This window comes from Longimicrobium terrae, assembly GCF_014202995.1.
Taxonomy (GTDB): domain Bacteria; phylum Gemmatimonadota; class Gemmatimonadetes; order Longimicrobiales; family Longimicrobiaceae; genus Longimicrobium; species Longimicrobium terrae.
In genome coordinates this window covers 55,772-104,123 of record NZ_JACHIA010000023.1, presented here as the reverse complement: position 1 = coordinate 104,123, position 48,352 = coordinate 55,772, and the positions used below count along the sequence as shown (strand labels likewise).

General features: G+C 68.7%; 49 protein-coding genes and 1 pseudogene (1 of these 50 only partly in view). 25 read left to right on the top strand and 25 right to left on the bottom strand.

Annotation, left to right across the window (positions count from 1 at the left end):
• The first annotated feature begins 404 nt into the window (after positions 1–404).
• The 4 genes from HNQ61_RS24545 (at position 405) to HNQ61_RS24530 (ending at position 4,739) form a co-directional block, all read left to right on the top strand.
• Positions 405–1,358: a DUF4382 domain-containing protein gene (locus HNQ61_RS24545; protein ID WP_170033085.1), complete on the top strand. Its 954-nt coding sequence runs from the start codon at positions 405–407 to the stop codon at positions 1,356–1,358.
• 260 nt (positions 1,359–1,618) lie between these two features.
• On the top strand, positions 1,619–3,289 hold the full coding sequence (locus HNQ61_RS24540; RefSeq protein ID WP_170033083.1) for a GAF domain-containing sensor histidine kinase: 1,671 nt from the start codon (positions 1,619–1,621) through the stop codon (positions 3,287–3,289).
• The gene (locus HNQ61_RS24535; protein ID WP_170033081.1) at positions 3,282–4,376 is read left to right on the top strand and encodes an ATP-binding protein; all 1,095 of its coding nucleotides are present in this window, start codon (positions 3,282–3,284) and stop codon (positions 4,374–4,376) included. The genes HNQ61_RS24540 and HNQ61_RS24535 overlap by 8 nt, the downstream gene beginning before the upstream one ends.
• Before the next feature lie 87 nt (positions 4,377–4,463).
• Positions 4,464–4,739 carry a hypothetical protein gene (locus tag HNQ61_RS24530; protein ID WP_170033079.1) on the top strand — a complete coding sequence of 92 codons (276 nt, stop codon included), beginning with the start codon at positions 4,464–4,466 and terminating at the stop codon, positions 4,737–4,739.
• Between the two features lie 166 nt (positions 4,740–4,905).
• Here the strand turns inward: HNQ61_RS24530 and HNQ61_RS24525 are convergent, their stop codons facing one another.
• The 3 genes from HNQ61_RS24525 to HNQ61_RS24515 are packed head-to-tail and all read right to left on the bottom strand — an operon-like array spanning position 4,906 to position 6,862.
• Positions 4,906–5,574, bottom strand: coding sequence for an HD domain-containing protein (locus tag HNQ61_RS24525; RefSeq protein ID WP_205761305.1), 669 nt, complete (start codon positions 5,572–5,574; stop codon positions 4,906–4,908).
• Positions 5,571–6,086, bottom strand: coding sequence for an acyl-CoA thioesterase (locus HNQ61_RS24520; protein WP_170033077.1), 516 nt, complete (start codon positions 6,084–6,086; stop codon positions 5,571–5,573). The genes HNQ61_RS24525 and HNQ61_RS24520 overlap by 4 nt, the downstream gene beginning before the upstream one ends.
• Positions 6,083–6,862 carry a hypothetical protein gene (locus tag HNQ61_RS24515; protein WP_170033075.1) on the bottom strand — a complete coding sequence of 260 codons (780 nt, stop codon included), beginning with the start codon at positions 6,860–6,862 and terminating at the stop codon, positions 6,083–6,085. Before HNQ61_RS24515 ends, HNQ61_RS24520 begins: the two co-directional genes overlap by 4 nt.
• A gap of 295 nt (positions 6,863–7,157) precedes the next feature.
• On the opposite strand from HNQ61_RS24515, the gene HNQ61_RS24510 reads away from it, so the two are divergent.
• The 3 genes from HNQ61_RS24510 to HNQ61_RS24500 are packed head-to-tail and all read left to right on the top strand — an operon-like array spanning position 7,158 to position 9,525.
• A complete protein-coding gene (locus tag HNQ61_RS24510; protein WP_170033073.1) occupies positions 7,158–8,393 on the top strand; it encodes an acetyl-CoA C-acetyltransferase in 1,236 nt (411 codons plus the stop codon).
• A complete protein-coding gene (locus HNQ61_RS24505) occupies positions 8,393–8,911 on the top strand; it encodes a PaaI family thioesterase (RefSeq protein ID WP_170033071.1) in 519 nt (172 codons plus the stop codon). Before HNQ61_RS24510 ends, HNQ61_RS24505 begins: the two co-directional genes overlap by 1 nt.
• The gene (locus HNQ61_RS24500) at positions 8,908–9,525 is read left to right on the top strand and encodes a TetR/AcrR family transcriptional regulator (protein WP_170033069.1); all 618 of its coding nucleotides are present in this window, start codon (positions 8,908–8,910) and stop codon (positions 9,523–9,525) included. Before HNQ61_RS24505 ends, HNQ61_RS24500 begins: the two co-directional genes overlap by 4 nt.
• 307 nt (positions 9,526–9,832) lie before the next feature.
• Here the strand turns inward: HNQ61_RS24500 and mutY are convergent, their stop codons facing one another.
• Both mutY and HNQ61_RS24490 read right to left on the bottom strand, forming a co-directional pair.
• A complete protein-coding gene (gene mutY, locus HNQ61_RS24495; protein ID WP_170033067.1) occupies positions 9,833–10,912 on the bottom strand; it encodes an A/G-specific adenine glycosylase in 1,080 nt (359 codons plus the stop codon).
• Positions 10,913–11,261: 349 nt separating this feature from the next.
• Positions 11,262–12,590 carry an MFS transporter gene (locus HNQ61_RS24490; RefSeq protein WP_170033065.1) on the bottom strand — a complete coding sequence of 443 codons (1,329 nt, stop codon included), beginning with the start codon at positions 12,588–12,590 and terminating at the stop codon, positions 11,262–11,264.
• A 125-nt stretch (positions 12,591–12,715) separates the two neighbouring features.
• Here HNQ61_RS24490 and HNQ61_RS24485 point away from each other — a divergent pair, with 125 nt between their 5' ends.
• The 3 genes from HNQ61_RS24485 (at position 12,716) to HNQ61_RS24475 (ending at position 14,653) form a co-directional block, all read left to right on the top strand.
• A complete protein-coding gene (locus HNQ61_RS24485) occupies positions 12,716–14,017 on the top strand; it encodes a vWA domain-containing protein (protein WP_170033063.1) in 1,302 nt (433 codons plus the stop codon).
• A 100-nt stretch (positions 14,018–14,117) separates the two neighbouring features.
• The gene (locus HNQ61_RS24480) at positions 14,118–14,432 is read left to right on the top strand and encodes a DUF4258 domain-containing protein (RefSeq protein WP_170035887.1); all 315 of its coding nucleotides are present in this window, start codon (positions 14,118–14,120) and stop codon (positions 14,430–14,432) included.
• Positions 14,429–14,653, top strand: coding sequence for a YgiT-type zinc finger protein (locus HNQ61_RS24475; protein WP_170033061.1), 225 nt, complete (start codon positions 14,429–14,431; stop codon positions 14,651–14,653). The genes HNQ61_RS24480 and HNQ61_RS24475 overlap by 4 nt, the downstream gene beginning before the upstream one ends.
• Positions 14,654–14,739: 86 nt before the next feature.
• On the opposite strand, the gene HNQ61_RS24470 is transcribed toward HNQ61_RS24475, so the two are convergent.
• Positions 14,740–15,186 carry a VOC family protein gene (locus tag HNQ61_RS24470; RefSeq protein ID WP_170033059.1) on the bottom strand — a complete coding sequence of 149 codons (447 nt, stop codon included), beginning with the start codon at positions 15,184–15,186 and terminating at the stop codon, positions 14,740–14,742.
• A gap of 151 nt (positions 15,187–15,337) precedes the next feature.
• Positions 15,338–15,931: a hypothetical protein gene (locus tag HNQ61_RS24465; protein WP_170033057.1), complete on the bottom strand. Its 594-nt coding sequence runs from the start codon at positions 15,929–15,931 to the stop codon at positions 15,338–15,340.
• Positions 15,932–16,242: 311 nt separating this feature from the next.
• Between HNQ61_RS24465 and HNQ61_RS29735 the strand changes: the two genes are divergently transcribed.
• Positions 16,243–17,538: a methyltransferase domain-containing protein gene (locus HNQ61_RS29735; RefSeq protein WP_170033055.1), complete on the top strand. Its 1,296-nt coding sequence runs from the start codon at positions 16,243–16,245 to the stop codon at positions 17,536–17,538.
• Positions 17,535–18,299: an aspartate/glutamate racemase family protein gene (locus tag HNQ61_RS24455; protein WP_170033053.1), complete on the top strand. Its 765-nt coding sequence runs from the start codon at positions 17,535–17,537 to the stop codon at positions 18,297–18,299. Before HNQ61_RS29735 ends, HNQ61_RS24455 begins: the two co-directional genes overlap by 4 nt.
• Before the next feature lie 234 nt (positions 18,300–18,533).
• Here the strand turns inward: HNQ61_RS24455 and HNQ61_RS24450 are convergent, their stop codons facing one another.
• The 12 genes and pseudogenes from HNQ61_RS24450 to HNQ61_RS24395 form a co-directional block, all read right to left on the bottom strand.
• Entirely contained in the window at positions 18,534–20,606 is a 2,073-nt protein-coding gene (locus HNQ61_RS24450) for a M13 family metallopeptidase (RefSeq protein ID WP_170033051.1), read from the bottom strand.
• Between the two features lie 290 nt (positions 20,607–20,896).
• Positions 20,897–21,289, bottom strand: coding sequence for a RidA family protein (locus tag HNQ61_RS24445; RefSeq protein ID WP_170033049.1), 393 nt, complete (start codon positions 21,287–21,289; stop codon positions 20,897–20,899).
• Positions 21,286–22,932: a benzoate-CoA ligase family protein gene (locus tag HNQ61_RS24440; RefSeq protein WP_183685832.1), complete on the bottom strand. Its 1,647-nt coding sequence runs from the start codon at positions 22,930–22,932 to the stop codon at positions 21,286–21,288. Before HNQ61_RS24440 ends, HNQ61_RS24445 begins: the two co-directional genes overlap by 4 nt.
• Before the next feature lie 254 nt (positions 22,933–23,186).
• Entirely contained in the window at positions 23,187–24,374 is a 1,188-nt protein-coding gene (locus HNQ61_RS24435; RefSeq protein ID WP_170033046.1) for an acyl-CoA dehydrogenase family protein, read from the bottom strand.
• A 23-nt stretch (positions 24,375–24,397) separates the two neighbouring features.
• Positions 24,398–25,024, bottom strand: coding sequence for a hypothetical protein (locus HNQ61_RS24430; protein ID WP_170033044.1), 627 nt, complete (start codon positions 25,022–25,024; stop codon positions 24,398–24,400).
• On the bottom strand, positions 25,021–25,236 hold the full coding sequence (locus tag HNQ61_RS24425; RefSeq protein ID WP_170033042.1) for a hypothetical protein: 216 nt from the start codon (positions 25,234–25,236) through the stop codon (positions 25,021–25,023). The genes HNQ61_RS24430 and HNQ61_RS24425 overlap by 4 nt, the downstream gene beginning before the upstream one ends.
• A gap of 201 nt (positions 25,237–25,437) precedes the next feature.
• Positions 25,438–26,271 carry an enoyl-CoA hydratase family protein gene (locus HNQ61_RS24420; RefSeq protein WP_170033040.1) on the bottom strand — a complete coding sequence of 278 codons (834 nt, stop codon included), beginning with the start codon at positions 26,269–26,271 and terminating at the stop codon, positions 25,438–25,440.
• Positions 26,272–26,403: 132 nt separating this feature from the next.
• Positions 26,404–27,171, bottom strand: coding sequence for a tRNA(His) guanylyltransferase Thg1 family protein (locus HNQ61_RS24415; protein ID WP_170033038.1), 768 nt, complete (start codon positions 27,169–27,171; stop codon positions 26,404–26,406).
• Positions 27,172–27,235: 64 nt separating this feature from the next.
• A pseudogene (locus HNQ61_RS24410) lies at positions 27,236–27,565 on the bottom strand (DUF5615 family PIN-like protein); the annotation flags it as partial.
• A 76-nt stretch (positions 27,566–27,641) separates the two neighbouring features.
• The gene (locus HNQ61_RS24405; RefSeq protein WP_170033034.1) at positions 27,642–28,211 is read right to left on the bottom strand and encodes a DUF433 domain-containing protein; all 570 of its coding nucleotides are present in this window, start codon (positions 28,209–28,211) and stop codon (positions 27,642–27,644) included.
• A gap of 122 nt (positions 28,212–28,333) precedes the next feature.
• Entirely contained in the window at positions 28,334–29,119 is a 786-nt protein-coding gene (locus tag HNQ61_RS24400; RefSeq protein WP_170033032.1) for an SDR family NAD(P)-dependent oxidoreductase, read from the bottom strand.
• Positions 29,119–31,443 carry a bifunctional salicylyl-CoA 5-hydroxylase/oxidoreductase gene (locus HNQ61_RS24395; RefSeq protein WP_170033030.1) on the bottom strand — a complete coding sequence of 775 codons (2,325 nt, stop codon included), beginning with the start codon at positions 31,441–31,443 and terminating at the stop codon, positions 29,119–29,121. The genes HNQ61_RS24400 and HNQ61_RS24395 overlap by 1 nt, the downstream gene beginning before the upstream one ends.
• A 665-nt stretch (positions 31,444–32,108) precedes the next feature.
• Between HNQ61_RS24395 and HNQ61_RS24390 the strand changes: the two genes are divergently transcribed.
• From HNQ61_RS24390 to HNQ61_RS24345, 10 genes are all read left to right on the top strand, one after another.
• Positions 32,109–33,233, top strand: coding sequence for an AI-2E family transporter (locus HNQ61_RS24390; RefSeq protein ID WP_170033028.1), 1,125 nt, complete (start codon positions 32,109–32,111; stop codon positions 33,231–33,233).
• Between the two features lie 76 nt (positions 33,234–33,309).
• Positions 33,310–34,053, top strand: coding sequence for a hypothetical protein (locus HNQ61_RS24385; RefSeq protein ID WP_170033007.1), 744 nt, complete (start codon positions 33,310–33,312; stop codon positions 34,051–34,053).
• A gap of 59 nt (positions 34,054–34,112) precedes the next feature.
• A complete protein-coding gene (locus tag HNQ61_RS24380) occupies positions 34,113–34,505 on the top strand; it encodes a hypothetical protein (RefSeq protein WP_170033005.1) in 393 nt (130 codons plus the stop codon).
• A 232-nt stretch (positions 34,506–34,737) separates the two neighbouring features.
• Positions 34,738–35,172, top strand: a complete 435-nt coding sequence (locus tag HNQ61_RS24375; RefSeq protein ID WP_170033003.1) for a hypothetical protein — start codon at positions 34,738–34,740, stop codon at positions 35,170–35,172.
• Positions 35,173–35,186: 14 nt separating this feature from the next.
• Positions 35,187–35,639, top strand: a complete 453-nt coding sequence (locus HNQ61_RS24370) for a hypothetical protein (protein ID WP_170033001.1) — start codon at positions 35,187–35,189, stop codon at positions 35,637–35,639.
• Complete coding sequence (locus HNQ61_RS24365) at positions 35,636–36,400, top strand: methyltransferase domain-containing protein (protein ID WP_205761299.1); 765 nt, start codon at positions 35,636–35,638, stop codon at positions 36,398–36,400. The genes HNQ61_RS24370 and HNQ61_RS24365 overlap by 4 nt, the downstream gene beginning before the upstream one ends.
• A 464-nt stretch (positions 36,401–36,864) precedes the next feature.
• Positions 36,865–38,001 (top strand): multicopper oxidase family protein, encoded by a 1,137-nt coding sequence (locus HNQ61_RS24360; protein ID WP_205761297.1) that lies wholly within the window; start codon positions 36,865–36,867, stop codon positions 37,999–38,001.
• A gap of 342 nt (positions 38,002–38,343) precedes the next feature.
• Complete coding sequence (locus HNQ61_RS24355) at positions 38,344–38,796, top strand: Imm63 family immunity protein (protein WP_170032999.1); 453 nt, start codon at positions 38,344–38,346, stop codon at positions 38,794–38,796.
• A gap of 282 nt (positions 38,797–39,078) precedes the next feature.
• Positions 39,079–40,335: a putative DNA modification/repair radical SAM protein gene (locus tag HNQ61_RS24350; protein WP_170032997.1), complete on the top strand. Its 1,257-nt coding sequence runs from the start codon at positions 39,079–39,081 to the stop codon at positions 40,333–40,335.
• A 428-nt stretch (positions 40,336–40,763) separates the two neighbouring features.
• Positions 40,764–41,624 (top strand): TIGR03915 family putative DNA repair protein, encoded by an 861-nt coding sequence (locus tag HNQ61_RS24345; protein WP_170032995.1) that lies wholly within the window; start codon positions 40,764–40,766, stop codon positions 41,622–41,624.
• A 62-nt stretch (positions 41,625–41,686) separates the two neighbouring features.
• On the opposite strand, the gene HNQ61_RS24340 is transcribed toward HNQ61_RS24345, so the two are convergent.
• The 4 genes from HNQ61_RS24340 to HNQ61_RS24325 form a co-directional block, all read right to left on the bottom strand.
• The gene (locus HNQ61_RS24340; protein WP_221305278.1) at positions 41,687–42,358 is read right to left on the bottom strand and encodes a hypothetical protein; all 672 of its coding nucleotides are present in this window, start codon (positions 42,356–42,358) and stop codon (positions 41,687–41,689) included.
• Positions 42,359–42,790: 432 nt separating this feature from the next.
• A complete protein-coding gene (locus HNQ61_RS24335) occupies positions 42,791–43,090 on the bottom strand; it encodes a hypothetical protein (RefSeq protein WP_170030548.1) in 300 nt (99 codons plus the stop codon).
• Between the two features lie 57 nt (positions 43,091–43,147).
• Positions 43,148–43,546, bottom strand: a complete 399-nt coding sequence (locus HNQ61_RS24330; RefSeq protein ID WP_170032990.1) for a response regulator — start codon at positions 43,544–43,546, stop codon at positions 43,148–43,150.
• A 95-nt stretch (positions 43,547–43,641) separates the two neighbouring features.
• Positions 43,642–43,833: a hypothetical protein gene (locus HNQ61_RS24325; protein WP_170032988.1), complete on the bottom strand. Its 192-nt coding sequence runs from the start codon at positions 43,831–43,833 to the stop codon at positions 43,642–43,644.
• Between the two features lie 134 nt (positions 43,834–43,967).
• On the opposite strand from HNQ61_RS24325, the gene HNQ61_RS24320 reads away from it, so the two are divergent.
• The 3 genes from HNQ61_RS24320 to HNQ61_RS24310 are packed head-to-tail and all read left to right on the top strand — an operon-like array spanning position 43,968 to position 46,767.
• Positions 43,968–44,507 carry a GNAT family N-acetyltransferase gene (locus HNQ61_RS24320; RefSeq protein ID WP_170032986.1) on the top strand — a complete coding sequence of 180 codons (540 nt, stop codon included), beginning with the start codon at positions 43,968–43,970 and terminating at the stop codon, positions 44,505–44,507.
• On the top strand, positions 44,507–45,439 hold the full coding sequence (locus HNQ61_RS24315; protein WP_170032984.1) for a 2-hydroxyacid dehydrogenase: 933 nt from the start codon (positions 44,507–44,509) through the stop codon (positions 45,437–45,439). The genes HNQ61_RS24320 and HNQ61_RS24315 overlap by 1 nt, the downstream gene beginning before the upstream one ends.
• Entirely contained in the window at positions 45,439–46,767 is a 1,329-nt protein-coding gene (locus HNQ61_RS24310; RefSeq protein WP_170032981.1) for a glycerate kinase type-2 family protein, read from the top strand. Before HNQ61_RS24315 ends, HNQ61_RS24310 begins: the two co-directional genes overlap by 1 nt.
• Before the next feature lie 127 nt (positions 46,768–46,894).
• On the opposite strand, the gene HNQ61_RS24305 is transcribed toward HNQ61_RS24310, so the two are convergent.
• Both HNQ61_RS24305 and HNQ61_RS24300 read right to left on the bottom strand, forming a co-directional pair.
• Positions 46,895–47,779: an aldo/keto reductase family oxidoreductase gene (locus HNQ61_RS24305; protein ID WP_170032979.1), complete on the bottom strand. Its 885-nt coding sequence runs from the start codon at positions 47,777–47,779 to the stop codon at positions 46,895–46,897.
• A gap of 22 nt (positions 47,780–47,801) precedes the next feature.
• Positions 47,802–48,352 carry the 3' portion of an NmrA family NAD(P)-binding protein gene (locus HNQ61_RS24300; RefSeq protein ID WP_170032977.1) on the bottom strand. The gene runs 346 nt beyond the window's last position, so the window shows 551 of its 897 coding nt (coding positions 347–897); its start codon lies beyond the right edge, outside the window; it ends in the stop codon at positions 47,802–47,804.

Genomic DNA, 48,352 nt, shown 5'->3' with positions numbered 1-48,352 from the left:
CTATTCGGTACAGCTCAAGACCGCCGCCTGACGTGCGGAACCCCGTTGTTTCTTATCAGAGGGTCGTCGTGCGCAGCACGCGGGGTGAGGGCCACCACGTGGCGGTTCCGAACAACGGGAGCCTTTCGCGAAACGCGGAGGCTCCCGTTCCGTTTGTGAGGTGAGTTGCTGAAACGGCTTGCCGTAGCAGCATTTCTGGCGATGGACGGCGGTTGTGACGCTTGTAAACAGGCGGCGTCAAGAGGGCGAACCGGCGCGATCAGAAGACGGCGATCCTCATCGGCGCACCCGCTCCCCGCGGGTGCAGCCAGGAGAGCCTTCACCCGCGCGGATGTGGCTTCGGCTCCCCGCCGAAGCACACTCGCCGGCGCGCCCGGAAAACCTGCCCCAACGGACACACCATCATGACCTCGCACACCCGTCTCCTTCTTCCCCTGCTCGCCGCGGCGGCGCTCGCCGCCTGCGACGGCGGCACCAGCAGCGACCAGGCCCGCGTCTCCATCCGCCTCACCGACGCCCCCGCGGACGTACGCGAGGCATGGGTGCGCATCGACCGCATCTACCTGCAGGGCGGGGAAAGCACGGATTCCGCCACCGCGGGGCAGGGCGGGCGCGTGGACCTGACGGCTGGCCGCAGCGAGTGGGTGAACCTGCTCACCCTCTCCGGCGGCCGCACGGCGGACCTGGTGAGCGGCGCCACCGTACCCGCCGGGCGCTACTCGGAACTGCGCTTCGTGGTGTGCGAAGCGTACGTGGTCACCAACGACGGGGCCGTGTTCGCCTCGTCCGGCGCGCAGCTTCCCGCGGGCGTGGCGGCCTCCGCCGGCCGGCTGAACATCCCCTCCGCCTGCTCCAGCGGCGTCAAGGTCAAGTTCCCCTCCGGCGACGGCGCGGTGAACCTGGAGAACGAGTCCGCCCTGCTGACCGTGGACTTCGACGTGAGCCAGAGCCTGGTGCAGCAGGGCCGCGGCCCGGGCCACTGGACGCTGCACCCCGTGCTGCGCGCCACCAGCGTGGGCTTCGCGGGCGGCATCGCGGGGACGGTGGCCACGGCGCCGGGCGTCACCCTTCCCGCCTGCGGCGGGGCGGCGGTGCCGGTCACCGTGTTCTCGCCGGTGGCGGTCGCGGGCACGGACTCGGTCAGCACCATCGTGGGAACGGACGGACGCTACCGCATCACCGCCGGCGCGGGAACGTACGCCATGGGCTACCGTCCCACCCTGGGCTACACCAATGGCGACACCTTGAACCTGACCGCCACGGTGAGCGCGCCCTCCGTCACGGTCACCTCCGGCGGCACCGCGGCGGCGGACTACAGCATCACCGCCGCCATCTGCAAGGTGCGCGCGGGCGCCTGACGCGGCCTGAGTAGATGAAGGATCGGGGGCGTGGTTCCGCAGGGAGCCGCGCCCCCCGCCGCTGCGGAGCACGGGGGCTCGCGATAGCGCAGGTGCTACCGCTTGTTCCGGGGACGGCCGTCCGGATGGGGCCGTTGCGCGTGGGTGTCCATTGTTGCCGCGCCCCGGCTCCATTAGGTTGTGCGAACCCGCAACGACACTGGCGGGCGGTCCGTTCACCGGCGGGTTCGCCCACCATCCGTTTCCTCCGCTTCCACGGCATGGATCCTCGCGAGGCCACCCTCCGGGTCTACCAGAGCGAAGACGCCGCATCCGCGCTGCACGCGGTGTGCGGGGCCGTGGCGGCGGGCGTGTGGGTGGCGGCGGATGGGCGCGTCGTCGCCGCCACGCCGGAAGGCACCGTCCTTTCCCCCCGCCTGCTCGCCGCCGCCCTGGGCGCGGCGTCGCCCACGGTACACCCCCTTACTCCCGGCTTTCCCGACGACGCGGCCGAGCACCCCGGCGCCAGCGCGCTGCTGCTCCCCCTGCGCGGTCCCGGCGTGGCGGAGGGCACCGCGCCCGCCGCCGTGGTGGTGATGGGCGTGTGCCGCTTCGGCGTGGACGCGCCGTGGCGGGACCTGGCACGGGCGCTGGCCGAAGTGGGCGCCAGGGAGATGCGCACGCGCGCGCTGGAGGAAGAGGCGGAAACCTTTCGGCGCCGCGCGGAGGAAAGCGAGGCGCTGCACGTTCTGGGGCTCGCCGCCAACCGCACGCTGGATCCGGACGAGGTGCTGAACATGGTGGCGCGCTTTACCCGCACGCTGCTGGGGGCGCACTACGTCACCGTGAACGCCACCTCCGCCGGCCGCATCCGCACCCTGGCGTCCGCCGGCCTGCGCGCCCCCGACGGCGCGGGGGACGATCCGTTCGCCGCGCGGGTGGCGGAGGCGGGCAAGCCGCTCACGCTGGATTCCTCGGAATCGGCGGCTACGGACGAGCCCTTTCACGCCGCGGAGGGGATGCGCGCCGGGCTGGGCGTGCCGCTGGCCGCGTTCGGCGAAACCTTTGGCGCGCTGGTGGTGGGGTACCGCCGCGAGTACGAGATCACCCCGCGCGACGTGCGCCTGGCGCTCACGCTGGCGGGGCACGCGGCGGTCGCCATCAGCAACGCGCGGCTGCACGAGGCGCTGGCCGAGCGCTCGGACGAACTGGAGCGCGCCAACGAGGAGCTGCGCTGGAGCGCCGCCGCCAAGGACCGCTTCTTCGCCTCGGTGAGCCACGAACTGCGCACCCCGCTCAACGCCATCCTGGGCTACAACTCGCTCCTGCTGGACGGCGTGGTGGGCCGGCTGGAGCCGGAGTCCGTCGCCTTTCTGCAGCGCTCGCAGCGCGCCACGCAGAACCTGCTGTACCTGGTCAACGACGTGCTGGACCTTTCCAAGATGGAAGCCGGCAAGCTGGAGCTGGTGATCGACCTCGTTTCGCCCTACATGGTGGTGGACGACGCGGTCAGCACGGTGGAGCCGCTGGCGCGGGAAAAGAAGCTGGCCATCGCCGTCGCTCCCGGCGCCGTGCTGCCGCGGCTGCACACGGACGGCGACCGGGTGCGGCAGATCCTGGTGAACCTCCTCTCCAACGCCATCAAGTTCACCGACCGCGGCGCGGTGACCGTCGTGCTCGACGCGCCCCAGGCGGAGGCGGACGACGGATCGGGGATGCGGCGCTGGGTGGAGGTGCGCGTGTCCGACACCGGCCCGGGAATCAGGCCGGAAGACCAGGAGCGCATCTTTCACGAGTTCGAGCAGGTGTCCGGGGCCACGGGGCGCGGCGGCACGGGGCTGGGGCTGGCCATCTCCCGCAAGCTGGCCCGCCTGCTGGGCGGCGAACTGCGGGTGGAAAGCACGCCGGGGCACGGCTCCACCTTTGTCCTGCGCCTTCCCGCCGATGGCTGACGCCGCCACGCTGCTCCGCTCCGCCGGCGCCGACGACGCGCGCGGCATGGCCGCCCGCGCGGGAGAAGAAGAGGGACTGGGCCGGTGGGACGCGGCGGCGCGCCTGTACTCGCTGGCCTTTCGCGCCTCCGTGATGGACCGCGACCTGGCCTCGGCCGTGGACGCGCTGCGCGGGCAGGCGCGGGTGCGCCGGCAGCAGCACCGGCTGGAAGAGGCGGAGGAGCTGGCCGACCTGAGCTTCGTGATGGCGGAGCGCAGCGGGCTGCCGCAGGCCGCCGCGCGCGCGCTCAACGTCCGCGGCATCATCCGCTACGAGCAGTCGGACTGGGCGGGGGCCGCCGCGCTGTACGGCCGGGCGCTGGAGATGGCGCTGGACCTGGGGGACGACGAACTGGCCGGGCTGGCCTGCCAGAACGCGGGGGTGATCGCGCACCTGCGCGGCGATCTGTTCGAGGCGCGGACGCGCTACCTGGAAAGCATCGGCTCGTTCGTGCGCTCGGGGAACAGCGCACACGCGATGATGGCGTACAACAACCTGGGCGTGGCCAGCATCTACCAGGGCGAGTGGATGGAGGCGGAGGTGTACTTCAGCCGCGGCATTGAAATCGGCGAGCGGCTGTCCCAATCTCCCATGCTGGCGCGTCTGTACAGCAACCGCGCGCACCCGCTCATCGAAATCGGCGAAACCGCTCGCGCCCGCCGCTCGCTGGACAGCGCGGAAGAAGCCGCCCGCGCCGTGGGCGACCTGGGCACGCTGGGTGAGGTGGAGAAGTTCCGCGCCATGCTGGCCCGCTGCGAGGGCAGGCTGCGGGACGCGGACGAGGGGCTGCAGCGTGCGCGGCGGATGGCGACGGCGGCCACCGCGTTCGAGCGCGCGGAGCTGCTGCGCGAGAGCGGGCATCTGCGCGAGGCGCAGGGCCGCCCGGCCGATGCCCGGGCCGCGTACCGCGAGGCCGCGGGGCTGTATTCCGAGGTGGGCGCGCGCCGCCAGCTGCGGCTGGTGGAACTCCGCGCCGCCGCGCTGGTAGAGCATGGGGAGCAGGACGAGGACGCGGGCAGGGAGGAGCCGGGCACCAGACCGGGGTAGCGGGTCGGACGTACGGGACGGGCACGACGATTGCCTTGATACCCGGCGTACTGAACCTGTCCTTTGCAAGCCGAATTGGAGGGCCGCATGAGCCGCTTCCGCATCGTTTCCGCCCTTGGTGTCGCCCTGATGCTCGCTGCCTGCAGCGATTCCGCAAGCGACCCGCTGGGCACGGACGGCCCTCTCAACAACCAGGGGCTGCTGGTTGGCGGAAACCGCACCGAGACGGACAGCACCGCGGCGGCGCCCCCCAGCACCTTCACCACGTCAGGGGCGTCCGTGGACGAGGACGAAACGCCTCCCGAGGGTGGGCCGCCCCCCAAGCCGGGGGACAACGGCGGGCTGCTGGTCGGCGGCAACTGAGCCGGCCGGAGTCGCACAATCAAAGAAGCCCGCGGGGATCGCTCCCGCGGGCTTCTTCCGTTTCCTGCAACATGTATTGCAGGGTTCGGCAAAGGTTGCACGCTGCACAAGTTTTCGGCCACTCCGTCCGCGCATGCCGTTCCCGGAACGACACTGACGCGGAGGATTACACCGTGGACCGGGGCGGCAGGTATCCCCGCCCGATTGCCTCGTCGAGCAGGCGCAGCAACCAGGGCCACACGGCGGGCGCGCCCCGCTCGATGGGCGCCATGCGGATCATCACCTGCTCGTACGTCACGGCGTGCTGCTTCCAGCTTCCGCCCTCGCTGGCAAAGTTGAGCATCACCGGCTGCAGGCGGTCCATGGCCACGGCGAAGCGAGCGGTGGGCGTGTCGCCCGCCTCGAACTCCTCCCAGACCCCGATCAGTTCCGCCGCCTGTTCCTCCGGGAGCATGCCGAAGATGCGCGCGGCGGCTGCCTTCTCGCGATCTTCCTTGCCCACGTTGGCGGCGGTGTCGTAGGCAAAGGCGTCGCCCGCGTCGATCTCCACGATGTCGTGGATGAGCGTCATCGCCACGGCGCGCACGGGGTCGGTGCCCGGCGGCGCGTGCTCGGCCAGCGCCATGGCGCAGAGGGCCAGGTGCCACGAGTGCTCCGCGCTGTTTTCCCGCCGCTCGCCCGCCAGCACGCGTGTCTGCCGCAGCACGCCCTTCAGCCGGTCGATTTCCAGCAGAAACGCCATCTGCCGCTCCAGGCGGGCACTCCGCTCCGCGTCGCTCATCGCGACGAGCGCGTCGGCGGAGTTGTCGTCAGGCCTCGCGGGACCGCTGATCATTCGTCCTCCTGCGCCTCGGCTTCGTCGGCCAGCCGGCGTTCGCGGCGGCGCAGCGAGGCGGCGTGCAGGCGGCGGTCGTCGTCCGTTTCCAGGATCAGCGGCGGGACGGCGCAGGGACGGCCGTTCAGCTTGTCGAGCGCCACGTACGTCAGGTAGCAGACGTTGGTGCGACGGCGGTGTCCGGTTTCCACCTGCTCCGCCTCCACGGTCACCATCACCTCCATGGACGAGCGGCCGACGGAGATGAGGCGGCCGTGCGCTTCCACGTAGTCGGTGGCGTAAATGGGTTCGCGGAACTCCACCCGGTCCACCGCCACGGTCACCACGGGACCGCGGGCGTGGCGGCGGGCGACCACCCCGCCGCACTTGTCCACCAGCGCCAGGATCTCGCCGCCGAACACGTTGCCGTGGTGGTTCAGCTGGTCGGGCATCATGCTTTCGGACAGCGTCGACGCGGATTCGCGCGGCGTCTTGCCCTGGGGGGCGTCGTGCTCGGGATTGCTCACGGTCATCTATCGTTCAGGTTGAGTGCATCCTGCTGCCAGTTGGCGACACGGTCGATCCACGGCTGCGCGCCTGCTTCGTACAGGGCGATGAAGCGCGGGCGGTCCTCCGCGATCAGCATCGCCGCAATGTCGCCGTTCATCCACCCGATCGCCTCCACGATCCGGTCGTAGAGCGCGCGATCGGCCAGATGGTTCGCTCGTCGGTAGTGCGCCACACGGTTGCGGATCATGCGGATCTCCCCGAACCGGGCACTCACCGCCGCTCGCGTCCTCATCTCCGGCGGACATCGTGGAAAAGTGTCCTCCAGCAGGATCGGCCAGAAGCGCTGTTCGCGCCGGAGTCTTCGGTTCGCATACTCGGAACCCAGCAGGCGGGTCCAGAAGCCGAATGGCAGCTCTCCGATTACGAGGTCTTCGGACAGCCGGATCTGCCCGCGGCGCCACTGCGCGCGGTGCCTGATCCGAAGCAGAAGTCCACGGAGTTCAGCGTCTTCCAGCGGAAGCAGCAGTCCAGGGCGGCCCATCAGCCACTCGCGGCTGCCGACTGACTGTCCGATTGCGCCGTGAAGGTGGTTCCGCAGTACCACCTCCGCCCAATTGAGCACTGGATGCAGCGCCCGGGCAAGCTCGATATCGAAGCGGTACCGGCCGATTGCTTCGTTCCACCCCTCGCCGGTGTTGGAAACGTGGGCAAGGAGGCGGGGCCGTGACACGGATTCGATGATGGACGTCTGTAACGCAGTCCTGAGTACCGGATCCGGGAACCGGGAATGTTCTGGCATCTGGCTCTTGATGGAAGAGGCCGGCGCGATTAGCTTTTGGACCTACCCCGTGCCCTCACCGCTTGCGGTACCGCCGGGGACCGAGAGGCGCCTCCTGGATTGGTCCGGGCAGGCGCCTCTCCGCGTTCAGGGGGGCACGATCCGCGTCTCCAGGCGCGGGAACGCGGGCTCGCATCATCCTACATCGCCCATCATCCAACACCCAAGCCGCGAACCGCCACCTTGCGAACGACTTTTTCTGCTTATATGATTACCATCATATAAGCGGGCGAACTCGGACCGGGAGAGCACCGAAATGGCGGACGCATACATCATCGACGCGGTACGTACTCCTCGCGGGCGCGGCAAGCGGGGCAAGGGTTCGCTGACGGAAATCCATCCGCAGGAACTGCTTGCGCAGACGCTGAACGCGCTGGCCGGGCGGACGCACGCCAACCTGGACGACGTGGATGACGTCGTGGTCGGCGCCGTGTCGCAGGTGGGCGAGCAGGGCGCCAATATCGCCCGGCAGGCGGTTCTGGCGGCGGACTGGCCGGTGCACGTGGGCGGCGTATCCCTCAACCGCTACTGCGGATCTGGCCTGCAGGCCGTCAACTTCGCCGCGATGGGCGTAATGAGCGGCATGCAGGAGCTGGTGGTGGGCGCGGGCGTGGAGAGCATGTCGCGCGTACCGATGGGCGCCGACGGCGGCGAGGGCGACGGATTGAACCCGCGCCTGCGCCGGCTGCACCACCAGGTTCCGCAGGGCATCAGCGCCGATCTGATCGCCACGATGGAAGGGTTTTCGCGCGAGGAACTGGATGCGTTCGCGCTCCGCTCGCAGCGCCTCGCCGCCGAGGCGCAGGCCGCCGGCCGCTTTACCGGAAGCCTGTTTCCCGTGCTGGACCCGGAGACCGGCGCCGTCGCGCTGTCCGAAGACGAGTACCTGCGCCCCGACACGACGATTGAGGCGCTCGCCGGCCTGAAGGGCGCCTTTGCCGCCGCCGGTGCGACCGCCGCGGGCCCGAACGGTGAAACGCTGGACGAGATCGCGCTCGCCCGCTTTCCGCGCGAGGGCGGCATCCGGCACCTGCACACGGCCGGCAACAGCAGCGGAATCGTAGACGGCGCCGCCGCCGTGCTGATCGCCTCGCCGGAGTACGCCCGCGCCAATGGCCTCAAGCCGCGCGCCCGAATCCGGTCGATGGCGATCCTGGCCGAAGACCCGGTCATCATGCTCACCGCGCCGGCGGAGACGGCCCGCAAGGCGCTGCGCAAGGCGGGGATGGAGGTGGGCGACATCGACCTGTGGGAGATCAACGAGGCGTTCGCCGCCGTGCCGCTGCAGGTGATCCGCCGGCTGGGAATCGACATCGACCGCGTGAACGTGAACGGCGGGTCGATTGCGCTGGGCCATCCGCTTGGCGCCACCGGTGCGATTCTGCTGGGCACCGCGCTGGATGAACTGGAGCGCCGCAACCTGTCCACCGCACTGATCACGCTCTGCATCGCGGGCGGGCAGGGCGTGGCCACCGTCATCGAGCGCGTCTGATGGCGGCGAATGATCCGGAGCGCACCCGCACCATCACCTGGGAGGACCCGCTCCCCGGTGCGCAGGCCGGCGCCGCAATGGCGGGATTGGAGTACCTGCGCGCCATGCAGGCGGGCCAGCTTCCCGGCCCGCCCATCATGGCAACGCTCGGGATCGGGATGGAATCGGCGGATGAGGGGCGCGTGGTGTTCTACTGCGATCCGGGCGAGTACCACTACAATCCCATCGGCGTGGTGCATGGCGGGCTCGCCGCCACGCTCTGCGACACGGCGACGGCGTGCGCGGTGCATTCCACGCTTCCGGCGGGAACCGGGTATACCACGCTGGAACTGAAGCTGAACTACGTCCGCCCGCTCACCCGCGACACGGGACGTATCTTCTGCGAGGGCACGGTGATCCACTCCGGTGGACGTGTCGCCACGGCGGAGGCGCGGCTGCGCGACGCGGAGGGCACGCTCTACGCACACGCAACCAGCACGTGCATGATCTTTCGCCCGTCGCGAGGAGGAGGTGGATGACGAGATATCCGGCCGGGCACCGCGAGCGCACGCGGCAGCAGATTCTGGACGCCGCCGCCCGCGTGCTGCGGGAAAAGGGTGTGGACGGGATGAGCGTGGCGGATGTGATGTCCAGCGCCGGGCTCACTCATGGCGGCTTCTACGCGCACTTTCCCAACAAGGACGCGCTGGTCGCCGAGGCGTGCGGGTGCGCGGTGAACCAGTCGCACGCTTCGCTGGGCGCGGCGGCGGAGAGCGCGCCGGCGGACCAGAAGCTCGCCGCCTACGTGCGCGCCTACCTGAGCCGCACACACCGCGACGAGCCCGGCGCGGGCTGCCTGATGCCGCCACTGGCGGGTGAAATCCCGCGCCAGGCGCCGGAGGTGCGGGCTGCCTTTACCGGCCAGGTGAAGCGCATGCTGAAGCGCACGCAGAACGCGCTCCCCGCCCACGTGGAGGAGGCGGATCGCGAAGAGATGGCGATGGTGGTGATGGCGGGCTTGGCGGGTGCGATGATGCTCGCCCGCGCGGTGGATGATCCCACGCTGAGCGACCGCTTTCTCGCGGCGAGCCGGCGCGTGCTCACGGAGATGATCGGGCCCGAGGGGGAGCCGGACATCTCGGGGAAGAACTGACGCGCGTCACTCGTAGGCAGGGGCAGGGCTGATCGGACACGGTCGATCGGTTTCGGCCCGGCGGTTGAAACCGCGCCTCGAAAGACACGAAGTCCGCCTCCGCGGACTGTACCTGCGAGTCTGAGCGGCGCCCAGGCGCAACTGGAGCCCCGAACCGTGCGCGAACAGCGCCGGGCCGGGGCTCCTGTTTTCAGAGCGGCTGATCATCCGCTCAGTGGAGACCGTTCGCGGCTCGTCCGCCCGTGTCGTGCCTCATCCCGTTCACGTCATCGGCCGCAGGCGCAGGCGTGTTGCTCCTTGTCCACGCTCATGTCCGAAAGAGCGTGGGTTCGGCGGCGAGGGCCGCGATGCGGCGCTGGGCGACGGGGAGCGCGTAATCTCCCACGCGGTCCCACGGCACCCAGAGCGCGGCATCGTATCCGGCGGGAACCGGTTCGCCGCTCACGAAGGTGCAGCGCACGGCGTGGTACGTGGCGCGGACGTGCGTGAACACGTGCTCCACCACGCCCACCGGCTCGCCCGCGCGCACGATCATCCCCAGCCCCTCGTACGCGGCGCGCTCGACGGCGGCGGAAAGGGGTTCGCCTTCCGCGCGGATGACGGCGGGGAACGCCCACATCCCGCCAAGGCGCACATGCACGGGGCGCCGGACCAGGAGCACGTGCCCGTCCCGCTCGATGACGGGAACGGCGGTGTCCTCGTGCGGGATCGCCTTGGCCTTCTTCCTGGCCGGACGCTCCGCCTGCGTCCCCGCCGCGTACGCCGCGCAGAACTCGCGGACGGGGCACTCGCCGCAGCGGGGTGTGCGCGGAACGCAGACCGTGGCACCGAGTTCCATCACCGCCTGGTTGATGTCGCCCGGCCGCTCGCCGCGCACCAGCTCGCCCGCCATCGACCACAGCGCGTCCTCGGACGGTGCGGGGTCGTCCATCCACCGGGCGAACACGCGCCTCACGTTTCCATCCACCAGCGGCTCTTCGCGCCCGAACGCGATCGACATCACCGCGCCCGCCGTGTACCGGCCGACGCCGGGAAGCGCGCGGAAGCCTTCCGGATGATTGGGGACGATGCCGCCGTGCTCGTCGCGCACGGTCTGGATGGCGCGATGAAAGTTCCGCGCGCGCGAGTAGTAGCCGAGGCCCTCCCATGCCTTGAGCACGTCGTCCAGCGGGGCGTCGGCGAGCGCCTCCACGGTGGGGAACCGTTCCAGCCACCGCGCGAAGTACGGGCGCACCGTTTCCACGCGAGTCTGCTGCAGCATCACCTCCGACAGCCAGACGGCGTACGGGTCCGCGACGTGGCCCGGCGCCGCGCGCCACGGCAGGTCGCGGCGGTTGGCGTCGTACCAGGAGAGCAGGCGCGGGCGCAGGGCAGGGGAGAGAGGCAAAGTGCGAAGGTGCGAAAGTACGAAAGTGCGAAAGTGCGAAAGTGCGAAAGTGCGAAAGTGCGAAAGTGCGAAAGTGCGAAAGTGCGAAAGTGCGAAAGTGCGAAAGTGGTGGCGCGGGTGGCGTGATCCGAGAGGGACGCCGAGATCGCGTAGCGGGTGGATCGCCGCTCAGGGAAGGCTGACCCGCATCAAATCGACGTAAGCCTCGCCTTCCGTGCCACACAGGGGTGTGCTCCCTCTCCCACATCTGTTCGTGGGAGAGGGTCGTCGTGCGCAGCACGCGGGGTGAGGGCGTCACTTTCGGACGCGCCAATCCTCGCCACTCCCGCCCGAGACGCGCCCGCCGCTTCTACTCCGCCTTCAGCAACTCCGGCACGCGCACCACCACAAATCCCAGAATCGCCAGCATCACCACGCACCCGATCGCCAGGGCGGCGGGCGCCTGCAGCCACCGTGCGATGGCGCCGGCCTGCAGCGATCCCAGCGGCGTCATTCCCACGAACATGAACACGTAAACCGACATCACACGTCCACGCAGCCGGTCCGGAACGCGGGCCTGAAGCAGCGCGTTCAACGTCGCGTTGTTCAGTACGATCATGAAGCTCGCGGCCGCAAGCAGCACCAGCGACAGCGGATACCACGTCGACAGCGCGAATCCCATCAGCAGCAGTACAAAGGCCAGACACGCGCCCACGATCAGCCGTCCGCGGTGGATCGCCATCTTTCCCGCCGCCAGCAGCACGCTCGCGGACAGCGCGCCCGCGCCCGCGGCGGAAAGCAGCATCCCCAATCCGCGCGCGCCCACGTGCAGCACGTCGCGCGCAAACACGGGGAGCAGCATGGAGTAGGGAAACACGGTTACCGACATCGCCGCGATCATCAGAACCAGCGTCTGCACGACTCTGTCCGCGCGGATGTACGCCAGTCCCTCGCGCAGGTGATCCAGCACGCTTGCGTCCGCGGTGGCGGGATTCGGGCGGAAGGGTGCGATCCGCAGCATCATCAGCCCCGCGATGACCGCCACGTACGAGAACGCGTTCGCGTAGAAGCACGCCGCCACGCCCGCGCCGCCGATCAGCGCGCCCGCCACCGCCGGGCCGATGATGCGCGATCCGTTGAACGCGGCCGAGTTGAGGGCGATGGCGTTCGCAAGATCTGGCTTGTCAACGATTTCGGCAAAGAACGACTGGCGCGTGGGGATTTCGAACGCGCTCGCCGTCCCCAGCACGAACACGAGGCCGAGAAGGACGGGATAGGTGATGGTGTGCGTACCCGTCAGGATCGCGATCGCCAGCGCGCAGACGAGCATGATCCACTGCGCCGTGAGGATGATGCGCCGCTTGTCCCTGCGGTCCGCTACCACCCCGGCGTACAACCCCAGGAACAGCGTGGGGAGCGAGGCGACGGCGGTCACCAGCCCCAGCTTGAACTCGGAATTGGTGAGTTCCAGAACCAGCCAGCCCTGCGCCGTCGTCTGCATCCACGTGCCCGTAAGCGACAGCACGTGGCCCACGTAGAACACACGGAAGTTGCGGTGCCGCAACGCGGAAAAGGCACGCGGCGCCTCCGTGGGCGCCTGTGGATCGGGCGTTTCGGGCACGCGAAGAGGCGCGGAGGGGAGTTCGCTCGCCTCGTCCGCGCCGTGTCCGGTTCCGTCCTGATCGTCCCGCAGTAGCATCCCGCTGTTCCACTTCGCCGATGAACCGGTATCTTACAGGGGGCGCACCGCAGCCGCCACAGGCGTGGATGGCGTGCAACGTGCTGGATCGGCGTGCTCCCCCGCGCTCTACCCCCGGAGGTCTCATGCGTTTTACCAGCTACTCCAAGTACACCGGCAACATGGCCGACGCCCTGAACCTTCAGGCGCTGCTGGACCAGTTGTCCGATTTCCTTTTGCAGAGCGGGTTTGCGGGGGGCGAATACTCGCACCCGTGGTGGGGCGAGTTCGGCGGCGACGAGGACGACCGGTCCATGGACGCGCTCAAGGACGCGCTGTTGCGCGCCCTGCTGGAGAGCGGACAGTTGACGCCGGAGATGATCGCGGAGCTGCGCGGCGACGGCGAGGCGGACGACGAGGTGCGGCAGCGGATCGCCGACCTGCTGGACGCACTCATCCAGCGCATGGTGGCCGAGGGCTATCTGAACGTCAGCGAGAATCCGCAGATGCCGGGCGGATACACGGAGATGGACGGCGAAGGCAAGATTGACGAGGCCAAGGCCGCCGCGCAGCAGGTGGAGTTCTCGCTGACGGGAAAGGGTGTGGATCTGCTCGGCTACCGTACGCTCCGCCAGCTTCTGGGGGCGATGGGGCGCTCGGCCGTGGGCTCACACGAGACGCCACACCTGGCCACTGGCGTGGAGGTGGAGGCGGCGAGCCGTCCGTACGAGTTCGGCGACACGCTGAACCTGGACATCCCCGCCACGCTCAAGAGCGCGCTTTCGCGGGAAGACGGGCTGCGCGACGACGGCAGCATCGACCTGGACTACGGCGATCTGTTCGTCAACCAGTCCGAGTACCGCTCCAGCTGCGCCACCGTGCTGATGCTGGACACCAGCCACAGCATGATCCTGTACGGCGAAGACCGGTTCACGCCGGCCAAGAAGGTGGCGCTCGCGCTCACGCACCTGATCCGCACGCAGTTCCCGGGCGACACGCTCAAGGTGGTAACCTTTGGCGACACGGCCGAGGAGCTGCCGGCCTCGCGGGTGGCGCACGCGCAGGTGGGGCCGTTCCACACCAACACGGCCGCGGGGCTGCAGCTTGCCCGGCGCCTGCTGCTGGCGCAGAACAAGGACATGAGACAGATCGTGATGATTACGGATGGAAAGCCGTCCGCCGTCACGCTGCCGGACGGGCGCGTCTACAAGAACAGCATGGGACTCGACCAGTTCGTCCTCAAGGAAACGTTCCACGAAGTCGGGGCCTGCCGCAAGGCGGGAATCCTGATCAACACCTTCATGCTGGCGCGCGACCCGGCGCTGGTGGCGTTCGTGAACCAGGTTTCGCAGATCGCGCGCGGCAAGGCGTACTTCACCAGCACCATGACGCTCGGCCAGTACATCATGCGTGACTTCCTGAAGCGGAAGACGCGCCGGGCGGGGTAAGCGGCTGCGGTGCAGACGGATGGGTCGCGATTAGGCCACCCATGGCGTAAATGGACAATCTTTACAGGCTGAGGTCGCTCCATTACTGTGGAGCATGAGCCTGATAGAGGAGATCCGGGCCGCGATTGCCGAGCGGCGATTCGAACTTTCGCAGCACGCGTCCGATCAGAGCGTCGCCCGCAACATTGGCGCGGCCGAACTGACCGACGCCTTGTATTCAGGAGAAGTGATCGAGGACTATCCTGATGACAAGTACGGGCCGAGTTGCCTGATCCTCGGCCTTACGCGGTGGGGAAGACCGCTGCACGTTCAATGCAGCTACCCTTCCCGCCCTGTGCTGAAGATCATCACCGTCTACGAACCTGATCCAGACTTGTGGATCGCCCTGAAGCATCGAAAGGGTAGGATCGGATGATGCACCAGATTGAGGACCATCTTGTAGAAACGTTCGTCACGTACTCCGTCGAAGTTCGGGGGCGGATCGTGATCGTAGAGAACGTTCCTGCCCGCGTCGACCCGCAAACCGGCGAGCGCTTCTTTTCTCCGGAAACAGTCGAACAACTCCGCGTGCTGGTCTGGAGCGATCGTCAGCCGGATCATACGGTCGAAACACCGGTATTCCGCTTCGCGGCCTGAGTTGGGGGTCCGAGTCATGAAGCGGAGGAGCGGATCCCAGTCTGCGCCTCCAATCTGTGAAACAAGTTTGTTGTTCGCGGCCAGGGTCAGGCGGCGGGCGGCGCCTGCACAATCAGGAAGCGGTTGCCGTCCGGGTCGCGAAAGGAGAACTGCGGCGGCTGGGGATCGCTGATGCGGGCGTCCAGCGCGATCAGCCCCGGCCGGCTGGTGCCGGCGCGGCCGATTTCCGCGTCCATGTCGATGCCACGGGCGCGCAGGGTGGCGTAATCCGCGTCGATATCCGTCGATCCGAATGCGCAGATCGTCTGGTCGGTGGCAGCCGCGCGGCCTTCGCTGGGCGGGACGAGCGCGAGCACGTTGGCGGAGCCCGGCGGCGCGACTTCCACCCAGCGGCCTCCGCTGTAAGGCAGGTCGCCGCGCAACTGGAATCCGAGCGTATCCACGTAGAACGCGAGCGCCCGGTCCTGGTCGGCAACCGGGACGAACACGGTTCCTACCGTCGTGATCCGGGTCGTGCCTGTCGGGTCTGCCATCGCGCTCTCTCAATTGAAGGCCAGTACCTGCGTCCAGTGGTTCCGCATCTGAAACCATCATGCCGACCGGTAGGTATGGTCGTCAAGGGCAGACAGTACGCCCGGTCGAGAGTCTGATCCGAAGCCATGGAGCGCCAGACCCGGCGGGGGATCAGCCGGGTGCCGCGCCTGCCTTGCCGCCGGAGTTGGCCCAGAGCGCGTGCGCCACCATCGACGGCGTCCAGTCGGCACCCAGTTGCAGGGCACGTTCGCGGATTTCCGCGGCGTATCTGGCGTAGTAGGCGGGCGTGAACGCGACGTCGCCCAACCCGGGCACCTGCGCGCCGACCAGTTCATCAAAGAACGGATATGTTTCCGGCGCGTACGCCGCGGCGGCTGCGGACGCGGTGGCCGGGCCCACGCCGGCGAGCTTGGACAGAATCGCGATCGGCGCGCGGGGATCGGGGACCGCCGCGAGCGCGTCGGTGCTCGTCCGGATCACGAGATCCTCATCGTTGCCGCGCACCAGCACCAGGTTGCGCGCCCGCCACACGCCACGCGCCATCTTCCACTCCGTCAGCCGCACCAGCTCGTCGTGGGTCACGTGCGGCTTGGCACGCGCCGCGATCAGCCCGGGCAGCTCCTGTCGATACCACGCATCCAGTTCCGCCAGCCGGGCGACGCCCTGTGCTTCGACCACCGCCTCGTACCGGTCCAGCGCGGCGCGCCAGGCAGACGGCGCCTTGTTGCTCCAGAGGTCGTTCATCAGATCAAGACTCGGTGATGCGGGATGGATGGATCGCTTGCCTGCGGGACACTGATGCCGGTGCGGGAGGATGAGCGCAAGGTGGTGTGGCGATATGGATGCGCTCCGTGTCGTCTCTTGATGGCACGGCGACTCATCTCCCGCCTGATGTGTAATTCTTAGCGCGTTGTGGATCGGGATCGTAGGCGATCCGACGTCAACGGATTATAATCGACGAGCGATTGGGCCGGCACTCCTTCGCCGGACGGGCCGGCTCACGCGTCCCGCTGCCGGTCTGTTCCCGATCATCTGCTTCCTCGTTCATCCCGCCTGTGATCCTCATCATCTACACCACCCTGTATCGTGAGGGCGGCGACAAGTTTGCGCGGGCCGCCCAGACGCTCGCGGCGGAAAAGGGGCGCGACAACCCGGGCGTGCCGGTGAGCGCCGTCGCCGTGGAGAGCAAGGCGGACGTCGCGGAGCTGTTCCACCGGGCCGCGGCGGGGGAGCGCGTCCGCGAGCTTCACTTTATCGGCCACAGCGGGATGTACGGGCCCATGTTCCGCACCCGCGCCGTACCCGAGCAGTTCAGCCCGCACGAATGGCGCACGCTGCCCAACCCGTTTGCGCCACACGCGTCCGCGTACTTTCACGCGTGCCGCACCGCGCGATGGTTCGCACCGTTCTTTGCCCGCACCTTTGGCGTGCCGGCGCACGGATATCACTGGTACACCAGCGTTTCGCTGCGTCCGGACCGGTTCCGCTGGGAGAGGCTTTCCCGCGATCGTGACGCACCGCTGTACGTGCTGGGCTGCCCGGGCCGCAAATCGCACGGGCTGCTGGGATCGGTGCGCAAATACAGCCGCGGCGTGGCGGAAACCATGAAGCGGTTCGATCCTGAGCCGCCAGACGGCGATCCCACCTACGACTCCGTGGCCCCGCTGTACGACGCCGTGTTCGGCGACATCACCGTCCGCGAAGACGAGTGGCGCTGGCTGCAGTCGCGGATGCCGGCCGAGCCTGCGCGCGTGCTGGACATCGGCTGTGGCAACGGCGCGCTGCTGATGCGGATGGCCCCCGGCATCGCGCATGGAACGGGCGTCGACACCTCCGCGGGGATGATAGACCATGCCCGAAAGCGCGCCGCGGACGTCCCCACGCTGGACTTCGTGCAGGTGCACGGGCCGGCGCTGCCGTTTGCGGATGCGTCGTTCGACGTGGTGGTTTCGCTGCTCTCGTTCCGCTACCTGGACTGGGATCCGGTGATGAACGAGATCCGCCGCGTGCTGCGTCCCGGCGGCCGCGTGCTGATCGTGGACATGGTGACGGCGCCCGTGCGCTGGCGTGAAATGCCGCATCTGCTGGCGAGCAAAGCAAGCGGCTTCCGCTCCCGCCTGCGCCGCCCCGAGTTCGCGCGCAGCCTGCGGCGGATGGTGACGGACCCGCGCTGGCAGACCATGCTGCGCTACAATCCCATCCGCGCCGAGCACGAGATGCGGTGGTACCTGGAGAGCCGCTTTCCGCGGGGCTCCATCCAGACCATCAACGTGGGATGGAACGCCCGCGTCCTGGCCTTCGACAGCGGCCCGGTGCAGCCCGGCGCGGTGCCGCCGCAGAGCTATCCGTGAAGGTCGCCGTCCTGGACTGGGGGATCGGCGGGCTGGCGTTCCTTACCCGTCTGCGGCAGGCTCATCCATCCGTGCCCGCCGTCTACCTGTCCGACGCGGGCACCACGCCGTACGGCCGCCTGCCCCGCCCTGCGCTGGCAGCGCGGGTGGACGCCATGCTCCGGTACGCGGTGGATCACCACGGAGCCGATCACGCCGTGCTCGCCTGCAACGCCGCGAGCACCGTCATCCGTGATCTGCATGCGTCGCGTGACGGCTTGGGAGTGATCGGGGTCATCGAACCCGCTGTCGCCGAACTCGCGCGCATGTCCCCGTCGCGCATCGGCGTGATCGGCGGAGCGCGAACGATCACGAGCAACGCGTATGGCCGACCCCTCCGCGCCGCTGGACACGATGTGATACAACGCGTTGCGCAGCCGCTGTCGGCATGTGTGGAGGCGGGGCGCCTGGACGGGGACGAAGTGCGCGGCGAGGTGGCCCGCATCCTCGCTCCGCTGCGCGGCGTCGAGGTTCTGGTGCTGGCCTGCACGCACTACTCCGTGCTGTCGCCGCTGCTCGCGGAGCTTTGTCCCGGCGCGACGCTCTTCGATCCGGTGGAGAGCACGCTTGCCAGGGTTCAGGCCGAGTGGCGCCTGCCACGAGAATCGGACGTGTCGGCATCCGTGCGCATCCTGACCACGGGAGACGCGGATGCGATGAAGCGCTCCGCGAGGCTGGCCTTTGGACTGGAACTGAAGATGGTGGAGCCGATCCGGGTGTAAGCCGCTAGGGACTCGTCCACCGGATCAGTATCTCCACCTCATGCACCACCGCTGATCCCCAGCGGACTGAGCGCGCATAGCCGGGATCGTCCATCGACGCTGATCGTCATCGACGCTGATCATCCACCGGCAACGGCACCTGTCATAAACCGCCGGCCATCAACAGGAAGAGCCCCGGACCGCAATCGCGATCCGGGGCTCTCGTCCATCAATCCATTCCCGTCAGCGGACGGACTACCAGAGCTTGATGCGCTGGTCGGCCGGCAGCCACATGCGGTCGCCCTGCTTGACGCCGAACGCCTCGTAGAACGCCGGGAAGTTCACCAGCACGCCGTTGGTGCGGTACTGCCCCGGCGAGTGCGGGTCCGTCAGCAGCTGCTGGCGAAGCGCCTGGTCGCGGAACTTGCTGCGCCAGATCTGCGCCCATCCCAGGAAGAAGCGCTGGTCGCCCGTGAAGCCGTTGATGACCGGCGCGGGGCGCCCGTTGAGCGAGTTGTGGTACGCCTTGTAGGCGATGGCCAGCCCCGACAGGTCGCCGATGTTTTCGCCCAGCGTAAGCCGGCCGTTCACGTTGGCGCCCTCGATGGGCGAGTAGCTGCTGTACTGGTTGGCCAGCGCCGTGGCACGCGACTCGAACGCGGTGGCGTCTTCCGGCGTCCACCAGTCGCGAAGGTTGCCCTGCGCGTCGCTCTTCCGGCCCTGGTCGTCGAAGCCGTGGCTGATCTCGTGCCCGATCACGCCGCCGATGCCGCCGTAGTTCACGGCGTCGTCCGCGTTGGGATCAAAGAACGGAGGCCGCAGAATGGCCGCCGGGAACACGATTTCGTTGTTGGTCGGGTTGTAGTACGCGTTCACGGTCTGCGGGGTCATGCCCCACTCGTTGCGGTTCACCGGCTGGCCGATGCGCCCGGTGATGGTGCGCTGGTACTCGAACTCGGACGCGCGGCGCAGGTTGCCCAGCAGGTCCGCGGGGTCGATCTGCAGCGCCGAGTAGTCACGCCACGTGTCGGGATAGCCGATCTTGACGCTGATGCTGCTCAGCTTCTGGTGCGCCTGCGCACGCGTCGCCGGGCTCATCCACTCCAGCTCGTCGATGCCCTGGTTGAACGCGGCCATCAGGTTCTGCACCAGCTCCTGGGCGCGCTGCTTGGCGGCGGGGCTGAAGTTGCGCTCCACGTACATTTCGCCGGCCAGCTCGCCCAGCGTGCCCTCGACGACGTCGATGCCGCGCTGCCAGCGGGGGCGCTCCTGGGTGGTGCCGCTCAGCACCTTGCCGCGGAAGTTGAAGCGCGCGTTGGCGAAGTCGCTGCTCAGGTACGGGGCGGCGTTGTCCACCATGCGCAGCACCAGGTAGTTCTGCACGGTTTCCACCGGAGTCTGCGCCAGCACGCTGTCGATGCGGGCGAAGTAGTCCGGCTGGCGCAGGATGACGGTGTCGACGCTCACGCCCGCGGACCGCAGGAACTCGCTCCAGTTGAAGCCCGGCGCGCGGCGGGAAAGGTCAGCCACGGCGGTGGGGTTGTACTGGGCGTTGGGGTCGCGAAGGCGCGTGCGCTCCCACTGGCGCGTGGCCAGCGCGGTCTCAAACGCGATCACGTTCTGCGCGGCGGCCGCGGCGTTGGGCGTGCCCGCGAGCCCGAGCAGCGTCTGCGCGTAGTTCGTGTATTCGCGGCGGATGCCGGCCGAGCGCTCGCTGGGGTCCAGGTAGTACTCGCGGTCCGGCAGGCCCAGCCCGCTCTGGCTCAGCCCCACCACGTAGCGGCTGGACATCTTCTGGTCCTGGCCCACGCCGAACGAGAACGGAAGGCCCGTTCCGCGGCGGCGCATCTGCGCGAACAGCGCCGGGTACTCGGCGCGCGAGCGCACGGCGCGAATGCGGTCGATGTCGGCGCGCAGCGGCTGAATGCCCAGCCGCTCGATGCGCGCGGTGTCCATGAAGCTCTTGTACAGATCGCCGACCTTCTGCTCGTCGCTGCCGGGGGCGTTCTGCTTGCTCGCGGCTTCTTCCACCAGCGTGCGCAGCGAGGCCTGGGCCTGGTCGCGCAGCAGAATGAAGGTGCCGTAGGTGCTGCGGTCCGCCGGGATCTCGGTCCGCTTGAGCCAGGAGCCGTTCACGAACGAGTAGAAGTCGTCCTGCGGGCGGACGGAGCGGTCAAAGCCGGTCGTGTCGATGCCCAGCCCCATGGCGGGGGCGGGCGCCGCGGCGGAACCGGACACGGCGCCGGGCTGCGACGGCGCGCAGGCGGCGGCAAGGATGCACGCCGCCACGGCCGTGGCACGCGGCGTAATGCGGATCTTTGAGGACATGCGACTCACGGTTGGGTGATGATGATTCGAACGTTCCTTCTACAGACCCGCAACCAGTCCGTTCCGTTGGACTTCGATGGACGGAACGGATTGCGGTGCGCGCGTTTGCGGCTCGATCCGCGGAAACGGTATACCGAGGATCAGAGTTGCTGGCCCGCGCCGGTCTGCACCGCGTTCCCAGTGCCGCGGACGCGGTGATCCGCCGGTCTGCTTTCCATCGCGGAAGCCGGGTCTCGACCTCCGCGGAGCCTCATTCCCTCCGTGCCGTACGCGGTGTGACCGCGACTCGCTCAGTGCACCGCGGTCGCTTCGATCTCCACCTTGGCCTGCTCCTCCAGCAGCCCGGCGACGATCACCACGGCCATGGCGGGAAAGTGCTTGCCGAACAGTTCACGGTACACGCGGCCGAGCGCGCGCGTGTTGTCCAGATACGCCGCGCGGTCGGTGATGTACCACGTCATCCGCGTCACGTGTTCGGGCCCCGCGCCCGCCTCCGCCAGGATAGTGACGATGTTCCGCAGCGCCTGGTCTACCTGGCCGATGAAGTCGTCCGTCTCGAACTCGCACGTGGCGGGGTTCCACCCGATCTGCCCGGCCACAAAGACCGTGCGCCCCTCCGCCTCCATGCCGTTGACGTAGCCCTTGGGCGCGCCCCAGTGCGCCGGCTGAAGCACGCGGCTCATGCGCCCTCCCGCAGGCGAAAGCGCTGCAGCTTGCCCGTCTGCGTGCGCGGAAGCTGGTCCACGAACGTCACCCGGCGCGGATACTTGTACGGCGCGATGTGCGTCTTTACGAATTCCTGCAGCGAACGCGTCATTTCCTCCCCAGGTTCATGCCCGGGCCGCAGCACGACGAACGCGCTGACCACCTGCCCGCGATCGGTGTCCGGCAGCCCCACGACGCCGCATTCCAGCACGGCGGGGTGCTCCAGCAGCACCGTTTCCACCTCCGGCCCGGCGATGTTGTAGCCGGAGCTTACGATCATGTCGTCCGTGCGCGCCTGGTACCAGAAGTAGCCGTCCTCGTCCATCCGGTATGCGTCACCGGTGAGATTCCAGCCGTTCAGCACGTAGCCCGCCTGCCGTTCCGGGTCGGCCAGGTAGCGGCACCCCGTAGGCCCCTGTACCGCCAGCCGCCCGACGGATCCGGGCGGAAGCGGCTCGCCGTTCTCGTCGATGATCCGCGCCCGGTAGCCCGGTACTGCCCGTCCGGTCGATCCCGGCCGGACGTCGTCTTCCGAGCAGCCGATGAAGATGTGCAGCATCTCCGTGCTGCCGATGCCGTCGATGATCTTTACTCCCGTCGCCTGTTCCCACGCCTCAAAGGTCGGCAGCGGCAGCGTTTCGCCCGCAGAGACGCACTTGGCGAGGGATGACAGATCGTATTCGGGAAGGATGTCGAGCATGGCGCGGTAGGCCGTCGGCGCCGTGAATAGGACCGTGGCGCGATGGTCCTGAATGGCCTTGAGAAGGTTGGGGCCGGACGGCTGTTCCACGAGGAGAACGGCGGCGCCGGCGCGGAGCGGAAAGAGCAGCAGCCCGCCCAGTCCGAAGGTGAACGCCAGCGGCGGCGACCCGCAGAAGATGTCGTCCGGTGACGGCTTGAGGACGTGCACGGAAAAGGTGTCCGCGCAGGCCAGCATGTCGCGGTGAAAGTGCATGGTCCCTTTCGCCCGCCCGGTGGTGCCGGAGGTGAAAGCGATCATGGCCACGTCGTCCGCCGCGGTATCCACGGGCGTGAACTCGGGGGAGCGGAGTGCCATCATTGCCTCCAGCCCGTCGTCCCCGCCGCCCCCCCAGGTGACGACGCGCTCCAGAACCGGCGCCTGCCCGCGCGCGCCGTGAAGGTCGTCCGCCAGGCGGTAGTCGGTCAGCGCGAGCCGAACCATCGCCTTTTCGGCCACGTACGCCAGTTCGCGCGTGCGCAGCAGCGGCATGGTGGGAACGACGACGGCGCCGGCCTTTACCACGCCCAGCCAGCACGCCGCCATCATCGGCGAATTGGGCCCGCGCAGCAGCACGCGGTTGCCGGGCACAATCCCCAAGTCGCTCCGCAGCACGCCGGCGATGCGGTTGGACTGCTCCACCAGTTCGCGGTACGTCCAGCTTCCGCCATCCCACAGCATCGCCGTGCGGTCGCCGTGACCGCGTTCCATCCACCGGTCCAGCAGTTCCGCCGCGCAATTCAGCCGTTCCGGGTAGTGCAGGTCGGAGAGGCCGGAGTAATCCATCTCCGGCCACAGATCGAGCGGCGGCAGATGGTCGCGCGCGAACGTGTCAGCGTGGGCGGAGGGCGCCGCGGGAAAGCGTGTTTCCACTGTGGCCATGGCTCGCCGGACCGGAGGGAGGAGAGTGCGGGCATGATCAGGCAACGGCGCAAACGGCGGACCGTGCATGATGGTGATTTGTCGTCTCCGCCGGGCTTGATGCGGAGGCGGGCTGTGCAGTCTCACGCGGAGGTCGCGGGGGCCGCGGAGGTCGCGGGGACTCACCGGCGCGGCTGATTCAGACCATCTCCCCTGTGCTGTTCCCGCGACCTCCGCGCACCTCCGCGGCCCCGCGTGAAATGCGGTTGACGGACTCAGCCTTCGCTCCGGGATGGCGGACGCGCGTCCTTCAGCAGCTGGCCCGCGATCACCAGTTTCTGGATCTCGCTCGTGCCTTCGTAGATGCGGAGCGCGCGGATCTCGCGGTACAGCGATTCCACGGGCGCGCCGGACACCACACCACGCCCGCCGAACAGCTGCACGGCGGTGTCGATGACGCGCTGCGCGGCTTCCGTGGCGTAGAGCTTGGCCATTGCCGCCTCGCGCGTGACGCGGTCCGCGCCGGAATCCCGGGTCCACGCCGCACGATAGACCAGCAGCGCACTCGCGTCCACCTCCAGCGCCATCTGCCCCAGCGCCGACTGCGTCAGCTGAAAGTCGCTCAGCGGCTTGCCGAACGCCTGTCGCGCCGCCGTCCACGCGACCGCTTCGTCCAGTGCACGTCGCGCAAACCCCAGCGCCGCCGCGCCCACCGTGGTGCGGAATACGTCCAGCGTGCCCAGGGCCACGCGCATTCCCGCGCCTGCCTCGCCCACGAGCGCGTCCGCGGGCACGCGGCATTCGCGCAGCTCCAGCGTGCCCAGCGGATGCGGCGCGATCACATCGATGCGCTCCGACACGCGCAGGCCGGGGTTGTCCGCGTCCACCACGAACGCGGCGTATCCGCGCTCGCCTGCCTCCGGAAAGCGGCAGAACACGACGTAGTGGTCGGCGATCCCGGCGTTGCTGATCCACGTCTTGGTGCCGTCGATCACGAACCCCTCGTCCGTCCGGCGCGCGGTGGTGCTCATGGCGGCCACGTCGCTGCCCGCGTCCGGCTCGGAAAGCGCGAATGCGGCGATGGCCTCGCCCGCCGCCACCGCGGGCAGGTATCGCTCGCGCAACGCCCGCGAACCGAAGAGCGTGATGGGTCCGGCGCCCAGCCCCTGCATGGCGAAAGCGAAGTCGGCGAGCCCCCATGCGTGCGCCAGCGTTTCGCGCGTCAGGCACAGGGTGCGCACGTCCAGCCGTTCGCGCGCGCCGCCATGCGGAGCCGTTACCGCGTGCCGCAGCCAGCCGCCCGCGCCGAGCTGGCGAACGAGCCCGCGGCAGGCCTCATCCACGTCCCCGTGCGCGTGCCCGGCGGACGGGATGTGCGCCTCCGTCCACGCCGTCAGCTCCGCCGCGAGCGCCCGGTGCTCGTCATCAAAGAACGGCCAGTTCAGAAACGTGCGATCAGGCATTCGGGTCGGTGCGGAAAGGGCGGCTACACGGCCGTCGGGAGTGGATTGGCCTTCAACCACCCGATGATGAACGTCGTGAGATCTCGGAACGTCAGGTATTCAGCGCGGATTCGGAGTGCGCGGCAGTACGCCGCCATCGCCGGGCGGAAGGCACGGTACCGCTCGATGATCAGATCGCCGCCTGACAAGACGATTCCGGGCACACAGTGCGCCCCCAGAAAATCCCGGATCTGGTGGATGGCGGTCTCCGGGTCTTCCGCATGCGCACGGATGTCCTGCCCCGCGAGGTCGGAGATGTACTTCTGATAGCGGTACCGGTCAACATCCAGCACCAGGGCGGCCTTGCGGCGCTGAACCCCTGATCCGAATGCCTTGGCTCCCAGAAAGATTCCGAGTTCCAGCGGCATGTTGAACCGTGGCAGTTGGAACGCGGGATCAAGTTGCGTCCGCGAGATGTCGTGAATCGCCAGCCGGCTCTGCTGGATGATCTGGTTGATCTTCTCGATTCGGACCTGTGAACTGTCTTCCATCTCCAGCGAACATCGCGGATGGAAGCCGCAGTCGAACGTGGCGAACACAACGGCCTCGAAGAGAGGACGGTATGCGGCGTCGAAAGGGCAGTTGATGAAGACGCTCGTGTCGTAGGTCACGCGGCCTCCTCCTCCGGATCGGGCAGATCGGGCCACGTGCGGAGGCCTTCCTCATTGAGGATGTCGCGGATTGAGCGCCGGGGCATCTCCGAATAGGGAATTCCCGCTTCGTGCGCGATGCGCATCTCCCGGAACATCTCCGTCACCTTGTCCAGGTCGAATCGGGAGCCGGGAAAGGGCTGCATCCGGGCCGTTCGCTTGTCTGTCGCCATGTGCGTCTCCAGTGTGCAGGTTGCGCACTGAATATAGACTGGCCGGACGGTTCGATCAATCCAACACGACACGCCAGCAGCCGGACAAATCCGCCTTTGAAAAGCGGCGTCTTTGCTCAGCTTTCAACATTCCCATGCACCAGGGAAACCGGTTCGCGACAGAGGTGGTCCGAGTCGCTTTCGGACCGCTTCCGATCGGCGTCAGTTGCCTTCGAAAACGGGCTTCTCCTTGGCGGCAAAGGCGCGGAATGCGCGGGCGAAATCCTCGGTCTGCATGCAGATGGCCTGGGCCTGCGCCTCGGCCTCGATCGCCTCGTCCACACCCATCGACCACTCCTGGTGCAGGCAGCGCTTTGTCATGCCGTGCGCAAAGGTGGGCCCGGCGCACAGGGTGCGGGCGAGCTCGTGCGCCTCGTCCAGCAGCGACTCCGGCGCGACCACGCGGTTGTAGAAGCCCCAGCGCTCCGCCTCGTCGCCGCCCATTGCGCGGCCGGTGTAGAGCAGTTCGCTCGCTCGTCCCTGTCCGATAATGCGCGGAAGGATGGCGCAGGCGCCCATGTCGGCGCCGGACAGGCCCACGCGGGTGAACAGGAAGGCGACCTTGCTGCGCGCTGTTCCAAGTCGCAGGTCGCTGGCCATGGCCAGGATGGCGCCGGCGCCCACGCACACGCCGTCGATGGCGGCAATGACCGGCTGCGGGCATCCGCGAATGGCCTTTACCAGGTCGCCGGTCATCCGCGTAAAGTCCAGCAGTTCGCCCATGCGCCCCTGCTCCTTCATCTGCACAAGGGGGCCGATGATCTCGTGCACGTCACCGCCGGAGCAGAAGTTTTCGCCCGCGCCGGTCAGCACGATCACCTTGACGTCCGTGGCGAAGCTGAGCGCGCGAAAGGTGTCGCGCATCTCCGCGTACGACTCGAACGTGAGCGGATTCTTCCGCTCCGGGCGGCTGAGCGTGAGCGTGGCCACGGGGCCGTCCACCCGCCATCCGAAGGTGGTGGGGCGGAAGTCGGCGGCGAGCAGTCGTGTGGTCACAAGGAGTGCGTGAGTGCTGGGTGCGTGGAGTGCGTGAGTGCGAAAGAACGGGAAAGGCGCGGGTCTCACGATGTGGCGCGGCGGCGGGCTTCTGCGCGGCCGCGCCAGGCTCCGGCCACGCGCTTCGCGACATCAAAGAAACCGTTCGATGTAGCCGCGGTCCCGGTTGAACAGCGGGATTTCATCATCCACCGTCCAGCGGGAGGAGCCTGTCGATTCACCCTCGCCGGGTCCAGTCCGCTCCGGCGGCAGACTGGTTCCGGGCACGATGCACCGACCACGCTTGAACGCCGTGGGAACGTCGTTGAAGTTGATGCCCAGCCGGGTATAAATCAGCTCCTGCAATTGGGATGTGCTCATCCCGTGTATCAGGCGGTCCGTCGTACCGCGGCCCAGCAGGCGTCCGATTTCCCAGTAGGCGAATCCCTGAACCGCGTTCTTGAAGGCATCCAGCTGCCGCCACAGGAACACGTTGTTGACCTCGGCCGGAGGCACGACGAACACCCGGCAGTCAAAGATCGCCTCGGCATCGATTCCGAGATCCCGCAGACGCCGGCTGAAGGCCACCGACGCCCTGCCGGCGGTGAGCGAAGCCAGCTTCTGCGTCCGGTTGCCGAGAAATGGTTCGGTGGCCGGCGTCTGGTCGTTGCGGAGCAGGATGGTGATCTCATCCGATTGCACGTACGCCAGCTGCGCACCCGAGCAGTACTCCAGAACCCGGATTGCCGCGGCGTTCATCGCGTCCTCGAACCGCATGTCGCGCGGCTTCTGGAACTCGTGGCGGGCCGTGAATTTGGAGAACGAGTTTCCGTCCAGCCGCAGAAACACGGGAAGCCGGGGCAGCAGCACGTTTTCGCTCAGCGCCTCGTACCGCTTGAGGCGGTCACCCATGGAATCCATCGAACGTTTCCGATCCTGCGCCTGGAGTGAGGGCCCCGTCGTGGCGCACGGTCCGTGTTGGGGATCAGCCTTCCGGCAGCGCGTAGCGCGTGACGCTTCCGTCCTCCGCGACTTCCAGAACGGTGTTGATCATGTCCAGGGGCGGATCGGAGTCCCGGATGGTCAGCAGGGCGAGCGTGAACAGTTCAACCTGCCGGTCGCGGCGCACAGTGGGCAGGATGACCACGATTCCGGGATGCAGCGCCGCCCGCACCAGCATCGGCCGGAAATCCTTCCAGTTGTTCGTGACGAGGGTCAGGTTCTCATCCAGCATCCGCCGCAGAACCTGCGGATCCGCGGCCGACGCCCATCCACGATGCGCAACGTGGAACGCCATGTACCCGAACGCGTTCGCCGTCTGCGCGAGGTGGCGAAAGGTTTTCGTCGATGAGAAACGAGACCACCGAGTGCCAACCTTTCGCCGGTTCGGGTTACGCGGAGTCGTCCGACCCCCGCGTCGATCGTGCGGGGGCGCCGTCCTTCCACGGAGCGCGCCGGGGGCGGCCGCGGCGGGGGTACATCCGGGCGTAGAGCAGGGCGGCCTCCAGCGACTCGGGCGTGAGTGAGGGAAACTCTTCCAGCAGTTCCGACGGGCCGGCGCCCTGCTCCTTCAGATCCGCCACCACGTGCACCGAAATGCGCGTTCCCCGCACCACGGGCTCGCCCGCAAGGACATCAGGGTCGCTGACCACCCATGCGCGGGCCCGTTCCATGGCCGCGAGCCGCGCCTGAACTGTGCGTGACTCCGGGCCCACGTCCACGTTCAACGGCCCGAGGTTTACGACCTCATTCTCGAGGCTGCCGCCGAACAGCTGCTCCAGTTCTTCGCGCAGCTTGCGCTTCCCTTCCGGGGAGAGCAGCCGGCCCGCACCGCTGCGCAGCCGCAGATACACCAGGTCGCGATACCCCAGCATGCGTTCGCGTTCGCCCCCGCCCCGGAGCGAGCGGACCTCCGCGCGATCGATCGCCTGCTGAATCGTCTTCTCCGGCAGATCCGTCACGTAGGACGCTTCCCGCGGAGTAAATCCCTCGCCAGCCCGCGGTTCTTGAACTCCGCCCATAATTCCTCCTCGTGATGAGGATTAATTTAGGGGAGGGACGGCCGGCTGGTCAACGGCGGCATCTACATCACCTCGCCGCCGGCGACGCCGATGCACTGACCGGTGACGGCGGCGGCGCCGGGGGCGCAAAGCCAGGCGACGGCGCTCGCCACCTCCTCGGGACGGATCAGGCGGTCGATGGGCATGACGCGGGTGATGGCGCGTAGCGCGTCGTCTTCCGTGCGGCCCGCGCGGACGAGGTTGTCGATCGCCGAGCGCGCCATGTCGGTATCCGTGTAGCCGGGGCAGACGGCGTTGACGGTGATGCCCTGCCTGGCCGTCTCCATCGCCAGCGCGCGCGTGAGGCCCACCACGCCGTGCTTGGCCGCGCAGTACGCCGCGGTGTGGCTGTATCCCTTCTGGCCGGCCGTCGAGGCGATGTTGATGATGCGCCCCCACTTGGCCGCCTGCATGGCGGGGACGACCTGCTGGGTGCAGTGGAACGTCCCCGTCAGGTTGACGGCCAGCATGCGGTCCCACACCTCGCGCGTGGTGTCGCCGAACGCGACGCCGGCGGACTGGCCCGCGTTGTTGACCAGGATGTGCACCTCGCCCAGCGCCGCGCGGATGTCGGAAAACGCGTGCTGCACGGCGACCTCGTCCGTCACGTCGCAGACGGCGGCATGCGTGCGGACGCCGTGCGCTTCCGCGATGGATGCGGCGCGGCCCCGCAGTTCATCCGCGTCGCGGCCCAGGACGGCGACGCCGGCGCCGAGTTCGGCGAGCGCCTCCGCGATGGCCGCGCCGATCCCGCGCCCGCCGCCGGTGACCACGGCCAGATTTCCGGCGAGATGGCGTCCGTCGCTCATCAGATCCCGCCTCCGCTGAGCATTTCCTGCTGGCGCTGCAGCGTGCGCTCGAGCTGGCTCTTGCCGCTGGCGTACTGAATCGGCCACGGCTGGTCCCTGTATCCCATCTGGGCGGCGGCGTGCAGGGTCCAGAACGGGTCGGCCAGGTGCGGCCGGCCGAGCGCGACCAGATCCGCGCGTCCCGCCGCGACAATCCCGTTCACCTGGTCCGCCTCGGTGATGTTGCCCACGGCGATGGTGGGCACGCCGGCTTCGTTGCGGATGCGGTCGCTGTAGGGCGTCTGGAACATGCGCCCGTACACGGGTTTGCCGCGCGGCGTCGTTTGCCCCGTCGACACATGGACGATGTCCGCGCCGGCCTGGCCGAACGAGCGGGCGATGGCCACCGCTTCGTCCGCCGTCAGCCCGTCATCCACCCAGTCCGTGGCGGAGATGCGGATGGAGATGGGCTTCTCGTCCGGCCACGCGGCGCGCACGGCGTGATAGACCTCCAGCGGGAAGCGGAGGCGGTTCTCCAGCGATCCGCCGTATTCGTCCGTGCGCCGGTTGCTCAGCGGTGTCAGAAAACTGCTGAGCAGGTAGCCATGCGCGCAGTGCACTTCCACCATGTCGAACCCCGCCTCTTCCGCCATCCGCGTGGCGCGGACGAACTCGTCGCGAACGCGGTCCATGTCGGCGCGCGACATCTCGCGGGGGACCTGGTTGCGTTCGCCGTACGGCTGCGCGGACGGGCCCATCACCGGCCAGCCGCCCTCCGCCAGCGGCTCGTCCATCCCCTCCCACATCACGCGCGTGGCGCCTTTGGGTCCGCTGTGGCCCAGCTGCACGCAGATGCGCGACGTGCTGCGCGCGTGGATGAAGTCCGTCACGCGGCGCCACGCGTCCACGTGCTCGGGTGCGTACATCCCCGTGCAGCCGAGCGTGATGCGCGCCTCGGGAGAGACGCACGTCATCTCCGTCATCACCAGCCCCGCGCCGCCCAGCGCGCGCGAACCCAGGTGCACGAGATGGAAGTCGTTGGGAAGGCCGTCTTCGGCGGAATACATGTCCATCGGCGAGACGACCACGCGGTTCTGCAGCCGCATGCCGCGCAGGCGGAACGGCGTGAACATGGGCGGCGGGAACCGCTCCGGATCGCACTCCGCCTCCGCGCGCGAGGCAAACCAGCGCTCCACGCCGGACAGATAGTTCGCGTCACGCAGGCGGAGGTTCTCGTGGCTCACGCGCTGGCTGCGGGTGAGCAGGGAATACGCGAACTGTGGCGGATCGAGGTGGATGTAGCGCCGGACGTTCTCGAACCATTCCATGCTGTTGCGCGCCGCGTTCTGCAGCCGCAGCGCGTCCGTCCGCCGCTCTTCCTGGTACTCGCGCAGCGCGTCGGGGAGCGCAGTTTCCTCTCGGTTCAGGACACGGGCGAGCAGGATGGCGTCTTCCATCGCCAGCTTGGTTCCCGAGCCGATGGAGAAGTGCGCCGTGTGCGCCGCGTCGCCCATCAGAACGACGGGCGCGGCGGCGCCATCCATCGTGAACCACTGCTCGTTGCTCACGCGGGTGAAGCGGATCCACGGAGAACGCATGTGGGGCGCGTTGCTTTCCAGCGCGTGGCCGTCCAGCCAGGGCGCGAACATGGCCTCGCACGCGGCCACGGTCTGCGCCTCGTCCATCGCGTCAAATCCCGCATTCCGCCACGAACGTTCATCGCACTCCACGATGAAGGCGGAACGGTCCGCGGAGTAGCGGTAGGCGTGCGCCTGAAAGACGCCGTGCTCCGTTTCGGCGAACAGAAAGGTGAAGGCGTCGAACAGCTTGGTGGTTCCCAGCCAGCAGTACGGCGCGGTGCGCACGTCCAGGTCGGGCGCGAAACGGTCGGCGTAGCGCGCGCGGACGCGGCTGTTCACGCCGTCCGCGGCCACGACCAGGTCCATTCCTTCCACGCCACAGGCGGCCAGCGCGGCATCGTCCGGAACGTCCTGGCGAAAGCGGAGGTCGGCCCCCAGTTCCGCCGCGCGGTCGCGAAGGACGCGCAGCAGCGTCTTGCGGGCGATGCCGCTGAAGCCGTGGCCGCCGGAGGTGATGGTGGCGCCGCGAACGTGGATGTCGATGTCGTCCCAGTGCGCGAACTCGTCGGCGATGCGCGCGGCGGATTCGGGGTCGGCGTCGCGCAGGTAGCCGAGCGTCTGGTCGCTGAACACGACGCCCCAGCCGAACGTGTCGTCGGGCGCGTTGCGCTCCAGGACGACGACTTCGTGGGCGGGGTCGGCCCGCTTCATCAGCAGCGCGAAGTACAGTCCGGCGGGTCCGCCGCCGATTACCGCCACCTTCACGGGTGTTCTCCGGGATCTGGGATGGGTCTGGTGCCGCGGGCGTGGGCGGGCAGTGTAGGGGAGCGCGGGGCCGGGCGAAAGTGCGGGGAGCGCCGGGTGGAGGGGATGGGGATGACGAACGGCTGTTGGGTGCTCTGGATGGTTGGGTGCGGTGGCGGGCTGTGAGGCCCCTCCCCCGGCCCCTCCCCGTGCAAACTGCCGCACGGAGAGGGGAGAACAGCAACTCAGCTCGTTCCGGATGGATCGGTGCGGCGGCAGGCAGCCCTCTCCCCCCGGCCCCCTCTCCCGCAAGCGGGAGAGGGGGAGGCCTCAATCCTGGCGGCCAACGACGCGGGGACGGCGACCTGTGGTGCAGTTGAAGCCCCGATCGTGGACGCGACAGCGGCCGCGAGTCGGGGGTTCCCGCGGTTTGAGCGGCGGATTCATTCGCTCAACGAACTCCGCTCAGGCTCGGTACTTTCCGACATCCACCGAGGTCTACGCACGCCAGCAACCCTCCCCCAGTCTTTTTGGGGGGAGGGTGGGCCGGTGGTGCCGGCCCGGGGTGGGGGCCTCCCCGGAGCCCGCCGCCCGCGCCGGTCCAACCATCCCTTTGTAGCTGGTGCGCTCCTTGCCCGGTCCGCGTTCCGGAAACTCGCATTGCGGACACACAACAGGCGCGGCAGATGGCGGACGACGAACCCACTCTCCCGGCGGCGGCGCCCGTCGACGCGGAGGACGTAAAGGCCAGCGCGTCCCACTCCCGCGCGGACCGCGTGCGCCCCGAGCACCTGTACCGCGCGGCCGGACTGATCTTTCTGCTGGCGCTGGCGTTCCGGTTCTTTGACCAGCTGATGCAGACGTTTCTGATGATGTACGCCGCGGCCATCATCGCCATCGGCCTGAACGCGCTGCGGCGGCTGATTCCGGTGCAGCGCAAGTGGCTGGCGGCGGGGATCGGGCTGGCCGTCGTGGGCGGATTCGTGGCGCTGATCGCGTTCGGCGCGCCCATGCTGCTGGAGCAGGCGCGCGACATGGCCGGGCAGGGGCCCGCGTTTCAGGACCAGCTCGCCAAGTGGGAGCAGTGGCTGCGCACCAACACGGGGATGAACATCAAGTTCCCCCCGCCGGAAAAGATGCTTTCCGGCATGTCGCCCGGCGGCGGCAGCGTCATGGGAAGCGCGGCGAGCGTGCTGGAAATTCTCTTCGTTCCGCTGATCCTCTTCTTCGGCGCGCTGTTCGCGCTGGCGACGCCCAACGACCGCCTGCTCACGCCCATGCTGCGCGTGCTGCCGGAGGGCGTGCGCGTGGCCTGGTACCGCATCTTTCAGCTGCTGGGCGAGCGGCTGCTGGGGTGGCTCAAGGGCGTGGGGATCGCCATGGTGGGCGTGGGGCTGCTGAGCATCGTGGCGCTGTACCTGATCGGCGTGCCCAACGCCCTCCTCCTGGGACTGCTCTGCGGATTGACGGAGTTTCTGCCGCTGGTGGGCCCGTGGATTGGCGGGGGCATCGCGACCGGCGTGGCGCTCATGGACGATCCCAGCAAGGGGATGTGGACGGCGGTGGCGGCGCTGGCCATCCAGCAGATCGAGGCCAATCTGATCACGCCCTGGGCCATGTCGCGCAGCGCGGAAATCCACCCCTTTGTCACCCTGTTCGCCCTGGTGCTGTTCGGCGCGCTGTTCGGCTTCATGGGAATTCTGCTGGCGCTGCCGCTGGTGATGCTGGTGTGGACCATCGTGCAGGTGCTGTGGGTGGAGCGCGCGATCGAGACGGACGGCGAGCGGATCGCGCCGGTGGTCAAGGAGTAGGGTGAGTTGTCGCGCGGGTTCCGGCCGCATACCTTTTCCGGCCGGAACCCATCCACCCGCGTCCCCACGGTCCGCCATGCGCCTTTCCCGCGTTTCGCTCCTGCTTCTGGCCGCGCTGCCCGCCTGCGCCCCCGCCGCGGTGCGCCCGTCGCCCGCCATCACCAGCTCCGAATCGCTCCTGCAGGCGATGCACGACCGCTACGCGGGGCAGTGGTACCGCACGCTGTCGTTCACCCAGGCCACCACGCGCGTGCTGCCCAACGACTCCACGGTGGTGGAAGAGTGGCGCGAGTGGGCCACCATCCCCGGCGGGCTGCGCATCGAGATGGGGCCGCCGGAGCAGGGCCGCGTCACCATCTTTACCCGCGACAGCACGTTCAGCCTGGTGCGCGGCCAGCCCATGCGCGCGGCCAACCGGACGAATGCGCTGATGACGCTGGGCTTTGACGTGTACGCGCAGCCGGTGGAGCGTTCGATTGCGTCGCTGCGGGCGCAGGGATTTGACCTGACGCGCTTTCACATGGACACGCTGGGGGGCACGCCCGTATACGTGGTGGGCGCCATGGCCGGCGACACTACCAGCAAGCAGTTCGCGATCGAGGCGGACCGGCTGCTCTTTGTCCGCATGCTGGATCCGGCGGGGAACGGGCAGATGGTGGCCGTGTGGTTCAAGAACTACGAGCGGCTGGCGGGCGGATGGATTGCGCCGGAGGTGGAAGCGTTCCTGGGGCCCAAGCGCATTCTGCACGAGGTGTATTCCAACGTCCGCGCCAACGAGACGCTGGATCCGGCCATGTTCGATCCGCGCGCCGTGCGCTGACCCGTCCGCGCCCGCCCCGCCCGGGGCGGGCGCGGTTCATCCCCATCGATCCCATCCCCATGCCGCCCACGTTCTCCTCGCGAAGCACCTCACTGCGCATCGTCCGCATGGCCCTGCTTTCCGGCGTGGTGGTGTTCGGCGCCGTCGTGACCTGGCTGGTGGGGCAGGACGGGCCGCGTTCCACCGCTCCCGACGTGCGGGCGCCGCTGCAGTGGGTGAACATCGGGCTGCTGATCGCGTCCGCGGCGGGCGTGCTGGTGCTGCAGCGCATTCACGCCGCCGAGCGGGACGCGCGAAAGCGGCAGACGTGGAACATCATCGCTTGGGCGCTGGGCGAGGCGACGGCCATGTTTGGCGGCGTGCACTACCTGCTCGTCGGCAGCCCGGCGCCGTACCTGGTGGGACTGGCGATGCTGGTTGCCTCGTTCGTCCTCGTCCCCATCCGCGACTGAGAAGCCCCGCGCCGTTTCTCCTTTCAGGTCACCGGGCGCATCCCGATGCGGGACGGGCCCGGTGGTGCAGGGGGCGAGACCTGACCGGCACGGTCGTCCTCCGCGGACGGCAGGACGTCCGGCAGGTGGATGGCGCGGGCGTGTCACAAATCGGCGGCGGTTCACGTTTCATCGGCGGCGCTCCCATGGCGGGGCGCCGTTTTCTGATCGACGACACACCGCGGAGCCGCGCATGAAGATGAATCGCTGGATGATGCTGGCCGTCCTGTCCTTCGCCGGATGCGCGAGCGCGACCGGCGCTCGCGAGGCCGATCCCAACGCCGCGATCCTGTCGCACTACGGCGATCCCGTGGAGGTGATCGCTCCGGAATCCGCCACCGCCGGGCAGCCGTTCACCGTCGCGATCCGCACCTACGGCGGCGGCTGCATCCGCCAGGGGACGACGGACGTTTCCGTGCGGGGGCGCACCGCGGATCTGCGCCCGCGCGACACGCGGGCGGAGGCCGCGGGCGCGGTGTGCACGGCGGACCTTCGCCTGTTCCGCCACGAGGCGTCCGTGCGGATCGACGAGCCCGGCCGGGCCACCCTCCGCGTTCATGGCGTGCGCGTGGACCGCGGAGGCGATCCCGAGCCGCTGGTCATCACCCGCACCGTCACCGTACGCTGACCGGAGAAGGAACGATGAAAACGACGATCCGTTTGATGACCGCCGGCGCGCTCGCCTCCATTCTGCTGGCCGGATGCGACGCTCTGGGCCTGGACGAGGATTGGGAGCGGCGCCAGTCGCAGGCGGTGATCGGCATCGAAGGCGCGGAGATCTACACGCCGCAGACCGTTCGCGCCGGGGCGGCGTTCCCGGTGCAGATCTACACGGTGGGCCGCGGATGCATGCGCCGGGGCGGAACCGAGGTGCAGGTGAACCAGCAGGCGCGCGAGGCGGATCTGAATCCGTATGACTACCAGCGGCGGGATACGCAGGGCTGCACGGAAGACTTCCGGCGTTTCGAGCACCGCGTCCAGCTTACGTTCGACCAGCCGGGTACGGCGACGATCAACGTTCACCTGGCCACGCCGGACGGAATTCAGACCATCGCCCCGTTCGTGGTGACGCGGGCGGTGCAGGTCGTTCCGTGAGCGACGACCGGAACGCCACCACGCGCTTCAGCGACCGGGTGGATGCGTACGTGAAGTATCGCCCCGGCTACCCGGAAGCCGTCATGGCCGTGCTGCGCGACAAGGCGGGGCTGCAACCCGGCGCCACGGTGGCCGACATCGGCGCGGGGACGGGGATCAGCGCGCGGATGCTTCTGGAAAGCGGCCACACGGTGATCGGCGTGGAGCCCAACGCCGCCATGCGCGCCGCGGCCGAGGCGGCGCTCGGCGGCGATCCGCGCTTCACCATCGTGGCGGGAACGGCGGAGGCGACGGGGCTGCCGGACGCCAGCGTGGACGCGGCGGTGGCGTTTCAGGCGTTCCACTGGTTCCATCCGGAGCGCGCCCGGGCGGAGTGGCGGCGCATTCTGCGGCCGGACGGGCTGGCCGTCATCATCTGGAACGCGCGTCGGCGGGACACGTCGGACTTTCTGCGCGGGTACGACGAACTCCTTCTGCGCCACGGAACGGACTACGCTGGCGTGAACCACGAGAACGTGACGGATGATACGCTGCGCGCCTTTTTCGGCGGGCCGTTCACGCGGCGGACGGCGCAGAACCGGCAGGTGTTCGACTACGCGGGGCTCGAGGGCCGCCTGGTTTCCTCCTCCTACGCGCCCAACGCCGGCCAGCCCGGCTACGAGGCGATGATCGCCGACCTGCGGACGCTCTTCGACGCCACGCAGCGCGACGGGCAGGTGGTGATGGAGTACGAGACGCAGATCCTCTTCGCCCGCCTCTGACGGATTCTGATCGGCTGATCCCGCCGCATCCATCCTGATCGATCCATCCTGCGATCCCGATCAGCCGACCTGATCCAACGATCCCGATCCACCGTGTACCAATCCTGATCAACTGATCCTGATCGACCGAAAACCGCCCCGTGGCCATGCGCCGCGGGGCGATTCTGCGCTCCCTCCCTTTTTCCCCGCGACCTCCGCGACCTCCGCGACCTCCGCGTGAGGGCAGTTCATCCAACTGTCCGCCCGATCTAGAGTTGTCGTGTCGGGAAGCTCCCCACGCATCGACGGGCGCGCGCCACGAATCACCGACGCGCGTTCCAAGCCTTTCCCGTCCGGCGCGCCGTTCACCGCCCGACAGTTGGGGGACCGCCGCTCCGGTAGCTTGAAGCCGTTCGCCCGAGCCATGGGCAACGCCGCACCGCGGCACCGCCGGACCGACGAAAACCCAACGGAGACCGACTCAGATGAGCGTACAGGATACCAACGAAAAGACCGCGGCCCCTTCGCGCCGTGACTTTCTCCGCTTTTCGGCGCTGGGCTTGGCGGTTCCGATTGCCGGGATGGCGGTAAGCGCCTGCGGAGGTGGAAGCGCGGCGGAGCAGAAGGCCGAGAACGCGGGCAATGCGGCCAGCACCAAGGCCGCCGCCAGCGGCACGCACGCCGACAGCGACCACAGCGGCGGCACCATGGCGGCCAACCCCGCCACGCCCGCCAGCGCCGCCGAGGTCCGCCGCCGCGCGGACGAGATGGACGCGCACCACGAAAAGGGGATCAAGGCATTCCCCGCCAAGACGAATGTGATGGGCAACCAGCTCATGCAGCCGCGCATCGTGAACGGGGTCAAGGTGTTCGAGCTGACCGCGGCCAGGATGCAGTGGGAAACGGAGCCCGGAAAGTTCGTGGAGGCGTTCGCGTACAACGGGCAGGTGCCCGGCCCGCAGATCCGCGTGACCGAGGGCGACCGGGTGCGCGTGGTGCTCAAGAACAACCTGGACCAGTCCACGGCCATCCACTTTCACGGCCTGCTGGTGCCCATTGAGCAGGACGGCGTGCCGTTCATCACCCAGCCGCCGGTAAAGCCGGGCGACAGCTACACGTACGAGTTCACCGTGCCCAACGCGGGCTCGCACATGTACCACTCGCACCACAACTCGGCGGAGCAGGTGGGCAAGGGGCTGCTGGGCGCCTTCATCGTGGCGCCGCGCCGGCCCCGGGCGGTTGAGCGGGCGGACATCGACTACGTGATGATCCTGAACGACGGCAGCCACGGCTACACGCTCAACGGCAAGGGGTTTCCCGCCACGGAGCCCATCGTGGCCAAGCTGGGGCAGAAGGTGCGCGTGCGCTTCATGAACGAGGGGATGATGATTCACCCCATGCACCTGCACGGAATGGGGATGAAGGTCATCGACAAGGACGGATATCCCCAGCCCATGCCCTGGATGTGCGATACGCTGAACGTGGCGCCCGGCGAGCGCTGGGACGTGATCATCGACTGCAACAACCCGGGCACGTGGGCGTTCCACTGCCACATTCTTCCCCACGCCGAAACGCCGAACGGGATGTTCGGCATGGTCACGGCGCTCATCGTACAGAAGTAGTCCTCCCGCCCTGTGCGATGGAAGCCGGCCCCGCGAATCCGCGGGGCCGGTTTTTTGTCGTCGGGGATGGGCACGCCACGGTGGAACCGCCGGCATGGTCGTCGTGCAGAGGGGGATGAACTGCTCTCACGCGGAGGTCGCGGGGGGCGCGGAGGTCGCGGAGGTCGCGGAGGTCGCGGAGGTCGCGGAGGTCGCGGGGAGTGTGGTGTGGACGATCAGTATCCGCCCGTCGCGGTGTGACGATCCGGCTTGGAACGAGAATCGCCCGGACGTTGGGGAACTGGATGAAGGTCGCGGAACCCGGGCCTGTCGCGCGCCGGCCGACTCTACACGGGGATGGGGATGGATCAGGACCTGCGCGATCTGCAAGAGCGATACAAGGGGCTATGCGAACTGCTGGGGCATGCTCCGGCGTACTCGTACCAGCGCCAACTCCAGACTCGTCCCCTGATGGATGGCGCTCCACACGTCGAGTTGAACGATGGCCAGTACGAGTACGTGGTCACCGAGCGGGGCAGGGAACTCGAGCGCCGTACCGCGCGGGATCAGGATGAGCTTCTGTACTGGCTGATGAGCGATGTGACTGTGGGCGTCGCCATTGAGCTCGATGCGCAGAGGTTGTTCCGCACCGGGGACGCGCGGCGCTGGTGGTTCGCCAAGGACGTCGAACTGCTGAGCGGGCTCCGCCGCGAATGGGGTGATCGCAAACGAGCCGAATACGCGCAGGTGCTCAGCAGGAACCCGTACCTTGACCAGAAGGCGAGCGGAAAGCGGGGCTGGCGGTTCTGGGGATGACCAGCAGCGCCGCACGCGCCACGTTCGCGGACAGTCGAGAAAGGGGCAGGTTCGGGCTTCCGGACCTGCCCCTTTCTTTCGGTGCCAGGGCCGGGTCTTCGCCGAACTCCCCGCGTACCTCCGCTCTCCCCCGCGACCTCCGCGTGAACCCCTGCCGCGGAGCCAGGGGGCCGAGGGGAACGGCTGTTCCGCCACGTTGTACAAACCGTTGACGTTGAACAGGATGCCAGTGTATCTTTCGGCGTCTGTTCGGAGCGGGAATCCTGCAGCGGGACGGGGTGGATGGAGATCGCCGGCAAGCTCGCCGTTCTCGCTGACGCGGCCAAGTACGACGCCTCGTGCAGCAGCAGCGGCGCCAAGGGCCGCAAGGGCGGCAAGACGGGGCTGGGGAGCACCGAGGGAACCGGCATCTGCCACAGCTACACGCCCGACGGACGGTGCGTGTCGCTGCTGAAGATCCTGCTCACCAACGTCTGCATCTACGACTGCCAGTACTGCATCAACCGCCGCAGCAGCGAGGTGCAGCGCGCGCGGTTCACCGTCAGGGAAGTCGTCGACCTCACGCTGGACTTCTACCGGCGCAACTACATCGAGGGGCTCTTCCTGAGCTCCGGCATCATCCGCTCCGCCGACTACACGATGGAGCAGCTGATTCAGGTTGCGCGCACGCTGCGGCAGGAGCACCGGTTCGCGGGCTACATTCACCTCAAGACGATTCCGGACGCCGCGCCGGAGCTGCTGGACCAGGCGGGGCGGTGGGCGGACCGGCTGAGCATCAACGTGGAGCTGCCCACGCAGGAGAACCTTGACCGTCTGGCGCCGGAAAAGAATCTGGTGCAGATCACCGGCGCCATGTCGCGCATGAGCGACCGCATCGCCGAGGCCAAGGAAGACCGCTCTCCGTCGCGGCCGCTGGCGCGCTTTGCCCCCGCCGGCCAGAGCACGCAGATGATCGTGGGCGCGACGGATGCGACCGACGCCACCATTCTGCACACCGCGTCGGCGCTGTACACCGGGCCGCGTCTGAAGCGCGTGTACTACTCCGGGTTTTCGCCCATCCCGGACTCGTCCAGCACACTTCCCGTCATCCCCACGCCGCTGGTGCGCGAACACCGGCTGTACCAGGCGGACTGGCTGATGCGGTTCTACGGTTTTGAGGCCAAGGAACTGACCACGGTCGAAGCGCCCAACCTGGACCTGACGCTGGACCCCAAGGTGTCGTGGGCGCTGCGCAACCGGGAGTGGTTTCCGGTGGATGTGAACCGCGCCCCGCGTGAGGAACTGCTGCGCATTCCGGGGCTGGGCGCGCGCAACGTCAAGCGCATCCTGGCTGCGCGCGCGTGGCGGCAGGTGAGGGTTGATGACCTGCGGCGGCTGGGGATTCCGCTGCGGCGCGCCCTGCCGTTCATCATCGCGGCGGATCACCGGCCCACGCTGATCGGCCCGGATTCGCTGGATCTGCAGGACCGGATCGCGCCCAAGCGCGCGCAGATCGACATGTTCGAGTCCGCGCGCGCGGCCGTGCACGGGGAGTTGTAAGGCGGAGTTCCCGGGCGGCCCCCACCCGGGCCGGCACCACCGGCCCACCCTCCCCCAAAACAGACTGGGGGAGGGTTGTTGGCGGCGGAAAGTTCAGCGCGGGAAGCGGAGTGCAGGTGTGAGCGGATGCCGTTGAGCGAATGAATCCGCCGCTCCATCAGCGGGAACCCCCGACACCGGCCGCTGGCGCGTCCGGTTCAGGGCTTCAACTGCGTCGGGACCTGCGACAGCGGTGATCGCGTCGCGGGCCGAACCGTTCGCCCGCGCCGAACGGCTCCCCCTCGCCCGCTTGCGGGAGAGGGGGTTGGGGGGTGAGGGCTGCCGCCGCATGCGCCAAGCCCCGCCCGGCGCACTCTCGTACTCTCGTACTTTCGTACTTCTCAGTTCGCACTCACGCACCCCGCACCCAGCACTCACGCACTTCCCCTATGCAATCCGTCCCCTTCACCCCCACCTTCGACGGCTGGCGCGCGGCCGCGCGGCGGATGATCGTGAGCGGGGTGGAGCCGCGCGCGGTCGCCTGGGCGCCGGAGGACGATCCGCAGCCGTCGCTGGGCCTGGCTGACGAGGGCGCGGGTGGCGCGGAGGTGCGCGAGTTCCGCGTTCCGCGGCGGTTCGTGGAGATCGCGCGGATGGTGGCGTGCCATCGCGATCCGGAGCGCTGGGCCCTCCTCTACGGCGTTCTGTGGCGGGTGATGAACGGCGAGCGCGCGTTGATGGATGTGGCCACCGACCCGCACGTCCATCAACTTCTGCGGATGGAAAAGGCGGTGCGCCGCGAATCGCACAAGATGAAGGCGTTCGTGCGCTTCCGCGCGGTGGAGCACGAGGGCGGCACGCACTACGTCGCCTGGTTCGAGCCGGAGCACGACGTGGTGGAGCACACCTCGACGTTCTTTGCCGAGCGGTTCGCGTCCATGCGCTGGTCCATCCTCACGCCCATCCGCTGCGTGCACTGGGACGGCGCATCCGTCTCGTTCACCCCGGGCGTGCCGCGCTCCCAGGCGCCGGACGCCGACCACCTGGAGGGGCTGTGGCGTACGTATTACGCCAGCACCTTCAACCCCGGCCGCGCGCGCCCCGGCGCCATGCGCGCCGAAATGCCGCTGCGGTACTGGAAGAACCTGCCCGAGGCCCAACTCATCGCGCCGCTGCTGCAGGACGCCCCCGCCCGCGTCCGCCGCATGATCGAGCAGCAGTCCACCGAGATGAAGCGCGAGCGCCGCGCCCGGTCCGAACCAGCCCAGACGGGTACCGGGGATGCGTCCGCCACGAGCGGCGATTCCTGATCAGCGTTGCGCCAACTGCGCCGCCCACCTGGTTGGATCTGGCCTGTCGGCGAGAACCCGCGTCAAGTGGTTCGCTCGGATGGGGTGCGGAGCAGGAGTTCCGCTTCCCGTCGGTAGCTCCCGGGTCCGGCTGCGAGAACCACCGGAAACCTGTCCAACTCGCTGACCGCACTGTGCATGCGGGGGCTCATCCATCCAAGCATCTCGAGAATCCCGCCGTATTCCCGTTCCAGGTCAAGTTCCCATATCGCCTCATGGTGGGCGATGCGGTTCCGGAGTGTTCGAATCTTGTGCAGGCGCGCAAAGACCATCTCCCGGTCACCGTGGTCAGCTACGATCTTCTTTGAGCCCGGCGGCCACTTGAACGGGAACACGCCTGACAGGCCTCTCGGCCAGAGCCTGGGTCCGTCGGCACGAAGTTCGTTGTACGCGCGAGCGGTAAGCTGCACCCAGAAGCCGAATCCAAGCTTTGCAACCAGGTGGCCGGGCGTTCGCTGCTTGCGATCCGTGCCCAGGTAACTCTTGGCCCGCCTTACCTCGGCCGCTTCATCGTCATACAGCAGGGTCGAGTTCGCCGCGTCCAACCAGCACGGGATGTCCGGCATCACGAGGTTCGAGGTGTCCACCAGCTTCACGGACGTCGTGAAGATGGCGTTTCGCAGGGTGACCTCGAATACATGAAGGGAGGAGTGGAGAGTTCCGCACAGTGCCATGTTCCAGATGTACCTGGCCACGCCATCCACCTCGTCGCGGTCACCCGCATGTTGATAGGAGTTCAGGCGCTGCTCCGAAAGTGCGCGGTGCAGCGTTGCAAGAGTAAGCAGCGGAGCTTGTGCGGGGTGCATGGCAACGGTTAGATTCAGGGCGTTATTCCCCGTTCCGTGGTCGCCGCAGAGTTGGCCTCCGGGTCAGCGGACTGATCATGCCGGGGTAGGAAGGCCACCCGTTTTTGAGCGGGTGGCCTTCTTCGTTTTACCGAGTTGCGTGCAGGTATTATGGGACGGAACGTAGAAACGGGGAAGTGGACGGACTGGAGGGCGGAATGAGCGTGGGCGGAAGATCTTCCGGCATAAACGAAACGCGTGCTGCCAAGTGCATGAGGCAGCACGCGTTCTGATTTTACTCCGCCTTCTGCACTCGTCGATCGCAAGGCGGATGATGGCGGCTCACGGATCGCTGCAATCCCGTTTGTAGCCGCAGTTGGGACAGATGATCTTGCAGTTGTGGTCGAACATCACGGTGCCGCACAGCTCGCACTCGTGCACGCTGGGGATCTCGCGCTTCACGAACAGCGGCGCGCGCGCCTCCTCAGCCGCACCTTCATCACCCGGCACCGCCGAAGAGGCGGGCGGGGCGGAAGTGTCAGGCGCGGCGGACGCGACCGGATCGGACGCCGCGGGCCGGCCGGCGGACGAACTCGCGGCGTGCAGCCGTGCGCACCAGCTCGGATCGACGAAGTGGCTCATGCGGGGTCGAGAAGCGATTGGTCTGAAGAACGCCGCGGGGGAGCGGCGCGGGTCAGGTCAGTTGGGCGCGCCGACCCGCCGCTCCACCTCTTCCAGCACGCGGCGCGGATCGCACGGCTTGTTCAGCCAGCCGTCGCAGCCGGCGTCGCGCGCACGCTTGCCCACCGAACCGTACGGGTGCGCGCTCACGATGATGATGGGGATGTCGCGGGTGGCCGGGTCGCGCTTGAGCGCCGCGGTCGCCTCGATTCCGTCCAGTCCGGGAATGGAGATGTCCATCAGGATCAGGTCCGGGTGCACTTCCCGCGCGCACCGCAGCCCCTCGACCCCATCCCCTGCCGACACCACGCGGTATCCCTGGTGCTCCAGATACGCGGTGGTGATGGCGCGCATTTCCAACTGATCTTCTACGATCAGCACCGTGCGGGGAGACACCCCGCCCATGGCAGTTCTCATCAGATGTACCTCCGGGAGTACATCAATAGTACAACACACAAGTCGTTGTACGCCATGGTCTAAGATGATTTCCTCACCTGCTACCGTAGCACGGATCAGCTGTCGGACTTGCTGGCCCGCTCAATGACGAAGATCTGCGGGTCCAGCTGATCGACTTCTTCCTGCCGTCCGTCTTCCCAGCGCACGACCGCGTACAGGGCGAGCGCGTCCACCACGCTCCCCTCGTTTCCCGCCGCGTGGCGCACCACGTCGCCCGTCCGCATGAAGTGCGCGGACTCCAGTTGCATCGCTCGCTCCCGGTGTGGTTGAAGGCCGCGACCGCCGCGGCGCAGGCGTACAACTTGACGCCCTCGGGCGCCCCGGGGCAACTTTCCCGGCCGCCGCGCCCGTCCGGGCCGGCCCTGTCCCGCAGAACGGAACCATGGTGGACGCCGAGCGCACCGCCCCGCTGGAAATCGAGACCGACCGCCTGGTCCTGCGCACCCTGCACCCCGGCGACGAAGCCGCGCTGCAGGAGATGTTCGGGCGGTGCGCGGACCACTTCCGCATCCTTTCCGGCCTCCCCGGCCCCGCGCCGGACGCCGCCGCGGGCGAAATCGCCGGGTGCGCCGCCACGCCCGGCCGCGACGTCGCCCTGCTGACGCTGGCGGAAACCGGTGAGGCGGTAGGCGCGCTGGGCTGGTGGGTGGGCAACCCGGAAGCCGACCGCGCGCTGATCGGAATGATCATGATCGTCCCCGAACACCGGCGGCAGGGGCTGGCCCGGGAAGCGCTTTCCGGGCTGGAAGTGTGGCTCGCGGGGCAGGGAATCCGCGGGCTGCGGACGGCCTTTCAGCGCCGGCGGCTGCCGGTGCACCCCGTGGTGCGCGGGCTGGGATTCCGGGAGATGAGCATTCGCGAGCACACCGCGCTGGGCCTGGGTTCCGCGGGCATCAGCCTGTGGGAAAAGCCGCTCGGCTGATGGCGCGAATCGTCTGCACTTTTGCGCTCCCCGCCGAGGCCGCCGATCTGCTCCGGCCACTCGGAGAGGTCGCCGGGCCGGATGGATGGCGCGGCGAACTGGCGGACGCGGAGGCGCTCGTCTGCGTGCTTACGGACCGCGTGGACGCCGAACTGCTCGCCGTCGCCCCGAATCTGCGTATCGTGGCCAACGCCGTCGCGGGATACGAGCACGTGGACCGCGAGGCGTGCCGGGCGCGCGGCGTCGTCGTCACCAACACGCCGGACGTTCTGACGGACGCGACGGCGGACGTGGCGTTCGCCCTCATCCTGGGTACGCTGCGCGGCGTTTCGTCCGCGGAGCGCAGTCTGCGCGGTGGCGGCTTTGGTGGATGGCGGTTCGACGGCTACCTGGGCGCGGACCTGGCAGGGCGCACGCTGGGCATCTACGGAATGGGGCGCATCGGGCAGGCGGTGGCGCGCCGCGCGGCGCCGTTCGGCATGCGCGTCATCTACCACTCCCGCTCCCGGCTGGACCCGTCGGCGGAGGCGGAGACCGGTGCGCGGTGGGTGGCCTGGGATGAACTGCTGTCGTCCAGCGACGTGCTGAGCCTGCACGCGCCTTTGACGCCGGACACGCGCCACGTGCTGGACCGGAACGCGCTGCGGCGGATGCGGCGGGGCGCATTCCTCATCAACACCGCGCGCGGCCCGCTGGTGGACGAGGCGGCGCTGGTGGATGCGCTGCGCGACGGCCACCTCGCGGGCGCGGGGCTGGACGTGTACGAGCGCGATCCCGTGGTCCACCCCGGGCTGCTGGAGCTGCCCAACGTCATGCTGCTGCCGCACATCGGCTCGGCGACGACCGAGACGCGGCACCGGATGGCGATGCTGGCGGCGCGCAACGTCGAGGCGGTGCTTTCCGGCCAGCCGCCGCTCACTCCGGTGTCCTGATGGACGACGCTCGCGCCGCCGTCCGCCGTGTTCTGACCGCCGCCTTCCGCGCCGCGGACCCGCGTGAGGCCGTCCTCCGCGCGCTGCGGGTTGACGGAACGCGCCTGTCTGTGGCGGATGCGGAGGAGATCGACCTCGCGCGGGTGGATCGCGTGCTGCTGGTGGGGGCGGGAAAGGCGGCCGTGGGGATGGCGCGCGGCGCACTGGAGACCTTTGGCGGGTGGATCGCGGAGGGCTCCATCACCACGCGCGGCGGCGCCGGCGCGGATCTGCCGGGGATCGAGGTGTGGGAAGCCTCGCATCCCGTTCCCGACACGGGCGGGCTGGCGGGCGCCTCCGATGCGCTGCGGCTGGCGCGCCGCGCGGGGCCGCGCGACCTGGTGCTCTGCCTGCTGAGCGGCGGCGCGTCCGCGCTGTGGCCGGCGCCCGTGGCCGGCGTGTCGCTGACGGAGCTGCAGCGGGTGACGGACCGCCTGGTGCGCTCCGGCGCGCGGATCAACGACATCAACTGTGTCCGCAAGCATCTGTCGCGCATCGCGGGCGGGCGGCTGGCGCAGGCGGCGGCGCCCGCACGCGTGGTCACGCTCGCCATCTCCGACGTGGTGAGCGGCGCGCTGGACGCCATCGGCTCCGGGCCGACGGTGCCCGATCCCACGACGTACGAAGACGCCCTGCAGGTGCTGGCGGATTGGGAAATCGACACGCCCGCGTCCATCCTCAACCACCTGCGGCGCGGGGACGCGGGGCAGGTTGCGGAGACACCGGACGACTTCGATCCCGCCTTTGCGCGTGCGTCGGCGTACGTGATCGCGCGCAACGCGGACGCCCTGCGCGCCGCCGCGGACGAGGCCGCGCGGCTGGGCTGGGATGCGCGCATCGTGGCGGATGACGTGGAAGGCGAGGCGCGCTCGGTGGGCGAGCAGGTGGCGCGTCTGGGGCTGGAAGTGCGCGGCGAGCGATCAACCCGGCCGGTCGCGCTCCTGCTGGGCGGGGAGACGACGGTGACGGTTAAGGGAAGCGGCCGCGGCGGGCGGAACCAGGAACTCGCGCTGGGCGCGGCGCTGGAGCTGAGCGGCGAATCCGGCGTCCTCGTGGCCTCGTGCGCGACGGATGGCGTGGACGGGCCCACGGACGCGGCGGGCGGGTTTGCGGACGGCGGAACGGTGTCGCGGGGCGAGTCGGGCGGGCTGGACGCGGAGGATGCGCTGCGCCGCAACGACGCGCATCCGTTCCTCCGCGCGGCGGGCGACCTGATCGTCACCGGACCGAGCGGCACCAACGTCAACGACGTCATCGTGGTGCTGGTGGACGGGCATCCGGCGCACTGAATCAACAGAAAAGCCTCACACAGAGCCGCAGAGACGCAGAGAAAGAACAACTGATGGGGATGCTTTCTTTTCCTCTTCTCTGCGGCTCTGCGTCTCTGTGTGAGGTTCTTTTATTCGCCTTTGCGCATCACATGGGGGCGGAGGCGAAGTCGCCGATGTGGTTCAGCTCGGCCATGGCGTCTTCCGGCAGCTTCAGCGCGGCGGCCGCAAGGTTCTCGCGCAGGTGGCCGACGGACGAGGTGCCCGGGATGAGCAGGATGTTGGGCGCGCGGTGCAGCAGCCACGCGAGCGCCACCTGCATGGGCGTGGCGCCGAGCCGCGAAGACACGTCCGACAGCGTGGCGGACTGGATGGGGCTGAAGCCGCCCAGCGGAAAGAACGGCACGTAGGCGATGCCATCCGCCGCAAGCTGGTCCACCAGCGCGTCATCCTCCCGATGCGCCATGTTGTACAGGTTCTGCACGCACACCACCGGCGCGATACGCCGCGCCTCCGCCACCTGCGCCGCGGTCACGTTGCTCAGGCCCAGGTGCCGCACCAGTCCCCGCCGCTGCAGCTCCGCCAGCGCGGTGAAGCGCTCTTCGATGGAGCCCTCGCTGGGCCCGTGCCCCTCGCCCATCACCCGCAGGTTGACGACGTCGATCGCGTCCAGCCCCAGGTTGCGCAGGTTGTCGTGAATGGCGCTTTCCAGTTCCGCCGGGGTGTGCGCGGGATTCCACGACGCGTCCGTCCCGCGCACCGCGCCCACCTTGGAGACGATGACGAGGTCCCGCGGATACGGATGCAGCGCCTCGCGGATGATCTGGTTGGTGACGTGCGGGCCGTAGAAGTCGCTGGTGTCGATGTGGTTGACCCCACTCGCCACCGCTTCGCGCAGCACGGCCAGGGCCGCGTCGTGGTGGCGCGGCGGGCCGTACACGCCGGGCCCGGCAAGCTGCATGGCGCCGTAGCCCATGCGGTGTACGACAAGGTCGCCGAGCGGAAAGGTGCCTGCGGTGCTGATGTCCGTCATGATCACAGTCCTTTTTTACAGATCAGGATGACGCGCCCGGACGGGCGCCGTTGGTTTCGCCGTGCGCCCGCGCAAACAGCTGCGCGGGGGTGCGGGTGGCCGCCACGGGCTCGGTGCCGGGGACGCCGAACGCGATCCATCCCGCGTTGTAGGCGTCCTCCATCTCCACGTACGGCTGGATGAAGCCCGGCGGCATGCCGCGCGACGCCAGGCCGCTTTCCCACTCCTCGCGGGGGACGGCGCGCGCCCGCACCGGCCGGCCCAGCGCCTCGCTCATCGCCGCGGCCATTTCGTCGCCGCTGACGGGCGAGCCGAGTTCCACGATCTTCGTCCCCCGCCAGCCGTCCACCAGCAGCCGCGCGACCTGGTTGCCGATGTCCTCCGTGGCGACCATGGGAAAGCCGCGATCGACGGGCTGCAGGAAGCTGTCGAACCATCCCGTTTGCGCCGCTGCCTGGAGATTGGGCAGATAGTTCTCCAGGAACGAGCCCGGACGGACGAACGCGACGGGAAACGGCTGGTCGCGCAGCCCTTCTTCCAGCATGCGGGTGGCGGTGATCATCCCCAGTCCGC

What these genes read in the sequence shown, in the direction of transcription:
- HNQ61_RS24345 (WP_170032995.1), top strand. Translation starts at nt 40,764, where the DNA reads ATGCAATCCGTCCCCTTCACCCCCACCTTCGACGGCTGGCGCGCGGCC.
- HNQ61_RS24530 (WP_170033079.1), top strand. Translation starts at nt 4,464, where the DNA reads ATGAGCCGCTTCCGCATCGTTTCCGCCCTTGGTGTCGCCCTGATGCTC.
- HNQ61_RS24415 (WP_170033038.1), bottom strand. Translation starts at nt 27,171, where the DNA reads ATGGATTCCATGGGTGACCGCCTCAAGCGGTACGAGGCGCTGAGCGAA.
- HNQ61_RS24445 (WP_170033049.1), bottom strand. Translation starts at nt 21,289, where the DNA reads ATGAGCCGCGTGCTTCAGCCGGCGCACTGGGGCGCGCCCAAGGGCTAC.
- HNQ61_RS24355 (WP_170032999.1), top strand. Translation starts at nt 38,344, where the DNA reads ATGGATCAGGACCTGCGCGATCTGCAAGAGCGATACAAGGGGCTATGC.
- HNQ61_RS24320 (WP_170032986.1), top strand. Translation starts at nt 43,968, where the DNA reads ATGGTGGACGCCGAGCGCACCGCCCCGCTGGAAATCGAGACCGACCGC.
- HNQ61_RS24375 (WP_170033003.1), top strand. Translation starts at nt 34,738, where the DNA reads ATGAAGATGAATCGCTGGATGATGCTGGCCGTCCTGTCCTTCGCCGGA.
- HNQ61_RS24515 (WP_170033075.1), bottom strand. Translation starts at nt 6,862, where the DNA reads ATGCCAGAACATTCCCGGTTCCCGGATCCGGTACTCAGGACTGCGTTA.
- HNQ61_RS24425 (WP_170033042.1), bottom strand. Translation starts at nt 25,236, where the DNA reads ATGGCGACAGACAAGCGAACGGCCCGGATGCAGCCCTTTCCCGGCTCC.
- HNQ61_RS24435 (WP_170033046.1), bottom strand. Translation starts at nt 24,374, where the DNA reads ATGCCTGATCGCACGTTTCTGAACTGGCCGTTCTTTGATGACGAGCAC.
- HNQ61_RS24440 (WP_183685832.1), bottom strand. Translation starts at nt 22,932, where the DNA reads ATGGCCACAGTGGAAACACGCTTTCCCGCGGCGCCCTCCGCCCACGCT.
- HNQ61_RS24540 (WP_170033083.1), top strand. Translation starts at nt 1,619, where the DNA reads ATGGATCCTCGCGAGGCCACCCTCCGGGTCTACCAGAGCGAAGACGCC.
- HNQ61_RS24380 (WP_170033005.1), top strand. Translation starts at nt 34,113, where the DNA reads ATGCCGCCCACGTTCTCCTCGCGAAGCACCTCACTGCGCATCGTCCGC.
- HNQ61_RS24400 (WP_170033032.1), bottom strand. Translation starts at nt 29,119, where the DNA reads ATGAGCGACGGACGCCATCTCGCCGGAAATCTGGCCGTGGTCACCGGC.
- HNQ61_RS24310 (WP_170032981.1), top strand. Translation starts at nt 45,439, where the DNA reads ATGGACGACGCTCGCGCCGCCGTCCGCCGTGTTCTGACCGCCGCCTTC.
- HNQ61_RS24535 (WP_170033081.1), top strand. Translation starts at nt 3,282, where the DNA reads ATGGCTGACGCCGCCACGCTGCTCCGCTCCGCCGGCGCCGACGACGCG.
- HNQ61_RS24315 (WP_170032984.1), top strand. Translation starts at nt 44,507, where the DNA reads ATGGCGCGAATCGTCTGCACTTTTGCGCTCCCCGCCGAGGCCGCCGAT.
- HNQ61_RS24525 (WP_205761305.1), bottom strand. Translation starts at nt 5,574, where the DNA reads ATGATCAGCGGTCCCGCGAGGCCTGACGACAACTCCGCCGACGCGCTC.
- HNQ61_RS24450 (WP_170033051.1), bottom strand. Translation starts at nt 20,606, where the DNA reads ATGTCCTCAAAGATCCGCATTACGCCGCGTGCCACGGCCGTGGCGGCG.
- HNQ61_RS24360 (WP_205761297.1), top strand. Translation starts at nt 36,865, where the DNA reads ATGAGCGTACAGGATACCAACGAAAAGACCGCGGCCCCTTCGCGCCGT.
- HNQ61_RS24325 (WP_170032988.1), bottom strand. Translation starts at nt 43,833, where the DNA reads ATGCAACTGGAGTCCGCGCACTTCATGCGGACGGGCGACGTGGTGCGC.
- HNQ61_RS24350 (WP_170032997.1), top strand. Translation starts at nt 39,079, where the DNA reads ATGGAGATCGCCGGCAAGCTCGCCGTTCTCGCTGACGCGGCCAAGTAC.
- HNQ61_RS24500 (WP_170033069.1), top strand. Translation starts at nt 8,908, where the DNA reads ATGACGAGATATCCGGCCGGGCACCGCGAGCGCACGCGGCAGCAGATT.
- HNQ61_RS24470 (WP_170033059.1), bottom strand. Translation starts at nt 15,186, where the DNA reads ATGGCAGACCCGACAGGCACGACCCGGATCACGACGGTAGGAACCGTG.
- HNQ61_RS24370 (WP_170033001.1), top strand. Translation starts at nt 35,187, where the DNA reads ATGAAAACGACGATCCGTTTGATGACCGCCGGCGCGCTCGCCTCCATT.
- HNQ61_RS24385 (WP_170033007.1), top strand. Translation starts at nt 33,310, where the DNA reads ATGCGCCTTTCCCGCGTTTCGCTCCTGCTTCTGGCCGCGCTGCCCGCC.
- HNQ61_RS24335 (WP_170030548.1), bottom strand. Translation starts at nt 43,090, where the DNA reads ATGAGCCACTTCGTCGATCCGAGCTGGTGCGCACGGCTGCACGCCGCG.
- HNQ61_RS24505 (WP_170033071.1), top strand. Translation starts at nt 8,393, where the DNA reads ATGGCGGCGAATGATCCGGAGCGCACCCGCACCATCACCTGGGAGGAC.
- HNQ61_RS24490 (WP_170033065.1), bottom strand. Translation starts at nt 12,590, where the DNA reads ATGCTACTGCGGGACGATCAGGACGGAACCGGACACGGCGCGGACGAG.
- HNQ61_RS24510 (WP_170033073.1), top strand. Translation starts at nt 7,158, where the DNA reads ATGGCGGACGCATACATCATCGACGCGGTACGTACTCCTCGCGGGCGC.
- HNQ61_RS24475 (WP_170033061.1), top strand. Translation starts at nt 14,429, where the DNA reads ATGATGCACCAGATTGAGGACCATCTTGTAGAAACGTTCGTCACGTAC.
- HNQ61_RS24485 (WP_170033063.1), top strand. Translation starts at nt 12,716, where the DNA reads ATGCGTTTTACCAGCTACTCCAAGTACACCGGCAACATGGCCGACGCC.
- HNQ61_RS24520 (WP_170033077.1), bottom strand. Translation starts at nt 6,086, where the DNA reads ATGACCGTGAGCAATCCCGAGCACGACGCCCCCCAGGGCAAGACGCCG.
- HNQ61_RS24390 (WP_170033028.1), top strand. Translation starts at nt 32,109, where the DNA reads ATGGCGGACGACGAACCCACTCTCCCGGCGGCGGCGCCCGTCGACGCG.
- HNQ61_RS24305 (WP_170032979.1), bottom strand. Translation starts at nt 47,779, where the DNA reads ATGACGGACATCAGCACCGCAGGCACCTTTCCGCTCGGCGACCTTGTC.
- HNQ61_RS24330 (WP_170032990.1), bottom strand. Translation starts at nt 43,546, where the DNA reads ATGAGAACTGCCATGGGCGGGGTGTCTCCCCGCACGGTGCTGATCGTA.
- HNQ61_RS24545 (WP_170033085.1), top strand. Translation starts at nt 405, where the DNA reads ATGACCTCGCACACCCGTCTCCTTCTTCCCCTGCTCGCCGCGGCGGCG.
- HNQ61_RS24465 (WP_170033057.1), bottom strand. Translation starts at nt 15,931, where the DNA reads ATGAACGACCTCTGGAGCAACAAGGCGCCGTCTGCCTGGCGCGCCGCG.